Below are 57,671 nucleotides of genomic sequence, written 5' to 3'. Positions count from 1 at the left end.
GACCTGCACCGAGCGGTCGTCGACCAGGCGGCGCAGGTCCGCGTCGTCCAGCTCGACCGCGAGCACGAGCGCGACGCGGACGTCCACCACAGGGTCCTGGGCGAGTGCGCTGCGCTGGGCGGCGGTGGTCCGCGGGTTGCGGGCGAGCCCCTTACGTACGCGCGCGGTGCGGTCGGCCATCAGGGCGGTGATCACGTCGGGGTCGTGGGTGTGGGTGGCGAGCCGTTCCCGCACCTCGGGCGAGACGTCGTCGACCAGCCGCGCGGCCAGCTCGGGCTCCAGTTCGCGCGTCTCCGCCAGGAGGCCGCGAAGCTCCTTGTCGGGAGCCTCCGCCATCACCCGGCGGACCGACTCGTTGCAGGCCGGGTTACCGGCGACCGCCCAGCGGACCCACCGGTCGGCGTCCTTGACGAGTACGAGGAGGTTGCCGATCGAGGTCGAGGGGTTTCTCGCCACGGCCTCCCGGACGTCGCGATCACGGTCCCGGGTCAGCGGGCGCAGTGCCTGCGCGGGCGCGTCGGTACGGGTCGCGACGGCCTTACGGACCACGGCCGACGGGTCGGACGCCAGGTCGATGAGGGTCATCTGTGGCGTGGTGGGGTCCTGCGCGACGGCGAGCCGCGCGTCGACGCCGCCACCCGTCGCGTCGTCCGCAGCACCTGACCCACTGTGACGGTCGGGTCCGCCGACGTCCTGCTGTTTCCCCATGGGCGCCATCATGTCACGGGCCGTGTCGTGGACCCGCCGGGCCGGGCCGGCGCCCGGGGTGACGGGTCGCCGCCCGCCCGACGGGTCACCGCGTCACGCGCAGGGCTTCCGCCCGCAGACGTCGATCACCTTGCCGGTGAGCAGGAACACCGCCTTCTGTCTCTGGGCCGCGGCCTGGGCGCGCGGGAACTCGTGCGAGTCCTCGCCGTACTCCGGCCCGGCCGGGGCGAGGTTCGTCGGCGGTGGCGCGTACGCCGCGCCGCTGTTCCAGACCACCATCGCCGAGCCGGTGTACGGGTACCTGCGGATCGGCGCGATGCCCCAGTACGGCCGCACGTCCGGCGACCAGCCGTCGGCCAGCGCGGGGGTGTGCAGGCGGGCGCCGATGGTGCGCGCCTGGACCTCCGCCGCGGCGGGGGAAACCTGCTGGTCGCCGAAGGCCACGTGCATCAGCACCTGGTGTGCCGGGGTGCCCGGCAGCGGGCGGTCGGTCATGTGCTGGGCGTACCCGTTGGCCTCGGAGCGGTCCCACAACATCTGCAGCAGCGCGAGGATCAGCTGCTGGTCGACCTTGTCCGGGTAGTAGCCGTCCATGATCGTCTGGAACGGGGTGAAGGCCACGCTGCGTTGCAGCAGCGTGGAGTAGTTCATCGCCGGCACGCCGAGCACCGACCGGGTCCAGTCCTGGGCGATGGCGGTGAGCGCGCCGCCGTTGATGCCGCCCTGGCTGTTGCCGTCGTAGTGCAGCCCGCCGGCCACGTCGATCAACGGCCGTGCGGTGGCGTCCCGGAACGCCGGGTGGGCGGCGAACCCGCCCGGGTGGATCATCGCCCGGCCCAGGAAGAGGAAGTTCAGGTAGCTCTGCTGCAACCGGTCGGCCACCGCGGGGAAGCCGCTGAGGTCGGTGAAGGCGCCGGCCACGTAGGGGACGTCGGCGGCGGCCATGCCGATCCAGCTGGTCGCGCAGAAGGTGAAGTCGTACGTGTGCGACATCGTCTTGACGTTGCCGGCGTTGATCTCGGTCGGCTTGCCGAGCAGGCCGTGGCCGTAGAGCGAGAGGTGTGCCGGCTTCGCGGCGGAGGCGCTGCGCGGGATGTTGCAGACGAAGTCGGCCGCCACCGTCGCGCCGGACGGTGTGGGCAGGGCGTCCGGCGTCGGTGGCGCTCCGCCGCCGCCGGCCGGCCCGTAGTGCAGCCGGGAGCCGGGCCCGCCGTCGCCGGTCAGATACGACGGTACGCCGATGGTGCCGGTCACCTGCCGGGCGATCAGCGGGTCCTGCTCCGGCGGGTAGTCGGTCACCTGGGTCACGGTGAACGACGGTGCGGCCCGGCGGAGGGAGGCGAACGCGCCGTCGCGGACCGCCAGCATCCGCCCGGTCAGACCGTGCCGGCTGGCCACGGTGAAGTCCCAGGCCAGGTGGAGGCTGTGGGCTTGACGCCGGCCCTGGTCAGGTCGGCGAGGATCCGCTTCATCTGTGGGACGCGACGGTCCCGATGGCCGAGGCCGGCGCCGGTCACGTACGCCGTGAACGCCTTCGGCGCCGGGATCAGCGCCCCGGTGCCGTCGCGCATGCCGCGCAGGCCGACGACGTAGCGGGTGCCCTCGGTCAACGCCACCGCCGGCCGGATGATCAGCACCTGCCGCTCCGGCTGGCCGGCCGCGTGCGCGTCCAGCTCGGCCCAGTACGGCGTGCGCCTACCCGTCCGGGCGTCGAGCAGCACGACCGGCGCGTCCGGCGCCAACGAGCGGCCGATGTCGGTGACCGGCGCGATCCCGGTCGCCGCCGCGTCGAGGCCGGGCACCCGCACCAGGATCGGCGAGCCGGGACTGAACCCGTCCTGCCGGTTCCATTCCGTCGGGTCGATGGGGGTGCCCTGCACGTTGGCGGGCATCGCGGAGGCCGGGAACCGCACCCGCTTGCCGGTCGGGCTGCTGCGGTCCGGCACGGTGAAGTAGTCGTTCGGGAACGGCAGCAGGCAGGCCGTCGGGTCGATCGGGTCGCAGCCCTGGTGCCCGGCCGGTGCGGGAGTCGCGGCCGGCGCCGCGGCGGCGGCCGCGCCCAGCAGAACCGCGCCTGCGGTCACCAGCACGGACACGGCGAGACGGAGCCGTCTGGGTGTGGTCACGCGCATCTCCTTCGGCACCGGACCGTGGTCCGAGGCAGCGGCCGACGATGGTGGGTGGAGCGTCGTGTACTTCCTACGCTCGTGAATGGATCTCGGCAAGAGGGCCGCTACCCGCCGGACCTGGCGGCGAAGCCGGACAGGTGGGCGTGCACCCCGTCGACGAGGAATTGCCGGCCGTCGTCGGCACCACCGTTCACGCGGCCACCAGAACAGCCCTTGGTTACCGATGCCCTTCTCTGGAGAAGAAGACCATCGACCAAGGGCTGTTTCCGTGCCCGGTCGCGATCCCCGCGGGGCCCCGGGAGTCAGGAATCAAGTTGGTGGCTGGTGAGATGACGACTGCGCGTCGGGCATCCTCACACTCGCCGCAGATAGCCGCCAGGGAACCAGGTGAACATCAGTTCCTCCTTCGACCTGTCGACTTCGAAGCGCTGATCGGGCAGGAATTCCTCGAGCGCCTCCCAGGGGCCGTCGCCCGGTTCCCACGGCCCCGCCTGGACCGGGTGCCCGCTGAGGTTGGTGTCCTGCACGATCAGGTAGCAGCCCGGCGTCACCAGGTCGGCGTACGCCGCGAGTTCCGCGAGGACGTGCTGCTTGCTGTGGTCGCTGTCGAGGATCACCATGACCCGCTCGACGGCCTGCGCCTTTTCCCGCATCTGGGCGACGACGGCAGGGTCGACGGACGACCCGGTCATGGTGTCGACCCGGTCGAAGTACGGCGAGTCGACCGCCATTCCTTCGCCGTCGATCCAGCCGCTCGGTCCGGTGAGATGTTCGGGCTTGACGTCGACCGTGGCGACCCGGCCGTTACCGACGAGTCCGAGCATGGTCGCGTAATAGAGTGCGGACCCACCGTGTCGGGTCCCGGTCTCGATGATCAGATCAGGTCGCGTTTCGTGAATGATCTCCTGGATCATCCACATGTCCATCGGATTCTGGTGACACGCCACGCCGAGCCATGTCCGGCGACGCCACACCTTGCTCTTGTAAAAGGCCCGCTGGAACGTGTCCACAGCCCCAGAAACATCAGCATCCATGGGGGGAAACTATCACGACAAATGCTGGCCGGTGATCATGCCTCTGACCCAAAAAAACGCCGGTACGGGGTGACCCCTTTTCTCGAACAAAACGCCCAGGAGGCACGCCTGGGAAAGGGACGGGCACTGCGGCTCGTTCCATAACCGTAACCATCGGTCACGGCCGGTTCCGGACCGTGACCGTCTGATCCCCGCCAATGCCGGCAGGTGCGACACGGGACCCGCCGCCCACGTCACCGACAAGGCGGACGGAGGCGCTTGAGCGAGGTGCCCAAGCGCCTCCTGCCGCCTTACTGGCAGGCCATCGGGCCGCCAACGACATCGTTCAGCTCGTCGTCGGCCATCTCACGGATGTCGACAGCCTCGAAAGTCACCTCGGTCATGTTGGTTCACCCCCTCCCCGCATCATCGGTCACACTCCACCCGACCAGATGGTCGGACGAATCACATGCAACGGGCGGCGCCCACGACGTCGTCCAGCTCCTCGTCGGCCATCTCGCGGATGTCGACAGCCTCGAACTCAACCTCCATCATTGTATTCACCCCCTTTCCGCATCATCGGTCCTTCTCCACCCGACGGGTTCGATCCGCAAGCCGTGGCGGCGGACTCAAGTCCACAGGTTCCACACGGATCGACAGCCCTTCCATAGCGGGCTGGGGGCCATAGGATACCTCCGTCATGTCCACGGGTGATGTCGCGTTGGTCGCGTTCAACTGACAACTGCCGGAGGGCTATCAACCCGCCTCCAGATCCGCCTTGACCGCGCGCAGGAACGCCACCGCGGACCGACCGTTGACAAAACGATGGTCGTATGCCAAACCCAGATGGAAATAGTCACTGGTGGTGACCGAACCATCATTGTGGAGCACCAACTCGCGCTGCATCGAGGCGAGAGAGACCGCGCATGTGTGTTCCGGGAAGATGAGCGGCTGCGCATGCACGACGTCCGCGTCCGTATGTATCGTGAGCGCGATGTTCGACCCGGCCAGATCCGCCTCGGCGAATTCCCCGCGCACGGCCGCGCGACGGAACCGCAACAGGTCGGCGGCGACGTCCCGCAGCGGCCGGGTGTCGGCGTCGGCGACGACCGGCAGGTAGAGGCCCCTCCCGACGTCGATGGTGACACCGACGTGCGCTCCCGGCCGAACCGTCGCCGCCTGATCGCCCTCCGCTCGCGCGAAGCACAGCGGGAACTCCGCCCGCCGCGCCGCGATCGCCTCGACCACCAGCTCCGGGATGCCGACGAATCCGATGGTCGCCGCCTCGGCACGCAGGCGTTGTTTCAGTCGATCGGCGACCACCTTGACGACGGCGTACGCGGCGGGGATCTCGCGGTGTGAGGTGGACACCGTACGGGCGACCCGTCGCTGGGCCGCGGACACGGTCACCCGCTCGGCCGTGGCCGGCGGCGCCTGCCCAGCAACCAGCTGTTCGATGTCCGACCGCGCGATGACCGGCTTGCCGATCGACCGTACGGCCGCCTCCGCCACACCGTGTTCGGCCATCAGCCGCCGGGCCGGCTCGGTGATGGTGATCGAATCCGGATCGGCGGTCCGCTGTGCCGGCGGCGGGCGGTCGTCCCCGCCGACGGTCGCCACCACCTCCCCCGGGCGGCAGGTCGACGGTGCGGACGTCCGCTGCCACAGGATGCCGGCGTCGTCCGCGACCAGTTCGTGCGCCGCCTTGGAGGTCTCCACGAGAGCTACCGCGGTGCCCGCCTCGACCGGCGCCCCGTCGCCGACCAGCCACTCGATCAGCGTGTACTCCTCGTCGGTCGCGTTGAGCCGCGGCAGCCGGATGTCACCCACCGGCGACCGCCGTCACCACGGCGCGGATGTCGTCCGCCTGGACCAGTACCGCACGCTCGAGGTGGGGTGCGGCGGGGATGGTGCTCGACGGCGCGTGGAGCAGCCGGACGGGCTGGGACAGCAGGTCCCACATCTGCTGGTGGATGGTGTGAGCCACCTCGGCCCCCCACGTGCCGCCGGCCGTCGCGTCCTCGACGACCACCACCCGTCCGGCCCCGGCGACCAGAGCAGCCAGCGGCGCGGGGTCGAACGGGTAGAGCCGCGACGGCACCACCGCACGCACCGCGATCTCGTCACTCAGATAGGCACCCCGCATTCCGCCGAGCACCCGGTCGGTGAGGCCGCCCGGTGCGATGACCACGACGTCGGCCCGGTCGACCCCGCGTACGCCCAGCACGGCGAAGTCGCAGGCGCCACCGATCCGCTCGCAGTGGAACAGCTCGTCTCCGGCCGCCGCGCCGAACCGCCGACGGCCGTAGAGCACCTTGTCCTCGAAGTACATCGCGGGGGCCCCCGAGTCGAGGATCCGGGCCAGTGTGGCGTGCGCGTCGTGCACCGGGCTCAGCTCGTGCACGGCGAGGTTGGGGACGCCCACGAAGTGCTTCTGCAGGCTCTGGCTGTGGGTGGGCCCGTATCCGCGGTTGCCCCCCGTCGGGCACCGGATCACCAGCGGCATCCGCACCGGTTCGCCGTACATCGTGACGGCCTTGCTGGCCAGGTTGACGATCTGGTCGAAGCACAGGGTGGCGAAGTCGGAGAACATCACCTCGACCACCGCCTCCCGGCCCCGCAGGGCCAGGCCGACCGCGAAGCCCACGATCGCCTGCTCGCTGATCGGAGTGCTGAGCACCCGTTCGGGATACCCGGTGGACAGCCCGCGGGTGACGCCGAAGGCGCCGCCGTACGGGTCGGCCATGTCCTCGCCGATCAGATGGAGATCCGGCCTCTCCGCGAGCAGGGTCGCCAGGGCACGGTTGAGGCCCTCCCCGACCCGCTCGGCCCCCGGCTCAGCCATGACCGGCACCGATCAGCGGTCGGGCGAGTACCGACTCGACCACGTCGCGGATCTTCCCGGTCGCCGCCGCGTCCAGGCGGTCGACCTGCTCCGGGAACGCCGCACGGTAGTGCGGGTACCAGTCACGCCCGGCGACGGCCTCGAGCTCCGCCGACGTGCGGGTGTCGTCGCCCTTGCTGTGCGGGCCGAGCCGCACCGTGTCGAACTCGACCACCAACGGAGACCCGTCGTCACGTACGGCGGCGACGAGCGGCGCCAGACTGGCCCGGATGGCGTCGACGTCGATGCCGGTCACCCTGACGTGACGGATGCCGAAGGCGGCACAGCGGTCGGCGACGCTACCGGCCATCTGCGCCGAGGTCGGGGTGGACTGGGCGATCCCGTTGTGTTCGACGACGACGACCATCGGCACCCGCCAGAGCGCGGCGAGGTTGAGCGCCTCGTACACCACCCCCTCGCCCCAGGTGCCGTCCCCGACGTACGCCACGGAGATCGAGTTCGCTCCGGTGCGCCGCATGTCGAAGGCGGTGCCCACCGCGACCGGGACCAGTTGCCCCTGGATGCCGGTGGACATGAAGCCCGGGCGGCGGATGTGCTGCGAACCGCCCATTCCGCCGCACACCGCGCCCTCACGGCCGGCGAGCTCGGCGAGCAGGCCCGCCGGATCGTCGTAGCGCGCCAGGTAGTGGCCGTGTCCCCGGTGGTTGCTGAACACCTCGTCGTCGTGGCGCAGCAGGGACTCGACCACGACCGGGACGTGCTCCTGGCCGAGGCAGGTGTGGCTGGTGCCCGGGATCAGTCCCCGGCCGAGCAGGTCGAGGACCGCGTACTCGAAGCGTCGGATGGACAGCATCGCCCCGAGGGTGGAGTCGGCCAGCGGGCGCAGCCGGCTCTCACGCATGGGTGACCTGTCCGCCGGCCACCAGGTCCCGGGCCCGCGCGGCGAGCACCCCACGGTCGATCTTGCCGTTCGCCGTGTGCGGGAACGCGTCGATGTCGCGGCACAGCAGCGGCACCATGTATCCCGGCAGGATCGAGGACATCGGGCGACGGATGTCCACGCCCGGGGTGCCGACGTAGAACACCGCCAGCTCCGTCCGCCCGGCCGCCTCGAACGCCACCGCCACGGCCCGTTCCACCCCCGGCAACTGCCCGACGTGCCACTCCAGCTCGTCCAGCTCGACCCGGTAGCCGCGGACCTTCACCTGCCGGTCGACCCGACCGAGATAGACGAGTTCACCGCCGGCGCACTCCCGGACCCGGTCGCCGGTGCGGTACCAGCGCACCGAGTCGCCGTCGTGGAAGCGACCCTCGTCGTCGGCCGGATCGAGATACCCGGGGAACATCTGCTCCCCGGTCACGCACAGCTCACCCTCGGTGCCGTCCACGCCGTCCTCGACGATGCGGTACCTGAGATGCGGGTACGGCGCGCCGATGGGGACGACGCCGTGCACGGCGAGGTCGGCGGAGTCCCCGGACAGCCGGTGCGCGGAGCAGGCGATTGTCAGCTCGGTCGGGCCGTACAGGTTCTCCACCACCGATCCGGCCGCCGCCCGCTGCCAGTCCTCGGCATCCGTCATGCGCAGCGCCTCGCCGCAGAAGAGGCTCCACCGCAGCGTCGGCATCGAGCCGGGGGTCAGCCCGCCCCGGCGCCGCACCAGAGCGATGGCGCTGGGCACGGAGAACCAGAACGTCACCCGCTCGGCGGCCAGGAACTCCGGCAGCGCGGTGAACACCTGCGGCGGTGTGGACACCACGGTGGCACCCGCGCCCCAGGCCACGAAGAGGTCGAACATCGCCAGGTCGAAGGTCTGGTCGAAGGTCTGCGAGCACACGTCGCCGGGGCCGAGGTCGTAGCGGTCGAGGTTGTACCGCAGGAAACTGTCCATGTTGGCGTGCGTGATCGCCGCGCCCTTGGGCCGGCCGGTGGAGCCCGAGGTGAACAGCACGTACGCCACGTCGTCGTAGCCGGCCCGGGGCAGGGCGGCCAGCGGCGTCGCGGCCTGCGCCGCCACGGTGAGGCCGGGCAGGGCCGCCGTGAGGTGCGCAAGCGCCGCCGCCCCCGACCGGTCGACGATCACCGTGTCGACGCCGGCCTGCGCCGCCATCCGGCAGGTACGCGCGGCGGGGAAGCCCGGGCTGAGCGGCACCGCCGTCGCGCCGGCGTAGAGCGTGGCGAGGAGCCCGGCGTACGACTCGATGCTGCGCACCGCGAGGATGCCGACGCTCCGCGCCCCGCACGCGACCAGCCCGCCAGCCCAGCGCCGGGCCACCTGGTCCAGCTCCGTGTACGTCCACTCCTGGCGACCGATCCGCAGCGCGACCCGGTCCGGCGCCATCGCCAGGCCGGCGATGAACCACTCGTGCAGCAGACGTCGTGGCAGCTGACCGGTCACCAGGCCACCGTGTCTTCCGTGAAGAGCCCCAACCGGTCGAAGAAGCGGGTGGTCTTGTGCATCACGGTCCGGTGGAACTCCTGACGGTACTGGTCGCCGAGCACCTCGGCGCGGATCCGCCGGGCCTCGGGAAGGGCGGCGTCCGCGTACACCTCGGGGTGGTAGAACGCCCGCAGGCACGAGCTGACGTAGCGGGCCAGGTACGTCCCGGCTCCCGCCAACTCCTCCGGCGTCGCGCTCTGCTTCGCCTCCTCGTACAGCGCCCGCATCATCTGCCGGCCGAACGCGATGTGTCGCGACTCGTCCTGGTGGTGGACGGCGTTGATCTGCTGCGCGATCTGCGGCAGCCGGCCGTCGGTCGCCATCTTCGCGTTGTAGTAGTCGCACAGCTCCTCCGCGATGAGGATGCGACCGAAGATGACGAGGTCACGGATGGCGGGGCCACCGTCGATCGCGCTGCCGGCGACGCGCTTGGTCTTGTAGACCTTCCCCCCGTACCGCTGGCAGAACTGGGCGAAGAACCACATGTGTTCGTTCTCTTCGTGGATGAAGTCGTGGAAGAACTCCGACAGGCCCGGGTACCGCGTGTCGTAGATCCGCCCGGCCACCTCGCCGATCAGCTCACGGATGAGGTGGACGTTGAGACTGAAGAAGTTCACCGCCTCGGCCTGGGTCAGGCGCACCCGTTCGGCATCCGACAGGCGGTCCCACACCGCGGTGCCGTGGCACGTCGTCAGCTCCGGGCTCATCCAGAACTGGTCCGTCGGCAGTTCCGCCGGCCAGTCGAAGATGTCGAAGACGTGGTAGCGCTGGTCCCGCGCCTGGTCGCTCAACCTGGCGGCGACCGTGGTGAGCCGCTCCCACGACTGGTGCATGTCCGCGTGTCTCTCCTCGACGGGGCCGGTCACATCAGGCTCCTGACCGCGTTCCAGATGGTGCCCGGAGTCGCGAAGACCTCCGGCTGCAACAGCTCGGGTGGGATCTCGATGTCGAACTCGGTCTCCAGGTTGACGATCAACTCGACCACTTCCAGCGAGTCGACACCGAGCTCGGTCAGGCTCTGGTCAGGCTCCAGGGGCGAGTCGGCACTGAGCAGCCGGCTGCGCTCCCGAATGAGCGGTTCAAAGGCGGGTGGCCAATCCACCATGTCACCCTCCCGTGTCGCGGTAGGTTGGGAATCTCGCGAAAACCGGCTGACCGGCATGCGTCACCAGGTCGCGCCAGCTGGGTCCGACGCGGCCGAGAATGGCACCGAGCGAGCGGTCGCGCTGCCACTCCGGCCCGGCCATGCCCCACTGCCCCAGGGCGTCCAGGAGCACCGGGTCGACCGGGACCCAGACCCCGTCGACCTGGAACTCCGCCCACGAGTGCGATGCGGAGATCGGTGGGGTCAGCGACCTGCCGAAGGAGAACCGGGCGGTCAGTCCCCGCCTGCGGGCCTCCTCGACCAGCAGGTGGGCCACGCCGACGCAGTCGCCGATCCCGGTGTCACGGACGAAGGCGCTGTCGGCGCGCAACGTCTCCGGCAGCCAGAGGAACCGGATGTGCCGGGTCTCCGCCAGCAGGTCGAGCACCGCGGTCGGCAGTTCCGGCCAGGTCCGCGGCCGGTCGAACGTCACCGAGTGCAGCACGCCGCCCCGGTCCTGTGCCGACGTCGTCTCGTGCCAGGCGTCGTCCGGCACCGCGAGGCGCCACCGGCACGGCTCGTCGTGCCCCGGCTCCGGGCACTGCGCCACGTAGTCCATCCGGTAGCGGGCGTGGGCGGTGGGGCGCCCCAGCTCGCGGATCCACCAGGAGAGGACCTTGCGCCCGCGCGAGCGCGGGTCCAGGTGCACCGAGACGTTGCGCAGGTCGGTGGCGTCGAACAGGAGGCCGTCCGCGCCGGCCGCCGAGGGCAGACCGGCGGCGACGAGGACGTCGAGGCCCGGCCCGTCGATCTGGTACTCGGCGGCGGCCGTGGCGGCGTCCATCTCGAAGCGCCGGTGCGAGTGCGGCACCTGCAGGATCAGCGGCAGCAGGGCGTCGAGCGCCTGCCGGTCGAGCCAGCGCTCGGCTGTCACGAGGCACCTCCCACGAGGCGCCGGTACAGACCGTCCTCGGCCATCAGGTCCTCGTGACGGCCACGCTGGACGAGCCTGCCATCGCTCATGACGAGGATCTGGTCGGCGGCCTCGGGATGGGAGAGCCGGTGGGCGACGACCACCAGCGAGCGCCCGGTCCGGCGCAGGTTGGCCATGATGCGGTCCTCCGTGAGCCGGTCGAGGGCGCTGGTCGCCTCGTCGAGGATCAGCAGCTCGGAGTTCCGCAGCAGGGCCCGCGCCAGGGAGATGCGTTGGATCTGCCCACCGGACAGGCCCGCCCCGGAGCTGCCGAGCAGCGTCTCGTACCGCATCGGCATCGCGTCGATGTCGTCGTGGACCTCGGCCAGCCGGGCGGCGGCGATGACGTCCTCCAGGGAGCACTCCGGCCGGCCGAGCGCGATGTTCTCCCGGATGGTCCCGCCGAACAGCCGGGCGTCCTGCCGGACGTACGCCATCGACCGCCGCGCGGCCGGCCGGTCCAGCTGATCGGTCGGCGTGCCGTCGAGGGACACCGTGCCGGCGCTGGGCAGGTAGAGCCCCGCCAGCAGCATGGCGAGCGTCGACTTGCCGGAGCCGGACTCACCGAGGATGAGAGTGAACTGCCCGGGCTCGATCTGTGCGTTGACGTCCACGAGCGCCGGCGTCCGCGCGCCCGGATAGGCGAACCGCACGTCGTCGAGCGTGATGGCGCCGGTGACGCGGGACGGCGCCACCGCGTCCGGGCCGGCTTCCGGGCGCGCGTCCAGGATGTCGGCGAGCCGGGTCAACGTGGCCCTCAGACCGGCGACCTCCAGCCCGGTCTGCACCAGACTCGCCAGCGGTACGAACATTCCCATGGCCAGAGCGGAGAAGCCCACCACCCGGGACAGGGAGATCTCGCCGCGACCGAGCAGGACCAGACCGGCGGCGAGCACGGCGAGCGGAGCGAGGAACTGGATCGCGGTGCTGGCGGCCTCGCACACGCCGAGGAACCGCCGGCTGCGGGTCCTGGCGTTCACCTCGGCGACGAACGTGTGGCTCCAGGTCTCCGCCGCGGCGCCCTCCAGCCCGGAGGCCTTGAGCGTCGGCACGCTGTCCAGCAGCTGGAACAGCTCGGTGTGGCTCTTCGCCTGCGCCTCCAACAACGCCGCGGTCAGGTATTCCTGCTTGCGCCAGCTGAACGCGAGCAGGGCGAGCTGGGCGACGGCGAGGGTGAGCACCAGGGCACCGAGGCGCCGGTCCGCGACGACGATGAGCCCGCCGTACACGAGCACCAGCACCCCGTCGAGCACGGCCGACAGCGCGGATCCCGTCAGGATCTGACGGACCGCGTTGCTGGTGCGGACCCGCATGGAGAGGTCGCCGGTGTGGCGCTGGGCGAAGTAGTCGAACGGCAGGGCGACGAGGTGGTGGACCGCTCCGAGGGTCACCGACTTGTCGGCGAGGGTCTGCACGGACAGCAGGGCCAGCCGACGGACGGTCTGCATCCAGAAGTACATCCCGAACAGCACGACCGCCGCCCCGAACAGCAGCCAGGCGCTGACCGGTTCGCCGGGCTGGCTCGCCCGGTGCACGACGTAGGTGGAGGCGGCCGGCACCGCCAGGCCGCACAGGGTCAGCGCGACCGAGGTCAGCGCGAGCGGAACCCAGGCGGCCGTACGCGGGAAGAACTTCGACAGGTACGGCAGGCGGCTCGCGCCGAGGTTCCGGGCGTTGGCCCCTCGCCGCGACGTCGTGGCGCCGACCGGTGGATGGAACTCCAGCGCCACACCGGTGAACGCCTTGCCGGCCTCGGCCAGGCTGACCTTACGGCGACCGAAGGCCGGATCGACGATGTACAGGTGGGTGTCGGTCACCCGCTCCAACACGACGAAGTGGATGAAGTTCCAGAAGAGGATGGTCGCCGGGGGGAGGTTGCGCAGCCCTTCGATGGAGACCCGGACCCCGCGCGCGACCAGGCCGCGCCGCCGCGCGGCAGCGAGCATCGCGCGGGCCGCGACTCCGTCCCGGCCCGTGTTGGTCTCGGTGCGCAGCTCGTCGAGGGGGACCGGTTGACCGAAGTAGGCGAGGACCATCGCCAGCGCGGCGGCCCCACACTCGCTCATCTGCGACTGGAGCACGACCGGAACCCGGGTGCGCGAGACCCGCAGCGCGGCCCGCACGTTGCGCCACCGCAGGCCACGCAACGCGGCCAGGCCGGGTAGCGCCCGCCAGCCGAGCTCCACCGCGTCGCCGGCGTCCCGGTTGACGCCGTGGTGACGCAACGCCTCGCGCCGGAAGCGCTGCCGTCGGTCGGTGAACTCCGTCGGTAGGCTCGTCGCCTCCGGCGGCCGGGGGGCCTGTTCCGCCTGCCCGGTCTTGTCCAGCGTGCTCATCCGCCGCTGCCCGAGTCGACCCGGAGCACCTGCGCGGTGATGGCCTCCGCGGCGGGCGAGAGCAGGAACTCCACCGACCGCGCCACGTCGGCGACGGTGGCGGCCCGGTTGAGCATGTTCCGTCGGTTGATCGCGGCACGGAGGCCGTCCTCGATCGATGCGGTCATGGCGGTGTCGATGAAGCCCGGAGCGACGCAGTTGACCGTGATGCCCCGGCTGCCGACCTCGGCGGCGAGCACCCTCGAGAACCCTTCCAGAGCGCACTTGGTCGCGGTGTACGCGCCGAGCCCGCGGAAGGTCCGATGGGCCGCGATCGAGGTGATGTTGACGATGCGCCCGCCACGGCGGTACATCGCCTTGACCGCCGCCTGGGACAGGGACATCGGGACCTCGACGTTCAGCTGCCACATCCGGGTCATGTCCGACCGTGCGGCGGCCACGTGCAGAGCCGCGCTCGCCACCCCCGCGTTGTTGACCAGACCGTGGAGATCGGCGCACTCCCGTAGCCGGTTGGCCACCGCGAGCCGATCGTCGCCGCTGGTGAGGTCGGCGGCGACGAACGTCAGCGGGTCACCGACGGACTCCCGCAGGGCCGCGAACTCGCGGGGAGCGGTCCGTGCCACGGCGACCACCCGGTAACCGACGGTCAGCAGCTGCCGGGTGACAGCCAGCCCGATGCCCCGGGTACCGCCGGTGACGAAGACCGTCCCGAGCGCCTCACTCACCGCGGGCCGCCTTTCCGGACGGTGCCATCGGAAGCTGGTCGACGACGGTGACGCGACGCGGTTGTTCCGCCGGGGCCAGTACGCGGCGGGCATGGGCCTTGACCCGCTGCACGACCAGGTCACGGTCGGAGCCCGGCGGCGTGACGACGTCGGCGCCGACGACGGCGCCGAGCACGCTGCTGCGCACCGGGTAGACGCGGACCGCGACGACGTCCGGATGTTCCTGCAGCAGCCGGGCCACGTGGCCGGGCACGACCTTCACGCCACCCACGTTGATGACCTCGCCGCGTCGCCCGAGGATGTGCAGGCGCCCACCGTGGATCGCCGCTTCGTCCCCGGTCGGCAGGTACGGTGCGCCGGGCGCCGGGGACAGGAGCAGCTCGCCGTCACGTACCGCCAGCGCCTTCCCGGTGGGCCCGTACCCGTCGAGGACGGAGAGCGGCAGGCCCGGCAGTCCGTCGGAGACGGTGGCGATCCGGCCCAGCTCGGTGCTGGCGTAGAACTGCAGGACGCGTTGCGGCGCGAACGCCGACTCGATCAGGCGTAGCAGCTGGGCGTCCACCGGCTCGCCGCCCATCGAGACGGTGTGCACCCGCGGTCGAGCCTCGTCGGTCCCCCGGTGCAGCGCCGCCATCCGCCAGAACGACGGGGTGCCGGCGACGACGTCGTAGCGCGCGCCCGTCCCGGCGGCCAGGTCGGTCGGCGTGAGGAAGTCGATGCTGGCCGCCCTGCCCAGCGCCTGGCTCACGGCCTCCACCCCGGCGTAGGTGAAGGGTGCGTAGCCGATCCCCCACCTCTCGTCACGGTGCGCGGTCTCCCAGTCGGCGCCGCGGGTCAGCTCCGGCCAGGGCCAGTAGGTCGGGGTCGGGGTACCCGTGGTGCCCGACGAGAAGATCCACAGCCCGCCCTGCGCTGCGCCGGTGGGCCGGGCGCCTTCCCCGGTGGGCCGGATCCGCCCGCTGGCGACGTTCAGCACGGCCTGTGGGCGCAGCTCCGCCAGCGCCGACGCGGTGACGGTCGGACCCACCACGACCACTGACGCGTCGAGCGGGCGGAGCGCACGCAGTGCGGCCACGAGATCCGGCCCGGAGGCCACCTCGACCGCGAGGTGGCGCAGGCCGGTCGCCGCGACCGCCTCTCGCAGCCGGACGATCCGTTGCGCCAGCGGATCGGCATGGGTAGTCACGGGCATGGCTCAGCCTGCTGCCGGCTGCAGCGCCCGGCAGAGGTCCGCGAGCGTCTCCATCCGGTCGACGGCGACGACGTCCAGCAGTACACCCAGCTCCTGCTCGAACTCGACGATGAGTTCCGCGACGACGAGGCTGTCGATCTCCAGCTCGGCCAGCTGCATCGCGCCCGTGTAGCGCGGCGCGTCGCCGACCGGCGGCACGGTGAGCACCCGCTTCGCCACCGCGTCAAGGGTTTCCTCGTCGATCACCGTGTCGACGTGGACACTCTCCACGCTCAACCAACTCCATCCATGAATAGCTCCTCGGACCGTTCGTCGGCGGCGGTGTCGGACACCACCGCGATGCGCACCGGGACCGCCAGGAACGGCCGGCCGGCGACGTGCGAACGGACGTGGCTGGCGAGATCGTCCGCCGTGACCACGGCGTCGGCGGTCGTCACCTCGGCGGCGAGTCGCGATCCGCCGTCCTCGGCGACCTCCACCGAGACCCTGGCGGAGGCGACCGCGGGGTGCGAGTCGAGGACCGAGGTCACCTCGGCCAGGTCGACGACCAGCACGACCGCACCGTCGGGTGCGCGAAGTGGCGTGAGCCCGGGGCCGCTCTCCCTCGCCGGCGCGGCGCTGGCCGGGTCGTCTCCGGCCAGCAGTGCGCGGAAGGCGGCGACGAACCTGGTGAAGGTGGCCTGCGACATGGTCTCGCCGTCGACGGTCAGCCGGACGCCCAGCCCGTTGGGCCGCTCGTTCGCGGCGATCCGCAGGCCGTCGGCGGTCCTGGCCCACGTCGGGGTGTACGCGCCGCGCTCGATGGCGACCGCGCCGCCGTCGGCGTCGTCGCGGTCGGCGGTGTCCTCCAGGTACGTCATCGACAGGGTGTCGTGGACCGGACGACCCAGGCGTCGGACCGCTGTCGCCCACATGTCGTCCAACGCCTGCCGCGTGACGGTGCGGCGCGAGGTCGCCGACAACAGCTCCCGCCGCACCTGCACCAGCAGGTCGGCGGGCCGGTCCGGCCGGTCCAGCACGACCGGCACGACGACGTCGAACATGCCGACGACGCCCTGGTCGGCGTGACGCCGGCCGTTCAGCTTCATCGAGACGACGATGCGGTCCTGCGGCGTCAGCTGGAACACGGCGGCCGCGAACAACGTGAGGAGCCACTGGACGGTGCTGAAGCCGGCGGTTTGCCAGCGCTCGCGCACGTCCTTCCACTCGTCCTCGAGCAGGGTCAGCAGCTCGGTGTGGGCGACGGTCGCGGACGGCCCGCCGAGCCCCGGAAGGAACTGGCACCGGGGCGGCAGCCACGGGCCACGCCGCCGCCAGTACGCGGACACCGCCTGGGCGCGCGCCGAGTCGGCGGCGGCGGCCTGGCCGGTCACCGCGGCGAGGTAGTCGGCGTCCACGGGGTCGGCGTCGGTCCCGCCGCCGAAGTAGGCGCCCCACAGGTCGCGTACGACGATCATCCGGGCGGTGGCGTCGACGGCGTAGTCGGAGAACACCCCGAGCACGGCGTGCAGAGTCGGAGTGAACCGCAGCAACCGCAGCACGAACGGGTACTCGACCGCGAGGTCGAAGGGGCGCCGGAGGTCCGCCGCCAGGACGGAGCGCACGTACCGGGCGAACTGCTCGGTGTCGTTCGCCGTGACCTGGGTCATCGCCACGAGCCGGCGATCGTCGGGCATCGGCCGGACCCACTGGACAGGTTCACCGTCGAGCGTCGTGACACCGATCCGCAGCGCCGCGTGCCGGGCGACCGTCGAGCGCACCGCGCCGACGAATGCGGCGACGTCCAGCGGGCCGGTGACCTGGTAGGACATCCAGGCCGCCGCGCCCTGCTCCGCCGTCCCCGACAGGGCGCGGTGGTGCGCGAGCTGGCCCGGCAGCAGGGGATGGACAGCGGTGTCGAGATCGACCGCCTCAGGGCGGGTGGGTCGCGACGACATACGGTCCTCATCCCAGCAGCAGTGGTCACCTACCGGAGGCCAGATTCAAGATCGGCAGATTAGCAACTCCCCGGACACCGTCAAGGAATCCGCACTTGAACGGGAGTCGGCGGTGGGTGCGGACGCGCGATCGCCCGGATCTGTTGACGGTCCACCTTCCCGTGCGGGGTGAGCGGCAGCGCGTGAACCGCGACGCAACGCTCCGGCATCTTGGCCGGTTCGAGGCGGCGCGCCAGCTCCGCCAGCACGTCGTTCACCGGCAGGAGAGTGGCCACCACGACGGTGAGCGGGTTCGCCTCGTCCGGCGCGAGGGCGGCGGCCCCGTCGACGCCGTCGATGTCCATGGCCGCCGCTTCGATCTCGGCGGTGCTCGACCGTACGCCCCGGTGCTTGAAGACGTCGTCGCCGCGACCGTGCAGGTACAGGTGGCCGTCGACGTCGAGGTGGCCGCGATCGCCCGTGTGCAGCCGCCGGCCAGCCGCGGTCGCCCGGAAGGTGGCGGCGCTCAGCTGCCGGTCGCGCCAGTATCCGGCCATGACGTTCGCGCCCTCGACGACGACCTCGCCGACCTCGCCGGCGGGTAGCGGCCGGCCCTGCCGGTCGACGACGCGTACGACGGTGCCAGGGATCGCGCGCCCGACGGACCCTGGGCGTTCCAGGTCGCCGTCCGGCTCCAGGATCGTGGCCCGCTTGCATTCGGTCAGTCCGTACATCTGCACCACGGCCGCGCCCGGGAACGCGTCCCGCAGCCCGTCTGCGAGCCGTGGCGACATCCGGGCGCCGGTGTTCGTGAACATCCGGACCGACTGCGGCACCGGGAGCGCCGTCCTGGCCGCCAGCCGGAGCAGCGCGGTGGCGATCTCCGGCACGACGGGCACGACGGTGGCCCGCGCGCTGGTCATCCGTTCGAGGAGGGCGATCCCCTCGCCTGCCTCGAGCGCCTCCCACCGCGCGCCCGCAGCCGTGGCGAGCAGGAGCTGGTAGAGCCCGTAGTCGAACGAGGGCGGCACGCAGGAGAGCACGACGTCGTCCGGCCGGTAGCCGAGGACCTGTCCGATCGCCCGGGTCGCGAAGAGGACGCTGTCGTGCGGACAGACCACCCCCTTGGGCTGCGCGCTGCTGCCCGACGTGTACATCAGGAGGGCGGGCGTCTCCAGGTCACCGTCGGCGCGGCTGGCATCGGGCTGGCCCGCGTCCCCGACCGGCGCGTCGAGCGTCTCCAGGATCTCCCCGAACTGTGCCGACGACCAGGCGCGGGCGGGCGCCTCGACCACTGCGGACCCGATCCCCACCGCGAGGGCTGGTTCGATGTCGGCGAGTACCGCCCGAAGCTGGAACGGCCGCATCGTGGCCGACAGCGGCGCCAGCGTCAGGTCCGCGTACGACGCCGCGAACAGGATCGCGGCGAAGCCTGCGCCGCCGGACCGCACGGCGATCCGGTCCCCCGGCAGCAGGCCCAGTGCGCGGAACCGACCGGCCAGGTTGACGCTTCGCTGCCGGAGTTCCTGGTAGCTCCACCGGTGACTCCGGTCGACGACCGCGGTGCGCTGGGGATGCCGACGCGCGGCGGTGTCCAGCAGGGTGTGGATCCGCATGTCAGGACCGGGCTGAGCTGCCCCTGGCGGTGGGGCTCAACGCCCGACCGTCCGGTGGCGTCTGCGCTCCTCGGGCAGCATCTGGCTGAATTGGTACCAGCCCCCCGCGCAGGCCTGGGCGACAGCCCGAAGCGACTCGTGGCAGTGCGCGGGAACGTTGCCAGCGGTGTTCGACGACTGCGAGATGAAGGCGAGCGTCCCGGTGAGCAGCCGGAGCAGGGCCTTGCCGTGGTCCGTGTAGCGCAGCGCGGGATCCTGGCGGAGCCGCTCCAGCTGTAGCCGGATGCTGGCGGCGAGATCCTGATCCGTCACCGGCAGCCCGTCGGGGGACGAGACGGCTGCCAACTCGGCGAGCGGCGGCGCCGGGGCCTTCTGCCCGGCCGGGACGCAGGCGCCGCCTCCGAGCGCCTTGCGGCGGACGTCGAAAGCCGTCCCGACCGAGATGCCTGACCGGCGCGCCACCTCGCGCAGGCTGGCATCCGGCTCGCGACGCACGATCGCCTCGGCCAACCGCCGGCCCTCTTCCGTCGAGACCGGGTGCCGGCGCCCGTCCCGGCCGATCCGGACGTCCTGGTGGTGGCCCGTGTCCAGGGATCGCCGCCGCAGGCCGGCGACGGTCTTGGCGGCGACGCCACACACCGCCGCTATCCGGCGGTCGGACCACTGGGGGTGCGAGGCGAGGATCCGCTTGGCAGCGGCCAGCCGATCCCGGGCGCTCAGCGGCAGGCCGTCCTCGAGGTTCAACTGCACCGCGGCCACGAAGGCGTCCGCGTCGGAGCCGTCGAAGTACACGACCGGCACGTGGCGGTCACCCCGCACACGCGCGGCCCGCAGCCGGTGCATGCCGTCCACCACCCGCAACGAGGACCGCTGGACGACGATCGGTGGCAGCTCGACGGTCAGCTCGACGAGCGTCGTGACGTGTCTCGCGCTGATCCCGTCCAGTCTCGGCGAGAAGCCGACCCGCAACGAGCGCACGTCGGCCACGTCGACCTCCGGAGCCGCTGCCTCCCCCGCCTGAGCGGGCTGCGCGGTGGAGTCGCTATCCGGTCGTCTCTTCATTCGTCCCTCGCGCCAAGTCGCCACAGTCAGAATGGTTGCGCCGACGCTGATCGCCCGTGCGCCTGCGACAACGCACAGTCGCACTTACCCGACGATTTAGCCGCCCGCCACCATTACCCGTCCGTCACGAAATACCCGTGACCGTCATGCTACAACCGCAGGCAGGCGCCTTCCAGACACCGCCGACAGCAATTCGAACGGTAACGGCGAACGTACCGACAGTTCGACCTCAAGCAGGGCCGGGACACCTCGGCGGCATCAGCGCGTAAACGCCCCGCGGACGGTCGGTAATTGTCCGGCGCAGAAACCGCCGCAGTCCATGTCGAATTGCGACCGAGCAACACGGAGGGTGGCGACCCTCTGACGCAAATGGGATACGAGCATGCTTGTGGATCACCATCACGGTCGGTACTATGCAGGCCCCGAGACCGTTGGCCAGTGTCCGGTCGAAGGCAGGCGCGACGTTCGAGAAATGCCGTCCGTCCTTGCTCGACAAACCACTTCAGAGACACCAGCAAACCAATTAGTACGGGCGGGGCAATGCCACGGAAATTGAAGCTGCCGGCCACTGTCGCCGCGCACCGCCACCCCGCCCGGTCGACGGCAGGGTCGCCAGGATGTGGGGCACCGGCCGCCGGAGGAGGCGTCCTGCCAGGACACCGGCTCCGGGGGCGGACTCCCGCCGGCCCCGCGATACGGGCTGCGTGGTGAGCCGTACGGCGCGGGCACGGACGCGCCTGAGCCCGCCTGACAGTCGATGTGCCGACCGCGGCACGGGGACAGGCACCGGCGCCGGGTCCGCGACGACGGTACGCCCGACACCGGGCACCAGACCGGAGCGGCGGTCGTGACCGAGCGGGAGACCAACCGGGTGCTGGTGGTGCGCCCCCTCGCCGTGCTCAAGCTCTACACCGCTGCCTGGCGCCGCGACACCGAGGTGACGGCGCTCGAGTCGCTGCGCGGACGCGCGCCGGTACCCGCGGTCATCGGCAGCGCGACGTTCGGACGGCACAGCGCGGCCCTCATCCGGTACGTGCGGGGCAACGCACCGAACCCCGCCAGCGCCCTCGACGTGCGGGCATCGGTCGCCGCGTTGCGGGCCGCGCACACGATCACCGGACCCGCCTTCGGTCGGCTGCACGCGCCCGACCAACCGAGCTGGGCCGGGTTCCTGGCGGGCCGGCTCGACTCGTACGCCGAGACACTGACGACGTTGGGTCTCACCGCGCAGGCGCGGCAGTGCCGGACCCTGCACCACGCGCTCGACGTGCTCGAAGACACCCGCCCCCACCTGCTGCACAGCGACCCGAACCCCGGCAACGTCATCCTGACCGCGCACGGCCCGGTTCTGCTCGACTGGGAGCTGGCGACGTTCGGCGACCCCGAACTGGATCTGGTCAGGCTGGCCTGGGAGTGGCGCCTGCCGCCGGCGCGGTGGGCGGAGTGGGTCGGCCTCGACCCACGGTCGCCCACCGTCGACCTCTACCTGCGGCTGCACCTGTTCAGCCGCCTGATGAGCGCGAGCAGCAGGCCGGGGGCCGCCTCGGCGGCGCTGGCGCACCGCTGCCTGACCGAGCTGACCGACCTGTACGACGGCGTCCACTCCCCCGGAGGCTCCGATGCAAGCTGACGCGCCCATCGACATCCTGACCTCGGTGGTACCGCAGGCGACCCCACTGGGGGCGACACCGGTCACGAAGGGCATCTTCAGCACCGGATGGCGGGTACACACCACCGACGGCGACTACCTGGTCAAGATCAACGAAGACTCCCGGGCGGCGGACGACTTCCTGGGAGCCCGCGGGGCCACCGAGATCGCGCTGGCCCACGGCGTGCCGGTGCCGCGCCTGCTGGGTTCGGGATCGGACGGCGACGGGCACGCCTTCCTCGTCCAGGAGTGGATCGACGGCACGGACGCCGAGGACCACTTCGCCGCCCGGGACGGGCGGGAGCGGCGGCGGGTACTCGAACGGCTGGGCGCGGTGCTGGCCCGGCTGCACGACATCCCCTACACCGCGCAGGGGCCGACCAGCATCCACGACACGGTTGCGGTCAAGATCCGCCGCTACGCCGCCCGGGCAGCCAGATTGGAGATATTCACCCCCAGCGATCTTGATCGGCTCGTCGCCAAACTGCTGGAACTGGTCACCGAGGTGCTGCCGCCGATGTCTCCGCGGCTGACCCACCTCGATGTGCACCTACCCAACGTGCTTGTCGACGCGGCCGGCGACGTATGGCTGCTGGACATGGACTTCGCCCGGCCCGGTGACCCGGTGGAGGACCTCGTGAAGCTCGACTGGTGGTGCTTCGCGGACGACACCGAACGGGCGGCGTTCCACACCGCCTATGCGGCGCACCGGACCCACCCGACCCCGCCACGTGACGTCGAAGCCGGACTGCACCTGCACAAAATCATCACGGCTCTTTCCTACGTCGCCCTCTTCGCCGAGAAGGAGCCGCAGGCAGTGGCCGAATGGAAGCAGCGCCTCAGCGACGAGCGCCGGTCGGCGGCCCGGCTACTCGGAGAGGCAGTGACATGACATTCGAAGGCTACGACCTGGTGATCGTCGGATCCGGCCTGTTCGGATTGACGATCGCCGAGCGGACCGCCGCCGAGTTGGACAAGCGGGTGCTGGTCCTGGAACGGCGCGACCATCACGGTGGCAACGCCTACTCGGAGGTCGACCCGGACACCGGAATCGAGGTGCACAGATATGGCCCCCATATCTTCCACACCTCCAACGAGCGAATCTGGGCGTACGTCAACCGTTTCACCGCGTTCACCGGATACCGGCACAAGGCTTTCACCCTCTATCAGGGGCAGGTGTATCCCCTGCCGGTCAACCTCGCGACGATCTGCCAATTCTTCGGCCGCTACCTCACCCCCGACGAGGCACGGGCACTGATTGCCGAACAGGCGGCCGAGATCGGCCAACTCCCCCCTGATCCGAGCCATGAGGAAAAAGGCATCTCACTGGTCGGACGGCCCCTCTACGACGCGTTCTTCCGGGGATACACGGCCAAGCAGTGGCAGACAGACCCGAAGGAACTTCCCGGGTCGGTCATCGCCCGGCTGCCGGTCCGGTTCGACTTCAACAACCGGTACTTCAACGACACGTACGAAGGCCTCCCGGTCGACGGGTACACCGCATGGCTGTCGCGGATGGCGGCCGACCCGCGCATCGACCTGCGCCTGAACACGGACTTCTTCGAGCTGGCCGACGCCATTCCGGACGGGACGCCGGTCGTCTACACCGGGCCGCTGGACCGCTACTTCCGCTACAGCGGGGGTCGGCTCGGCTGGCGCACGCTCGACTTCGAGCGGGAGGTGGCGCCGGTCCGCGACTACCAGGGCACCACGACGATCAGCTACGCCGAGGAGTCGGTGCCGTTCACCCGCAACGTCGAGTACCGCCACATGCACCCGGAACGGTCGTACCGCAGCGACCGTACGGTGCTGGTCCGGGAGTACTCGCGCTCCGCCGGCGACCAGGACGAGCCGTACTACCCGATCAACACGGCCGGCGACCGGGACGCGCTGCGGACGTACCGGATGTTGGCCCGGCAGGAGACCGCCGAGCGCAACGTGCTCTTCGGCGGGCGGCTCGGCACCTACCAGTACCTGGACATGCACATGGCGATCGGTTCCGCGCTGGCGATGTTCGAGAACCGGATCGTGCCCTACTTCCGCGATCGGCGCCCGCTCGGGTCCACCGGTCCGACCACCGACGACAAAGAGTAGGCACCATCTTGCAGACGATCACCGTGCTGGGCCGCGTCGTGGCGATCCTGTTCGCCGCGCACGCGGTCTGGGTACTCGTTTGGATCATCGTGGCGGCACGGGCGGTCCGCGACCGCCCTGCGGCGCCGGCCAAGGCCCCCGCGGACCTTCCCGTCATCGTGGTCATGCTGCCGGCCCTGCGCGAGCAGCGACTGGTGCGCGAGACGCTGGAATCGTTCGCCACCGCGCGATATCCCGGGACGTTGATATCGGTCGCCATCACGAGCGAACGCGAGACGGCCGAACGTGCCGCCCAGGAGGCGGCCCTGCCCGCCGTGGTCACCGAACTACACGGTCTGGCCAGGCGTGGCAGCCGGGAGCGGGCGCTGGAGAAGGTGCTCGCGCCGTCGGTGATCGCCGCCACCCTCGACGAGCTGGAGCGGACGTCACCGGACGAGTGGCCCGGCGTGCTGCGCCGCGCCTTCGACGCGACGCCCACCACCGAGGAGCTGTGCCGGCAGATCACCGCCGAGTTGAACGGCAGGCCCGGTACGCACCGCTCGTGCCACGTCCACTTCCCCCACACCGACGGGCGCAAGGGTTCCCAGCTCAACTACGCGGTGGAGCTGCTACCCGAGCTGTTGCCGGGCGTCGACCCGGACAGCGTCTACCTGGCCGTCTACGACTTCGACGCGGTGGCCCACGGGGAGACGTTCGTGGCGGTGGGAGACCTGGTGCGTGCGGCGGTCGCCGCGGGCCGCCGCCCGCCGGCGCTGCTGCACCAGGTGCAGCTGCCGCTGCGGTTCCGGGCTCCCTTCGCCCCCGGTGCCGACGGCGCCCTGATGCGCGGACAGGTGCTGTACTGGCTGCGGCGTGGCCTGGGCGTCGAGGTCGGGCGGATACTCCAGAACGACCTGTTGCGCCGCAGCCCGCGCCTGGTGCGACTGCTCGCCGCGCCGTTCCGCCCGATGATCTACGCGATCGGCTCGGGGACGTTCGTCCATCTCGGCGCGTGGCGCGAGCTCGGCCCGTTCCCGGAGATGCAGGAGCCGGTCGGGCACCGTGCCTCGCTGCTCGGCGTCGAACAGGCGTTGGTGCCGAGCTTCAACCTGACCGAGCCCTACTACCAGACCAGGTCGATGATGAACGGGTGGGCCAACGTCTGCTACGGCAGCCTGGGGGTCGCCCGGGAACTGGACCACGTACGCCCCTACCCGTCACCGGTCAGCCGGCCGGGCAAGTGGCTGCTGGTGGCGAAGGAGCTGTTCGACATCGCCATCTGGTTCGCCGGAGTGCTGCTCATCCCCGCCGGGCTGGTGATCACGGCGATGGGGGGCGGCTGGTGGACCGTGCTCGCCGTCGGCGCCGGTGTGGTGGCGTATCCCGTCACCGCCGTCCTGCTGCTGGCGCTGCTGCCGCGACTGGGCGGAATCGACCGCCAGGACCGCTCCGTCAGCTGGTTGACCGGGATACGTCCGCGGCTGACGCTCGTGGCGACGTTCGTCGCCGCGCCCTTCGTCAGCGCCACCGGCCCGTGGCTGATGTTCCTGCGCATGCTCCGCTCCTGGCGGGTGGGCACGCCGGTGCTGTCCGGGAAGACCGAACGGTAGGCCGGTCCTCGCGTCGCTCGCGAGGCAGGAGGCGCCTGGGCGGCATCGCCCAAGCGCCTCCTGTCGTCACACGAGTGACTTCGAGGCCGGCAGGTCGCGGTCGGCGTCCGGGTCGAAGAACCGGGTGAGGAAGTCCTGCTGCCAGGCGCGCGGCTCCGGCAGGTCCCACTGGCCGTACTCGTTGAGCAGGCGCTCCGGCTCCGGGCACCGTTGCCGCAGGGCGGCCAGGGCGTCCGCGGGGACGACGTCCGGGTAGAGCATCCGCAGGTGCGCGAGCCCGTAGAAGACGGGTCCGGCCACCGCGTACTCGTCCACCCGCTCGAGCAACAGGTCCCACGAGAGGTCTCCGCCGGCACGGCGCACGACCTCGGCGATGTCGACGTACTTGAGCAACTGCCGGTGCTTGCCGCGGTTCATGAACCGCAGGGTCGTCGACGTCTTGTAGATGTGGGCGGCGAGGTCGATGACCGCGTCCTCCGGGGACGGCACGAGGAACGAGGCGTCCCCGTACCGGTGCCGGCCGGCGTGCGCCAGGACGGCACCTACCGGAACGTCGTAGCCCTTGCCGGGCAGCGCCAACGAGACGTTGATGTCGATGCTGACGATCGGCCGGTGGAACTCGCCGAACTTGTTCATCTTGGGCAGGTCACTGCCGTACAGCCGCCAGAAGGCCCGCTCCCGCTTGCTCAGCGGGACGATGTCGACCCGCGTCGGGTTGCCTTCCACATAACCGAGTCCCTCGAGCACCTTGACCAGGGTCGTCGCCTCCTCCCTGGTGACGAGGACGTCCAGGTCACCCATCGGCCGCGTCCCCGGCTCCTGGTAGACCGCGAAGGCCAGATGGCCGCCCTTGCGCATGAGCACCGTGATGCCCTGGTCCGCCGCGGCGTCGCTGATCGCCCGGACCTCAGCCAGCATGAGCTCGTTGGCACGGTGCGTGTCCCGGTAGGCGGAGTACAGGAGCAGCACGACGGGAGAATCGATGCCCGCGACCCTCTCGGTGGTCAACAGGCGCCAGAGATGCCAGCCCACGAGGGGGGCGACGCGGTGCCTGGCGGCCTGGACGGCGAAGTGCCCCCAGTCCAGGCGCGGCGCGTCCTGACCGATGATCGTGCGCACACGAGCCATCTGCGTATCCGTCACATGCTGCCTGCTGAGCAGGAGCAACAACTCCGATTCGGCTGACAACCCGGCCATTCGGCCTCCTTCTCGACGGTGCCCCGGCATGGCACGGCGCTTGACTCGACATCCGTCCGCAGTGGCCACGAGATAACTCTGCGTGAAGCTCACCCTGGGCGGGCGGCAAAGCTTAACGGTCCCCGGGAAGCGTTTCACCTGCCTGTCGGCCGGCCGCGTGCAAGGGCGTCGCCGCCGACGGGACGCGTTCCGCCGCTGGGTGGGGCGCTGGCGTGGGGCCCGGGCCGGCAGGAGGGTTGACCAGCGCTCAACTGCTGCCCGGCGATCGTTCAGCTGATTAGTGGACTCTCGCTCCGATCTTGATCACTATAACCGTCAGCGGCACAAGGGCCGCTGGGTTCGGTGGAGACAGCAGGGGGCGTGGATGGAGTTCCATCAACTGGGCCGCAGCGGCTTGCGTGTGTCCACGGTTACTCTGGGTACCTTCAACTTCGGCGGTCCGACCGACGAGGCCGCGGCAGAGGAGATCATCCACACGGCTCTCGACGCCGGCGTCAACCTCGTCGACACCGCCAACGCCTACCAGGACGGCCGCAGCGAGCAGATCCTCGGCAAGGCGATCCGTCACCGCCGCGACGACGTCCTGATCGCCACCAAGTGCTACAACGAGGTCGGCCCGGGCCCCAACGACTGGGGCAACTCCGCGTACGCCGTCAAGCGCGAGTGTGAGCGGTCCCTGCGCCGCCTGGGCGTCAACCACATCGACATCTTCCACCTGCACCGGCACGACCTACGGACGCCCGTCGAGGAGACCCTCGGCGCCCTGGCGGACCTCGTGCGGGAGGGGAAGGTCCGCTACATCGGCACGTCCACGATGCCGAGCCCGGAGGAGATGGCCGAGCAGCCCGGCCTCGGCGTGGTGCCGACCTGGCGTCTGGTCGAGATGGCCGTGCTGGCACGCGGCTCGCTCGGCACGCCCGGCCCGATCGCCGAGCAGTCGCCCTACAACCTGCTCGAACGCGAGGTGGAGCGGGACATCCTCCCCATCTGCCGCGAGTACGGCGTCGGCTTCGTCGCCTACAGCCCGCTGGCGATGGGTTACCTCAGCGAACGGTTCCTCGGGGAGCCGCCCGCCGACGCCCGCTTCACCGAATGGTGGTCACCGCGCGGCACGGTCTGGGAGCCGGTGCAGCGTGCCCTGGCCGCGCTGCTGGACCTCGCCGCCGAGCACGGGCAGTCGCTGCCCGAGTTCGCCCACTCGTGGCTGTCCGGCAGCAGCGACGTGACCAGCACCATCATCGGTCCCCGGACCCTCGACCAACTCACGCTCGCGCTCAAGGCGACAGCGACCACCGTCGACGCACAGGCCCGTCAGGCGGTCGACGCGATCGTCGCCCCCGGCAGCAGCCTGTGGTTCCGGACCATCGAGCAGGGCCATCGCGGCACACGTGACAGCGAGGAATCTTGAGCCAGGGCATGAACGACCTCACCTCCCGCCGACCCGTCGTGCTGCTGACCGACGACGGTCTGCTCTCGGAATTCTGGGCGTTCCTGCGCGAGCGGCTGGAAGAACGCCTGTCCCCGACCTGCGACATCCGCTACGTCGACGTACGCGAAAGCGACCTCGCCGCCGTCGACTGGGCCGACGTCGACGCGGTCGCCCTGTTCGGGGGCGAGCTCACCCATGACATGATCGCCGCCGCGACCCGGCTGAAGGTGGTGGCCAGCGAAACCGACACCTGCGGGATCGAGGCCATGGACGCGTTGTGGGACGCGGGCATCCCGTTCGTCGAGGGAACTCCCGGCTGGGGTCAGTCGGTCGCCGAGTGCGGGCTGAGCCTGATCCTGTGCGGGTTGCGTCGCATCCCGCAGTGGCACCACGAGGTCATCACCGGCTTCCGGCCCTGGGACTACCCGTACGTGCAGTTCTGCGACGACCCGCGCTTCGCCAACGGCACCGTGGCGGGCAAGACCGTCGGCATCATCGGGGTCGGCGAGATCGGCGGTCGCATCGCCAGCTGGTGCGCCATGCTCGGCGCGACCGTGCTGGCGTACGACCCGTACCGCTCCCCGCAGCGCTTCGCCGAGGTCTCGGCGGAGTCGGTGGACCTCGACCGGCTGGTGCGGGACTCCGAGATCCTCGTCGTCGCGGCACCGGACACCCCCAGCGTCACCGGCGTGGTCGACCGCGACCACGTCTTCGCCCTGCGGCAGGGCGCGCTCGTCGTGACCATCACCCGAGCCGCCGCGATCGATGCCGCGGCACTGCGGGAGCGGGTACTCGCCGACGAACTGGCCTGGGCCGCGGACGTGTACGACGTCGAACCGCTGCCGGAGGGCGATCCCCTGATCGGCAGGCACAACGTGGTCCACCTGCCGCACATCGCGGGGCGAACCAGGGACGCCAACATCGCGGTCGCCGACATCGTCGCCGACGACATCCTGCGCGTGCTGGCGGGCGAACAGCCGCGGCACCCGCTGACACCCCAGCGACTGCAGGTCCGGCTCGGCCGAACGCCGGCCGCCCGGCACGGCAAGGACGGTACCGGTGGGTGACCTGGAGAACGGCTGGACGATCAGCGACACGTTCCCGGCCGCCGGGCTGAGCCCGGGCGAGCTGACCGCCGGCCTCGACCGCGCGTACGCGGAGACGACCGGTTGGGACGATCCCACGGTGACCCGGCTCGGCTTCGCCATGTCGGCTCCGCACGAGGTGGCCCTCTCCGCCTGGACCCGGTTCCTGGCCCTCAACAGCAACAACGTCGGAGTGCACACCCCCTTCGGCGCCGGGCGCGCCGGCACCCGGCGGCTCGAACGCGAAGCTCTGCTGGGCCTCGCCGGCCTGCTGCACGCCGACTCGGCCGACGGCTACATCACCTCGGGCGCGACCGAGGCGGTGCTCCAGGGACTGCGGATCGGACGCAACGCCGTCCGGGCCGACGCGTCGTCGCGGGTCACCCTCATCACCAGCGAGTACGCCCACCACTCCGTCACCAAGGCCGCCGAGGTCCTCGGCCTCGACCTGCGCACGATCGCACCCGGCCCGAGCTGGGTCATCGAGCCGGAACAGCTGGCGCAGGCCGTCGAGGCGGCGATCGCCGCCGGCGCGACCGGCATCATCGTGGCGCTGACGGCCGGCTACTACAACAGCGGCCTGTGCGACCCGGTCGACCAGCTGGCCGCGCTGCTGCGGCGCCGCGCGGTGCAGCTCGCCGATCAGGTGCGGTTCTTCTGCTACGTCGACGCGGCCCACGGCGGCTTCATCTTCCCGTTCAGCGATCCCGCGCTGGCCTTCGACTTCCGCAACGTCGGCGTGCACGCGATGGCCCTGGACCCGCACAAGTCGGGGCTGCTGCCGTACTCGTGCGGGGTGCTGCTCGTACGCAAGGGCCTGCTGGGACACGTCACCGAGGCGAGCCCGGTCACCGGAATCGTCGACTCGACCCTGACCGGGTCCCGCCCCGGCGCCGCGGCCGCCGCCCTGTGGGCCACCATCTTCGGCCTCGGCCACTCCGGTTTCACCGCGGCGATCCAGGAGTGCCTGCGTCGCCGGGACCTGATCGCCGACGCGATCCGGGCCGCCGACCCGGAGGCGGAGATCCGGCCGGCACCCGCCTCACCTGTCGTCGTGGCCGGCTTCTCCACACCGGACGGGCTGCTGCCGAAGGAATTCACCGAGCGCTACCGGCTCCTCGCGGTAAGCGCGCCCGCGCCGCAGGGCGGACGCCGCAGCTACCACCACTTCTACGCCGGACACAGTCTCACCGACGAGCAGATCGCCCGATTCGCCACCGGCTTGTCCGAGGCGGTCGCGCAGGCCAGGGCCGCGCGTGCCAGGCCCGGGCGCGGGAAGGCCGACGCCGGTGTGCCGGAGCAGTTGCGTGACATCGCCGCCGACACCGACTGCTTCCGGCACTACATCGTGCACCCGCCGGGCCGCCGCGATCCGGACGAGCCCGGGTACTCGTTCCACACCTTCCTGCACCGCTCCGCCACCGGCGAACCCCTCCAGGTGCGTGACTGGGGCGAGACCGCGACGGGTCGCCAGGCGCACGTCTACGCCCCGGATCTCGCCGACCCGTTCGGCAACGAGCTGTTCGGCGTACGGACCGCCGACTACTACGTCGAAGTGCTCGACCGGTCGCAGCAGAAGCTGTCCCTGGTCGGGGGCGTGCACTTCTGCGTCGGCACCGGTGAACCCGGCGAGCGGGTGCTGATGAACCTGGAGAGCACGGGCGAGTTCCGGTCGCTGGAGTACAAGTTCGGCGAGGGCGAGTTCACCGACGAGATCCAGTGTTTCCGGGACCGCGTCGTGGTGAAGCTCGGTAAGAGCGCGCGTGGCTTCCGGCGGCGCGCCCACAGCGACGAGTACTCCTTCTCCATCGACACGTCGTTCGAGTGCACCGTCGAACTCGCCGACGACGACCGCCCGGCCCGGTTGGACATGCTCCGGGTCAGCGGCGATCCGCTGCTGCCCCGGCGGACACACCTGCTACGGCAGGAGTACCAGCGGTTCCCGAACCGCTTCTTCGACATCGAGTGCACGGTCGTGGTGGGCGCCCGGTCGCAGGACGCCTGGCGGTTGTCCGACCTGGTCGCCGCGTCGACGGCGGACGCGCTGGTCGCCCGGTCGGGCCTGGTCGGCCGCTGCGTACCCGACGTGTCCGGGAGCGCCGGCGAGCTTGTCGTGACCACCGCGTCGCTGCCTGCCGGACGGCGTACCCGGATGGCGGTCGACACCGGCGTGGGCCAGCGCATGGCCCGCCTCCTGCCCGTCTTCGACGTCTCCGAACCGGAACGGCTACGGGTCGACGACGTCGTCGCCGTCGCCGATCACGGCGCCGACCTGATCCGGGCGCACGCGGCGGTACGGAGCACGGACGGCGGAACCGGCACGGTCCTGGCCACCGCGGTCGGGGTCGCGGCATGACCACTTCCTTCATCGGCGCCGACCAGAACGCCGACGACCTCGCCGTGGCCGCGATGGACCCGCTGCGCGCCGACGACGTCCTCGCCGAACTGCCCGCCGCCAACGAGCGCGCCGACACGGCGTGGATGGTCGACGCGCTGGCCGACCTCAGCGCCGACTTCGATACGACTGACGTCCACACGGCCCGAGCCGCCCTGCGCGACCTGGGCTTCCTCGCCGCCTCACTCGTCCGGCACGATCCGGACGCCGACCTGCACGGCATCGAGCCGACACTCCTACGCCTGGCCGCCGTCGCCGACGAGGTCCCCCGCGACACCGTGTACAGCTACACCACGCGCAACCCGGTCGGCCCCCGCCGCCGCGGCTTCCTGCTCAGCGACGAAGAGCACGTGTTCATCGACTCGGTCGTCGCCGCGACCCAGGCACTGAACCTGGCCGTCGACGACCTGGCCGCCTGCCGCGACCGCGCCGACCTCGACGACGACGTGCTCCTCGCCGCACTCGGCCAGGTGCACGACGGGGTCGAGGTCCTGCGCAAGAACCTGCGTACGGTCCAGCGGACGATCACCCCCGACTACTTCTCGAACCGGCTCCGGCCCTACTTCCCGACGATGGACATCGGCGGGAAGGCCTACATGGGTCCCGGCGGCGCCCAGATGCCACTGCTCGTCCTCGACGTGCTCCTGCTCGCGCCGAGCGAACCGGGGCAGCTCGGCGCGTGGCACGACGACTACCTCGTGGAGAACGTGCTCTACCTGCCGCCCACCCACCGGGCGGTGTGCGACGACACGCTCCTGGCGTACCGCAGCGGCAACTCGCCGCTGCTGCGCTGCCTGCTCGAGTCGCCCCGGGTGCGCGCGGAGTACGCCGCGCTGCTCAAGCGCATCCTGCGCTTCCGCTACCCCCACCGCCAGGTGGCCCGGGCCAACATGGCGATCCGGGCCGAAGGCTCGCTGGGCAGCGGCGGCTACACCGTCGAGGCTCTCGACCACCTCATCGAGATCACCACGTCCAAGGCCGCGGTGACGCTGCCGTTGCCCCGACAGCGGAGAGGAAGCGCCGATGACCGCGACCGGTAGTGTGGCGGGCTTCGCCCCCGTACGGGTGGGTTCGGTGCGCGGCGCAGTCCCGCCCGTGCCACCCGTCGCCGGAATCGAGGGCCGGGTGCGCCTGCGCTACCCGAACCGGCTCAACGCGATGGCACTGGACCCGAGCAAGGTGCTGCCCGGCGCCGGCTCCTACCCCGCCGGTGAACTGGTCTTCGTCACCGACCTCTTCACGAGCGTCGAGGTCCAGGGCACGGCGTCCGGCGACGGCGTCGAGATCACCGCCGACAGTGCCCGGCCGGTCCTGGGGCGCCACGCCGCGCTGCTGATGCGCCAGGTCCTGGGCCTCACCGGCGGAATGCGGATCACGATCCGCTCGCACCCGCTGCCTCCACACGTCGGTCTCGGCAGCAGCAGCGCCGTCCTCTCGGCCGTGGCGGCGGCGATCAACGAACTGTGCGGTCGGCCGCTGGACCACCGGACGCTGATGCGGCTGCTGGTCGACAACCACGGCGAGGAGATCGACGGCAACGACGACGAGATCATGCCGGTCCAGTGCATCGGCGGCTCGGCCGCCGCCGGTCTGGTACCCGGCGCGATCCAGGTGGTCTCCGGAAACGCCGTCGCGCTGCTGGCCGCCCCCGCGCCGGCCGGGCACACGATCGTGCTCGCCGTACCGCCGGACCTGCGCAGCTGGGACGCCTCGGAGAGTCTTCGCGCCGAGGCGGAGAACTTCGACGGGTTCCTGGAGACCGGCCGTCGGTACGCGCCGCAGATCGCCTACCGGTTGCTGCACGAGTGCTGGCCCGACCTGGTCACCGGCACTCCGCGCACCCTCGGGCAGCTCGTCTTCGACTACCGGTTCGAGATGGGCAGCATCCGCAACTGCGCCTTCTCGCACCCCCGGCTGCTGGAGTACGCGGCGCAGGTGCGGCAACTGTTCGAGTCGGGACAGGCCGCCGTGCTCAGCCTGTCCTCGGTCGGGCCGCTCTTCTTCGCTCTCACCGAGCAGCCCGACGCCGTCGCGGCCGGCTTCGAAGCCGCGGGCCTCACCACGTTCCGCGCGATGCCGTGGGACCAGGGCTACCTGATCGACGAGTGCACGGTGAAGCGCCATGCGCGCGACGGGTGACTACTGGAACCGGCCGGACGTGGTGACGGCGTTCGCCACGGCGTCGCCGCCGGGATACCTGGCCGACATCGTGCCGCAGGGCGACCCCGGCGCGGTGGCGCTCGACGTCGGCTGCGGTGGTGGGCGGAACCTGCCGCTGCTGGCCGAACGGGGCTACCGGGTCGTCGGACTCGACCTGCACGCCGAGATGGTGCTGCGCGCACAGGGCGTCGCCCCCGGTGCCGCCTTCTGCCAGGCGGACGTCGCTGCGCTGCCGGTGGCCACCGCGCAGGCCGCGGTCGTGGTGTGTCACGGGGTCCTGCACAACCTGCCCCGGCCGGAACAGGTCTCCGCGGCCATCGGCGAGCTGGGCCGGGTCGTCGCCACCGCCGGCGTGGTGTCGCTGAACCTGTTCAGCGCGGCGCATCTGGACCACCGGCTCACCCCGCTCGCCGACGACCGGCACCGGCTCCCCAACGGACAGGTGATGACGCTGCTGCCGCCGGAGCGGATCGCCGCGCTCTGCCGTACCGCCGGATTCGAGTTCGTCGACGGCCCGTTCGAATACCTCCACGATGCCGACCCCGGCCAGCGCTCAGTCTGGCGGGCCGTCCTGCGACCGACGGGGACCCGATGATCCAGAGCGAAGCGACCCTCCTCGACACCGATCCGGCCGAGCTGGCCAATCCGCACGCGCTGGCCGCACGGCTCGGCGTACGCGCCGGGACCGTCCGGCTGGGCCAGACACGGATCGCGGTGAGCAGCGCCGACCCGCGAGCCATCACCTACCTGCACGACCTGTTCACCCCGGCGAACGACATCTGGGAGCACCTACCCGACGACTTCTCGCCCTGTTCGCTGGCCGCCGTGAACCTCGCCGTCTCCGACGCGTGCTTCGCACGGCTGGTCGAGCACTACGCGGCGCAGGCGGTCCGGCGACGAGCCGTACATCTGCACGTGGCCGCGCCCGGGACCCGCTATGAGCTGGCCGACGGGACCTGCGCCGTGGTCTCGGAGCCCGACGAGATCGACGGCACCAACCTCGTCGTGCAGTCCCCGCGCGGCCTGGTGTTCGTCACGACGGCGCGCCCCTACGCCCACCTGGCGATGGCCCGGCACCTGCGCGAGTTCGGCTACCGGCGCGGCGAGAGCGACGGTTGGGCCGGGCTGCACGCGTCCTGCGCGGCCACCCCGGAGGGCAACGTGGTGGTGGTCGGCCGCTCCGGTGCCGGCAAGTCCACCACCGCCCTGGCGCTGGCCGCTGTCTCCGGCTGCGCCTTCGTCGCCAACGACCGGGTCATGGTCCGCGCGGACGGAGAGCAGGTGACGGCCTGCGGCATGCCGGTGCCGATCCGCATCAACGGCGGCACCATGCACGCGCTGGGCCTGAAGGACGCGACCAGCTGGCAGCTGGCCCGCCGGCAGCCGGACTTCGTCACCAGCGACTGGCAGAGCTTCTGCGGAGACTCCAAGCTGAACCTGCTGCCCGTCGAGTGGCGTGCGCGCACCGGCACCCCCCTGGTCCCCTCGGTGCGGCTGGCCGCCATCGTGCTGCCCCGCGTGACGAAGGACTCCGCAGTGCTCAGCGTGCGTCGGGTCGATCCGGACCAGGCGCGCGAGGTGCTCACCGAGCAGCTGATGACTCCGGACGACGACGTGTTCGTCGAGGACTGGCTACATGCCCGCACCCGCGACCGCGACGAGATCGGCACCATGGCGGGGCGGACGTTCGAGGCACTCATGCGGTTGCCGATCCTGGTCGCCGAGCTCGGCACCCGCAACACGCTGGTGAACCTGTCCAGCGCCATCCGCGAGGCGCTCGGAACGCTGCGTGCCTGACCTCGCCTTCGCCGCGTTCGACCTGGACGGCACGCTGGTCGACGAGCGCGGTGTGCCGATGCCCGGCACGATCGAGGGGCTCGCCCGGCTGCGTGAACGCGGTCTGACGCTCCTGCTGGTGACGGGACGATCGACGGTGCTGTTCGAGGCGCTCGGTCTACCCGAGCACCTCCTCGAACTGTTCGGGCCGCGCCTGCTGCTCGACAACGGCAACGTCGAGTACGACCGCGCCGCCGCCCGGGCGACGTACCGCCGCGCGCTGCCCCGCGAGGTGCTGCCGACGCTTCTCGCCGCGGGTTTCACCGAGCTGGTCGCGGAGCTGGATCACCGCTATGTCGCGACGTCCCGGCGGGCGTCCACGTGGTTCGCGATGGCCCACCGGCTGCCCCGATCGTCCATCGAGGTCGACCCGCAGCTCGGCGGGAGGGCGCAGGTCGGCTCGGTGCTGGTGCTGGACCGTGTGCCGCTGCCCGAGGGGCTGTTGGGCGGTGCGGTCGAGGCGATCCCGTTCGCCGGCACCGCGGCGAAGCTGCTGCGGCCTGCGGGGACCTGCAAGACTGCCGCTGTGACGGCGTTGCTGGCCGAGCAGGCCGGTGAGGCCGACCTGAAGCGGGTCATCGCGTTCGGCGACGGGCGCAACGACCGGTGCCTGCTGGCCAGTGCGGCGGTCGGGGTCGCGGTGGCCGACAGCCACGCCGACGCCGCTGCACGCGCGACGATGCGGCTGTCGGGCCCGATCGGAGACTTCCTGGCCGCCTTCCACCCGGACACGCTCGTCCGGCGTGACCGGCCCGACGTCGTGGAGGATTGCGCGCACTGACGGTCACCAGCGCCCGAGCAGGACCTCCTGGTCGTCCCGGTTGCGCCAGATCCAGGTGGTGCCGGCCGGCACCTCACCGGTCAGGTAGCCGAGGATCGGCTCCCGCTGGTTGTCGCTTTCGAGCTGCCCGATCAGCTTGAGGGCCTCCGGCAGCGGGAAGAACGCCGCCTCGGCGATCTCGTCGTCCTCCGGCAGGGTCTCGCCCTCCCAGTCGTTGATCTCGAACGCGATCGCCAGTGCCGACGGGTACCGCTCGGAGTCGATGTGCATCACGAACGCGGTGGCGACCGGGTCGCCGACCACCAGGCCGGTCTCCTCCTGCATCTCCCGCCGCAGCGCCTCGTGGAAGACCTCGCCGTCCTGGACGCCGCCGCCGGGGAGCGACCAGAGCATCTCGCCGTTCGCGCCGAGGCTCTCCCGCACCAGCAGGATCTCGTCGCCTCGCCGGACGATGCCGATGACAAGCTGCACGCGAGAAACAGGCGCCCGCGTCGGCGCTTCAGATTCAACAGAGGTCATAAGCAGAGAATCCTACTGGTCCGCCCGGCGGTGACACTCCCCGGGCGTGCACGTCGCCGGCGCCGCCTCGGGCGATGACCGGGGGTGATGCCGCTTCGGGGAAGCACTCCATCGCGGCCCGGCGACAGCTCGTGTACGGTCGACCCTGCCGTGCATGGTTGCCGACCGAGGAGGTGAGTCCGATCAACGCTGTGACAGGTCGGGACTCCCTGCCCCGCATGGTCTAGGGAGCGCCCGCAAAGGCATCCTCGAAAGGCCCGCGTTCCCGATGCACATCCACGAAGAGTTCTTCACCGTCGGTGGCGTTCCCGCTGTCAGGTGGACCCCTGACGACGACACCACCGCCCCTCGGCCGCTGATCCTCCTCGGCCACGGCGGCGGCCAGCACAAGACCGCCCCCGCCATCCTGCACCGCGCCCACCGCTTCGTGACCAGCGGATTCACTGCCGTCTGCGTGGACGTTCCGAACCACGGCGACCGGCCGACCGACGACCGTTACCAGGACATCGCCACCGAGATCCAGGCCCGCGTCGACTCCGGCGACGAGCTGGCCCCGCTGCTCGCCGAATTCCAGGCCCTCGTCGCCGAGCAGACCGTACCGGAGTGGCAGGCCGTCCTGGACCACCTCGGGTCGGAACCCGTCGGCTACTGGGGAGTGTCGCTGGGATGCGGGCTCGGCGTGCCGTTCGTGGCCGCTGAGCCCCGGGTCCGCGCGGCGGTGCTGGGCCTGGGCGGTGCCGCGGCCCCGGCTTCCGCCGCAGCCGCCGCACAGATCACCGTGCCTATCGAGTTCCTGGTCCAGTGGGACGACGAGCGGGTGCCCCGCGAGCAGAGCCTGGCCCTGTTCGACGCGTTCGGCTCGGCCGAGAAGACGTTGCACGCCAACCCGGGCCGCCACGGCGACCGGCTCCCGGAACATGAACTGGACAGCGCGGTCCGGTTCTTCACCCGCCACCTCATGCCGCGCTGACCGGCATCGCATCCGCCGAGCCCCGCTCGATCGACACCAGGGCAGCGTCGGTCGAGCGGGGCTTGGTGGACGACGTCGACGCTGCACCGACCGGCCGACGACGACCTGAGCGGGCACATCGACGGGTCCGGCCGGTCAGAACGGGGCGTCCACCGGGAGTCGACGCACCTGCGTCAGGTAGGGGTCCAGCTCGCCCACCTCGAACCGGCAGGTGCCGATGACGTGCCAGAACTGACCGCCCGGATCACCGTCCAGCTTGTAGCGCCCGTCCGGGCTGACCGCAGCCCAGCCGTCCGGCAGACCGATCAGGGTACTGCGCAGCTGAGGGTGCTCCGGGTCCACGACGTCCCAGAGCCGGACGGTGCCGTCGTCACCGGCGCTGGCGAGCATGCTGCTGTCCGGGCTGAACGCCACCGACCAGACCCGCCGGGTGTGCGCGGCCAGGGTGCCGTGCAGCCGACCGGTGCCCGGATCCCACAGCCGGATGATCAGGTCGTCCCCGGCGGTGGCGAGCAGCGCGCCGTTCGGGCTGAACGCGCAGGACCAGAGCCGGCCGGTGTGCTCGGTGAGCACCGCGCGCCGTTCGCCGGTGAGCGCGTCCCACACCACGGCGGTGCCGTCGTTGCTGGCGCTGGCGAGCAGCGTCCCCTCGGTGTTGAAGCACACCGCGTACACGCGGTCGGTGTGCAGCTCCAACGTGTGTCGACAGGTCGCGGTGGCCGCGTCCCAGAGTCGGACGAGGTGGTCGTCGCAGCCGGTGGCGATGGCCTCGCCGTCCGGGCTGAACGCCACCGCCCGGACCCGGCCCCGGTGCGGGGCGAGGGTGGCGAAGTGCCGGCCGGTACGCCGGTACCACAGACGGACCGTGTCATCGTCGTTGGCGGTGGCCAGCGCGTCGCCGTCCGGGCTGAACGCAGCCGCCCAGACATGGTCGGTCTCCACGTTCAGCTCGCGTTCGTCGACCCCGGTGTCGGCGTTCCACAGGTGCACGCCACCGTCCCCGCTCGGTGCGGCGACCAGCGGCTCACCCGGACAGAACACGGCGGAGAGCAGCCGGTCGGCCGGGCTGGCGAACTGCCGGACCAGCCGCCCGGTGCGTGGCTCCCACAGCCGCACCACACCGTCGTTGCCGCAGGCGGCCAGCACCTCGCCGTCGTCGCGGAAGGACAGCGAGGTGACCCGCCGCCCGTGCCCACGCAGGGTGTGCTGAAGCTGCCCGGTCCGCGTGTCCCAGAGGCGGGTGGTGCCGTCGTTGCTGCTGGTCGCCACCTGGGCCTGGTCCGGCCGCCACACCACGGGCCAGACCGAGCCACGGTGCCGGCTCAGCTCGTGCCGGAGCTGGCCGTCGGCGGTGCTCCAGAGCTGGATCGCGCCGTCGCTGGCGGCCGTGGCGAGCATGGTGCCGTCGGCGTTGAACCGGACGCTGTAGATCGCGCCACGCTGCCGGTCCAGGACCCGGACCGAGCGGCCGGTCTCCACCTCCCACAGCCGCAGCGCGCCATGCGTGTCGCCGGTTGCCATCAGCCCGCCGTCGGGGTGCACGTCGAGGGCGTAGACGTCGGCCTCGTGGCCGCGCGGCTGGCGCAGCAGCTCCCCGTCGGCGGCCCGGCGGATCCACACCCGGCCGTGCTGTCCGACGGCGACAAGCGACCGACCGTCCGGGCTGTGCACCACCCGGTAGACCACCTCCGGCTCCCGCACCTCGAAGGCGAGTTCGCCCGAGGCGATGTCCCAGCCACGGACCGCGCCGGAACTGTCCACGACCACGACCCGCCGCCCGTCGGGGCTGAACGAGGTGCCCCAGATGGGCGCGGCGTGCCCGGGCCATTCCTGGAGCAGCCGGGCGGTCCGGGTGTCGTAGAGCCGGACCACACCGGCCGCGTCGCCCACCACCAGTCGGCCCCGTGCTCCGTCGGTGAGCAGCGGCCACACCCAGCCGGCGAAGACGTCCTCGATCACGTGCCGCACGTCGCCGTGGTCCGCGTCCCACAGTCGTACGCTGAGGTCGGCCGAGCCGGTGACCAGGTGGTGCGAGGCGGCGTCGAATCGGACCGCGTACACCCGGCCCCGGTGGCCCTGCAGGGTCCGCACCGGAAGGCCGGTGGTGGTGTCGCAGATCAGCACCCCGCCGTCGTCGCTGCCCACGGCGAGCACCGTGCCGTCCGGGCTGTACGCCGCCGGTAACGGCAGCCGGCCCACCTCGAAGCCGTACGAGACGCCCACGGCGGACGGGGCCAGGCCCGGTGTCACCGGACGGCCCGGGGCGACCACGGCGCCGCGCAGCTCCGGCGCGCGCAGCAGCGCCGGGTGGGCACTCACGTCGATCAGCGCGGCCCGGTGCCAACTGCTGCCGGCCACCCGCACGTCGCGCAGGTCGGCCCGGAACAGTCGGGCTCCGGCCAGATCGGCCCCGCTCAGGTCGGCCCCGGTGAGGCGAGCCTGGTCCAGGCGGGCGCCGCGCAGCCGGGCGTGGGTCAGCCGGGCCCCGGTCAGGTTGGTGGCGACCAGGCGGGTGTCGGTCAGGTCCGCGCCGGCCAGGTCCGCCTCGGCCAACTCCCGGTGGGACAGGTCCTCACCGCGCAGCACCGCGCCACGTAGGTCGGCCCGGTCCGGCAGCCGCAGCCGGGCGCTGAGCCGCAACGCGTTGGCCCGAACCGTCTCGCCGGCTGCCTCGTCGCCGAGCACCCGCGACGTCCAGGCGGTGCAGCGGGCCGGGTCGGCGAGGTCGCCGAGGAACTCCACGGCCAGCGTCGACAGCGGGCGCGCCGCCAGGGCCGACGGTTCCTCGCCCTCATTGAGCTGGGCGGCGGTCCCGGCGGCGACCAGCCACTCCATCACGGAGGTGTGGATGAAGCCGAACAGGCCGTCGTCGGTGCGGACCAGCAGACTGCCCGCGCCCACCGCGTGCGTCGCCTGCGATCCGGAGAGCTGGGACTCTGCCAGCCCGGCCAACTGCCCGGCGGCCTCGGCCAGCTCGGCCAGGCGCAGGTACGACTCCCCGCTCTCCCAGAGCTGGAAGGCCAACCGGCTCACCGCGCGCCACAGCTCGGGACGGCGCAGGCTGACCGGCGCACCCGGCACGCCCTGGGTACGCCGCTCCTCGAAGTCCAGCCAGGCTTCCAGGATCTCCCGGTAGAGCGCGGCCGCGCTGAACGTGCCGCCCGCACCGGCCACGGCGCTCAGCCGTCCCTCGTCGAGATTGGCGATGAAGCCGAGCATGCGCGGGTTACGAGAGAGCCCGAGCAGGTCCCGCACCCCGCCGAGCAGGTTCATCCGCTCCCGGGCCGCCTGCTCGTCCCCACCGTAGCGGTGCCGCAGGAAGGTCTCGATCTGCGCGGGGGTGAAGTCCTCGACGGCCAGTACCCGCCGGTGCGGCAGCATGCCCACCCGCTCACCGAGGGCGGTGAGCACCTGCGAGTTGGTCTTGAAGTGCTGGGTGCGACTGCTAACGATGATCTTGGCGTTCCTCTCGGCCGCCTGGAGCAGCGTCTCCAGGTGGTCCGCCGCCCGGTCGTAGGTGACCCGGGCGACCAACTCGTCGAAGCCGTCGAAGAGCAGGACGATCCGCCCCTGCCGGAGCATGTAGCGGAACGCCTTCAGGTCGATCACCTGCTCGCCGTGGTTGGCCAGGTGCGCGGCGACCAGCCCGTCGACCGAGTGCGCCTTGTCCAGCGCACGCAGCTCCACCAGGATCGGGATCAGGTCGGGGGCGGCCGTCGGCAGCCGGCGGGCCACCTCGCGCAACGCGAACGTCTTGCCCCGGCCGAAGTCGCCGAGCACCAGCACGAACCGGCCGTCCGGCGCGGCGGCGAACTCGAGCAGCTGGTCCACCACGTCCTCGCGGACCTGCTGGTCGGCGCCGACCAGGTGGCGGTAGCGCTGCGGCACGTACTGGCCGGGCGGGTAGAGCCGGTCGGCCTGCAACCGGGCGGTCTGCGCGGCAACGTACTCACGCAGATCGAGCAGGCCCTGGAACTCGGTCAGGTGCAGCACCCGTACGCCGCGCCGCTGTGCCTCCTCGGCCAGTCCGCGCGGGACCCGGTCGCCGTCGTAGACCAACTCGGACGCGATGTCCGGGTCGGTGGCGTGCACCCGCCGGGCGAAGTGGTCGAGGTCCGTGGCGGTCGGGGTGCCGACGTACGCCCCGACGCGCTGCTGCCGCACCACCCCGTCGGCGCGGTAGGTGACGAACAGGTGCCGCGGCTCGACCGTCACCCGACGCACCAGCACCCGGTCGTGGCGCGCCTCGCAGACCTCGGCCAGCCGGTCGAGCAGTCGGTCCAGCGGCGCCATCGGGAGCGCGGCCGGCGCGTCCCCGACGGCTCTCTCGACGGAGGTGGGCTGCCGCGGGTCGGGAATCTGGGCCGGCCCGACAGCACCGAACGTCGCCTCCGCGCGCGGCCAGCGCACGGCCGTCGACTCGCCCACCTCGCGCCGGTCGTCGCGGCCGAGCACCCAGCGGGTCATCCCGTCGGCGGCGAGCCGGAGCACCTGCGCCCGGCCGTCGCGCGACGCGGTGGCCAGCGGCACCACCGGATCGACCTGGGCACCGGTCGGCACGGCGTCGGAGAGCAGGAGGTTGAGCATCGGCCCGAGCAGGCGGTTGAACGATCCCCGGTCGCGCAGCGTCACCCCGTCCGGGACCGCGACCTCGTCGGCGTACGGGGTGCGCGGGCCGGGAGCGTGCGCCATCGCGCCCAGCCGCAGCCAGCCGGACTGCTGGTAGTGACGCAGCCGCTGGGCGAACCAGGTGGACTGGGCCTCGCCGAGGAAGCCGTAGCGGTCCTCCTCGCGGTGGGTGACGGCGACGGTGGAGTTCAACCCGGCCACCACCACCCGCAGGTCCGGCACCGGGAACAGCGTCCACGGTTGCTCGCTGTCGAAGAGCCGGTCCTCGAGACCCTGGTAGAGGTCGTCGAAGAGCCGCGCGTAGTGCCGCCACTTCGGCCAGTACGGCGGCTGCGGGTCGACGTCGTCCGCCTCGCAGGTGGCGAAGTACGCGCGGCTCGCGGCCATGGTCACGTCGCGCGGGCCGGGCACCACGACCAGGCGGTGCGGCTCCAACCCGAGCAGCACGCGCAGCCCGGTGAGGAAGCTCAGCGCGTCGGAGAACTCCCGGGGGCTGCCGGACTCGGTCAGGTTGCCCGCCACCACCAACAGGTCGGGTCGGGGGACCTCGTCGTTCATCAGCAGGGTCAGATCACCCATCAGGTGTTCCTGGAGCTCTCCGGGGGTGACCGGGGCACCCGGCTCGATCATGCCCCGACCGAACCGCGGGCCGGTCACCTGGAGCACGGTCAGCGCCGTCCGCGCGGTCGGCACCGTCGCCGGGGCGGTGGGGAACGGTGGCGGGTTGATCGGCGTACGGCGGGCCCGGCGCGGCGCGGGCGGGCCGGCGACGGGCGCGGAGAGCACCCCGGCCGGGTCGGCCGGATGGTGCGGGAAGGCGGGTTGCCGGACGGGCTTCGCGCGGCCGTCGAGCGCCTCCCGGATCCGGTCCAGCACCCGGGAACGCGCCTGCACCGGGTCGGTGACCCCGACCAGGTCGACGTACGTGATGGTGGCGAGCAGGCCGTCGATCGGGCAGTCCTCCACCCGGACGGTCACCAGCTTGTTGCCGGTGCCGTCCGGATCGGCGCGCAGCGCCGCCTGCCACTCGAGCTTGCCGTAGGTGGAGTGCAGGTAGCGTTCGGACAGGACAGCCACCACGACCGCGGCCTCCCGGACCCCCCGGTCCATGAAGTCGATGAAGTTGGTGCCGGCCACGAAGTCCCAAGCCTGGAGCATCGTGCGGTAGCCGGCGGCCTCGAACTCCCACGCCAGCCACGTCGCCCAGCGCTCGTCGGCGGGCGAGTAGCTGACGAAGAAGTCGATGGGGCGGTCGGACCGGGTCGGTTGCGCGCCTACAGCCACCCCGCCATTATGACCACTCAGGGTCAACCCGTCGCCACCATGCGCGGTCGGGTCGGTCGCGTCCCGGCGGGCGTCGGTGTGCGAGGATCGTGCCTTGTGGACACCACCGGCCAGCCGCCGTCGGCCGCCCCGGACCGATCCTCCTGGGGTCGGCTGCACGTACTGGACTGGATCGCGATCGGCCTGTTCGCAGGCGGCGTCCTCTGCGTCCTGACCGGCCTCCTCCCCCGCGCGGACGCCGAGGCCACCGTACGCCGGATCCTGCCGATCCTGATCTTCCTCGGCGCCGTGGTGGTGCTGGCCGAGCTGACCGCGGTGGCCGGGGTCTTCGACGCGCTCGCCGCCCGGATGGCGATCACCGCGCGAGGCGACTTCCGCGCGCTGTTCTGGCTCTGCGTCGGGTTCGCCTCGGTGACCACGATCGCGCTGAACCTGGACACCACCGCTGTCCTGCTCACCCCGGTGATGATCGCCCTGGCCCGCAAGCTCGGTGTGCCGCCGGTCCCGCTGGCGATGACCACGGTCTGGCTGGCCAACACGGCGAGCCTGCTGCTGCCCGTGTCCAACCTGACCAACATCCTGGCCAGCGACCGGATCGGGCTGGCCCCGCTGCCGTGGGCGGCCCGGATGTGGTGGCCGCAACTGGTCGCCATCGCGATCACCATGCTGCTGCTCTGGTGGTGGTACTGGCGGCCGGCGCGGGCCGGCGCCGACCCGTTCGTGCCACCGCCGCCACACGTGCCGTCCGACCCCGTGCTCTACCGCACCGCGCTCGTGGCCTGCCTGCTGTTCGTCGCCGGGGTCCTCGCCGAGGTCGAGATCGGAATCGCCGCCGGGGTCGCCGCCGCGATCCTGGTCGCCGGATTCGCGGTCCGCGCCCGGGGCAGCCTGAGACTCCACCTGGTCCCCTGGCGGCTGCTGGTCTTCGTCACCGGGCTGTTCCTGGTGGTGCAGACCATCGGTCGGCACGGGCTGGACACCGTGATGGGTGCGCTGATCGGCGACGACCCCGGGGCCGAGGGCGCGCTGCGGGCCGGCGCCGTCGGCGCCCTCTTCGCCAACGTGGTCAACAACCTGCCCGCGTACGTGGCCGGGGAGGCGGTCATCGCCGTGCACCACCACACCCAACTGTTGGCCCTGCTGGTGGGCACCAACGTCGGCCCGCTCGCCACCCCGTGGGCGTCGCTGGCCACGCTGATCTGGTATGAGCGTTGCCGGGCCGCCGGGGTCGCGGTCCCGCTGGGGCGGTTCGTGGCCACCAGCGCCGTCCTCGCCGCGCTGGCCACCACCGCCAGCGTCGCCGCCCTGCTGGTCACCCCGCCGGGCTGACCGGCCTCACCAACCGACGGTGGTCAAACTGATCGGCGTGAGGTGGCGGACCTTCGGCTCGATCCACTGTGCCGCGGTCACCAGCTTGACCAGCCGGTCGATCGTCTCCGGTGGGCCGGCGACGAAGCTGCGCCGCTCGGCGGGGCCCCCGTACCGGTCGTCGAAGCAGCCACCGTCGAGGGCCCGGACCACCATGCCGGCCTCGGCGGCCAGCAGCATCCCGGCCGGCAGGTCGACCGCCTCCGGACGGTAGCCGACGATGCCGTCGATGTCGCCCCGGGCCAGCATCACCCAGGACAGCAGCGGCGCCCACAGTTGCAGCACCCGCCGCGCGGTGGAGTCGAGCACCACCTTGAGGGCCCGGGCGGTGCTGTCGTCGCGGCGTACCTCGTATCCCTGGGTCCAGGCCAGCACCGGCGCCGGCGGCACCGGCCGGTGCCGCGCGCGCAGCGGCTGCCCGGCGGGGCCGTCGACGTGCACGAAGGCACCCTGACCACGAACGGCCGACCAGGTGCGGCCGGCGACCGGGTCGTGCACCACCCCGAGCACCGGCGAGCCCCGGTCGCAGAGTGCGATCCCGACCACGTACGTGGGTAGCCCGATCGCCACGTTGTTGGTGCCGTCGAGCGGGTCCACCAGCCACGCCCAGGAGTCGTTGGTGGCGTACTCCCCGCCCTCCTCGGCGATCACGCCGTGCTCCGGCCAGCGGGCCCGGATCCGGCCGACGATCAGCCGTTCGGCGGCCAGGTCCAGGTCGGTGACCAGGTCACCGGACGCGTCCTTGGCCCGAGCGCGCAACTCGCCCCGGGTGCCCCGGCGCACCAGCCGCCCGGCGGCCTGCGCGGCCTCCACCGCGAACCGGTGTGCCTCACGCAGGTCCGGCCCGGGTCTGCCCGGCTCCACGTCCATGGTTCCTCCACCCCTCAGCCCCGTGCCACCAGTCGAGCGATCTGCCGCGCCATCCGAGCGGTCTCCGCCGCGTCGCAGCGGTCCCGGCGTATCCGGTGGCGGTGTCCGCCCACGGCGCCGAGGCTCAGGTCGCAGAAGCCGGGCGCGGCCCGGCCGAGCACCACGGTCACCGCCGGCTGCCCCGGGTCCACCTCCGAGGTGTGGAAGCCACCGGCGCGCAGCGCGTACGAGCTGCCCGCGCCGTAGTTCTCCACGGTGACGGTCGCCGCCGTCACCAGCCGGTCGGTGGCCGCCAACTCGTCGACGTCGCCCCGGCTGTGCACCTCGTACACCCGCCAGGCGGGGTCGGTGGGCGCCTCGGTCACCTCGATGAGCTCGTTGCGGACCCGGCCGTGCAGCACGTGGCTGAGCAGGTCCCAGCTGTGCGAGTGCACGGTGGACGTGGTCGGTCGGACGGCCGGCGGCTCGGCCGGCCAGGCGTGCACGCAGATCCCGTCGGCGCCGGTACGGCTCACCGGCAGGCAGGTGAAGCCGAGCGGGTGCCGTACGGCCAGCAACGGCCGCTGCCCCTCGGCGACGTCGTCGAGGACGCCCGACACCCAGTCGCGGAGCAGCTCCGGCCGGGTGCCCCGGTCGATCTCACGTTCGAGGTCGGCGTAGCTCATCATGCGTACGGGTTCCTCGCCTGGATGGCCCGGCTCACGATGTCGGCGACCTCGCGGTCGCCGAAGGACCGGGGCAGTGGCAGCCCGAGCGCGGTGAACAGGCGGCGAACCTGCTCCACGGAGGGCTCGTCGTCGAGCCTGACCTGCCCGGCAGCCTCGATCGGCACCCGCCGGCTCTGTTCACGGCTGTACTGCAACTCGATGTTGTAGCGGTTGTAGTAGAGCTCCCCACGGTCGATCCTCAGTGCCGGGGTCTGCGGATTCTCCTGGGTCACGATGACGCAGCTCGAGGAGAGGTCGTAGCGGAAGGTGGTCATCTGCGCGGAGACCCGGACGTCGATGGTGAGCAGCCCGGAGCGCTGCCGGTGCCAACAGGCGGCCAGCACGGTCGCGTAGGACTCCTTGCGGGTGCGGTCGACGGTCCACCGCTCGCCTGGCTCGTCGGGGGCGAGGCTGCGCCGGAACCGTGCGTACCGCTCGCAGACCTCCTCGTCGGTCGGGTCGATGATCTCGATGGCGAAGTGCAGGGTGGCGTTACGCCGACGAGCGTGCTCCAGGCAGTCGGGCAGGGTGACCGCCCGGGTGTAGGTGCCGGTGCCGCCCTTGAAGTTCCACCGGTCGGTGTGCCGACGGGCCTCGGCCAGGGCTTGCCCGACCTCGCTGCCGTGCAGGACGCGGACCATGGAGATGCTGTCGATCGCCTCCCGGGCCCGGTTCAGCGCCCCCTCCGGACCGGTGATCTCGCCCATCTGCGGCACCAGCTCCGCGAGCCGGTCCCGGGTGTCCCGGATGACCTGCCGCACCTCGCGCTCGGCGGTCTCCCGGCGCAGCCGGTCGCGCAGCAGCGCCTGGGCGAGCAGGCCGAGCACGAGCAGGATGGCGCTGTTCACCACGTCCTGGCTGACGCCGTTGTTGAGCCCGAGGGTCGCGACGGTCAGTGCCAGGAGCAGCCCGATGAACGCGTCGAGATTCCTGACGACCCAGGTGAGGAGGCCGGCCATGACATCTCCCGGTCGACGACGGAGCCCTCATGATAGCCCTATGTCAATGCCTGATCACGCACTGCTCCCGAGTCCCGCGTCCTGCGGTGAAGGTGGTCCGTCCAGCCGCCGGGCGGCGCAGATCAGCGAGCCACCGAGCCCCGGCGCGAGCCGGGCGAGCAGCCGGGAGGTGACCCAGCGTCCGCCGGGCAGCCGCCACCCGACGTGGTTGGACCGCAGCGCCAGCGGCGCGAATCCGGCCCGCCGCAGCACCCGCCGCAGCAGCGACGCGGTGAACGGACGAATGTGCAACCAGAGGTAGGGGTGCAGCGGATCCACCTGGCGGGGTGCGCGGCCGGCGAGGAACGCCAGCCGGTCCTGGACGGTCGCCAGGTTCGGCGTGGTGAGTACCAGCAGCCCACCCGGGGCGAGGACCCGGTGACACTCCCGCAGCAACGCCACCGGGTCGTAGACGTGCTCGATCAACTCACCGGTCAGCAGCCCGGAGAAGCTGCCGGTGCGGAACGGCAGAGCGCAGGTGGCGTCCAGGCAGACCGGCAGCGCCCGACCGGCGGCGGCCCGGCGGGCCGCGCCCAGCGCGGCCTCGGCCATGTCCGCCACCACGAGCGGCACGGGCAGCTCCGCCGGGTCGACCGTGCTGCACGGGCCACAGCCCAACTCGAGTACCGGCTCTCCGCCAGGGATGCCGTCGACCATCAACCGGGCCGCGACCGCCCGGCGGACCCGGTGGTACGGGTCGTCGACGTACCCGTTGACCTGCACACCGTCGTGGTAGCTTCGCCGGTTGGCGCGCCGCCCGTGCGCCTGCGCGCTGCCCGACGGGGCCCCGGTCGGTGGCTCGGCCATCGCACCCTCCGCTGCGGCGCCACCTCCGGCGACGGCGACCACCCCAAGCCTCGCACCACCCGGCGTCGCGTGGCGTGACCGCCGCGACGGTGCCCGCGCCCCCGCCGGCGCGGCAGCGGGGAGCGCAGGGCGGCCGAGGGCGCCGGCAGCGGCACGCCGTTCAGCCGCCACCGCTACCGCAGCGTGGCGGCGAACTCCTCGAACCGGGTCGGAGTCGTGTTGCCCTCGTTGCGGCCTTCGATCGGGCGCAGTCGACCGGCGCTGAGCGCCTGGTTGAACTCGACGAGCAGGGCGGCGAAGTCGGGCGAGAACCCGGCGGTCCCGGTGAGGATCGCCGCCATCTCCTCGTCGGGCAGCTGGACGTACCGGAGGTCCGGGCGGCCGGTCGCCGCACCGATCGCGGTCGCCACCTCTGCGTACGTCAGGTCGCGGGGGCCGATCAGCTCGCGGACCACCACGCCGCTCCAGTTCCGTTCGCGCAGCGCCCCGGCGGCGGCCACCGCGACGTCGGCCGTGGCGATCATCGGCACCTTCGCGTCGGGCGCGACGGAGTCGGCGACGACTCCCTCATGGCGGATCGTCTCCACCGCCGAGTGGAAGCCCTCGAAGAAGGCACCGGGACGCAGGAGCAGCACGTTGACACCGGCCAGCGTCCGCAGTCGCTGCTCCTGCCGGTGCAGACTGGCGATGAATCCGTTACCGCCCGCCAGCTCCGCGCCGATCGAGCTGAGCGCGACCACGTGGCGTACCCCGCTCTTCCGGACCGCCGAGACGATGGCCTCCCCGCGTCGGTCCTGGTCGGCGTGGTAGTCGGGCAGGGTCGGGTCGAACGCGGTGAGCGTGTAGACCGCCTCGGCGCCGGCGAAGGCGCTCGCCAGGTGGTCGGCGTCGCGGGCGTCGCCGACGGCCGTCGCGGCCCCCAGCGCGGCCAACTCGGCGAGCTTCTCCGGCGAGCGGCCGAGCGCCCGGACCTCCTCGCCGGCTTCGAGCAGCAGTTCGGTGACCTTACGACCGGTGTTCCCGGTCGCCCCCATCACGGCGATCATGTCAGTCCCTCTCTCGTCGGCGTGTTGCTGTGCGTCCAGCCTCCACGGGACTTCAGGGACTGGCTATGACTCCCTGTCCGCATTACATGCTCCTTCGTCCAGCCGACCTGGATCGTCAGTGCGTTGCTCCTGGCACACTTGCGGCATGCCCGACGAACGTGCCCCCTGGCCCTCGGCCGCCGACCCGCTCGGCGAGGCGCTGCACTTCCTCGAGCTGCGGGGTGCGTTCTACTGCCGTTCGGAGTTCACCGCCCCGTTCGGGCTCGAGCTTCCGCCGCTCAAGGACCACCTCTGGTTCCACGTCATCACGCGTGGGAGCTGCTGGCTCGACGCGCCAGGGGCGCAGCCGCGACGCCTCACCGGGAGCGAGCTGGCCCTCGTCCCGCACGGCCAGGGCCACCGGCTGCGCAGCGAACCCGACGCGCCGACACCGAGCATCTTCGAGCTGGAGCGCGAACAGCTCGGCGAGCGCTACGAGATCCTCCGCCACGGCGGCGGCGGCGAGCGGATCGACATGGTCTGCGGAGCCGTACGCTCCGACCACCCGGCGGCAGGAAGACTGCTGGCCCTGCTGCCACAGATCCTCGTCCTCGACCCGGCGACGGACCCTGCCCGACTCGACTGGCTCCAGTCCACCCTGCGACTGATGGCGGTCGAGGCCGACGGCCTGCGCCCCGGCGGCGAGACGGTGATCACCCGCCTCTCCGACGTGCTCGTCGTGCAGGCGCTACGCGCGTGGCTGGAGAACGACCCAGCCGCCCGGTCCGGCTGGCTCGGGGCCCTGCGAGACCCACTGATCGGCCGCGCGATCTCCCTCATCCACCGCGAACCCGGCCGGACCTGGACCGTCGCCTCGCTCGCCGAGAAGATCCCGATGTCGCGCTCAGCCTTCGCCGCACGCTTCACCGAACTGGTCGGCGAACCCGCGATGAGCTACGTGACCCGCTGGCGGATGCACCTGGCCGCGACGGCGCTACGCGACGAGGGTGCCACCGTGGCCGAACTCGCCAGCCGCTTCGGCTACCGCTCGGAGGCCGCGTTCGCCCGGGCGTTCAAGCGCGTGGTGGGCTCTCCACCCGGAGCCGCCCGACGGACACTCCCCGCCCCCGGCCAGCAGACGGGAAGTATCTCGACCGCCTACTCGTCGACGAGTGCGGCGACTGGTTGACGTCAGCAGTCGAACCGACGCCCCCTTGACCCCAGCAACCGATGCCGCCGGTTCTGCTCCGAACGGTGCGCCGCCCGCTCCCATGTACGCGCCCACCGCGCCCGGCAGCACGCGCCCTGGCCCTGATCACCGCCCTGACTGCGCCGGCCCGGCTCTGACACTTGGCCAGGCACCACCGACGCCGCACTCCGCCCAGGCCTACTGCGCTTCATATGCAACTGCATAGGATAGGCAACTATGGAGAGGCATGCCGGCACGCCGAGGCCGATCACCCGTTACGGCAACCCGGTGCTGCACCGCCGGGCCGCCCCGGTGACCGTGTTCGACGACGCGCTCGCCACGCTCGTCGACGACATGTTCGCCAGCATGTATGCCGCCCACGGCGTCGGACTGGCCGCCAACCAGATCGGCGTCGACGCCCGGATCTTCGTCGTCGACTGCCCCGACGCCACCGGCGCCCACACCGTCGCCCACGTGATCAACCCGGTACTGCACCTGCCCGAACACCGGGAACTCGTGACCGACGTCGAGGGATGCCTGTCCGTCCCGGGACAACAGGCCGACCTGGCCCGCTCCGCCACCGCCGCCGTCACCGGAGTCGACCTGCACGGCGAGCCGATCCGCCTCGAGGGCACCGGTACCCTCGCCCGCTGCTTCCAGCACGAGGTCGACCACCTCGACGGCCTCGCCTACGTCGACCGGCTCCCCGTCAAGCAACGCAAGCAGATCCTGGCCGCCAGCGCCGAACACCCCGGCGTCGGTGTCGGCGTCCCCGACGGCAACTGAGGATGCCGATCGTCCTCGGCATCGAGACGTCCTGCGACGAGACCGGCGTCGACATCACCGTCGCACCGCCGGCCGGGCCTCGTCATCGCCGTGCCGGTCGGCCTCGCCGCCGCAGGTTTCCTGGACCTTGCCGTGGTCGCGGTTCCGGAATGGCTGACGGCTGCACCGAACCAGAGACCCGCAAGGCGCGAGGGAGACGAGGAGACCTGCGTCTCCCTCGATTCAGATCTGGCCGACCACAGGCAGTTTGGCTCAGGCTGCGGCGCGATCGGTGAGGGGGCGGCGACGCAGTGCGGTGTCGGTCAGTGAACGCGGGGGCAGGGGAGCATTGGGGTTGTACAGGTTGGTTCCGGGCGGCACGATTCCGTCGATCCGGTCGAGGGTCGCATCGTCCAGGGTGAGCGCGGCGCCCTTGAGGAGATCCTCCAGCTGCGGCATGGTCCGCGGTCCGATGATCGCCGAGGTGACGGCCGGGTGGGCCACGGTGAAGGCAATGGCGAGCTGCGGAAGGGTCCAGCCGATGTCTTCCGCGAGTTCGACTAGTTGCTCGACGACGTCGAGCTTGGCGGCGTTCTCCGCGATCGTGGGATCGAACCGTTCCGGCCGGATCGTGGGACGGCCGGTTGACAGGTCGATGGGCTGGTCCTTGCGATACTTGCCGGTGAGGAACCCGAAAGCCAGTGGGCTCCAGACCAGCACACCCATCCCGTAGCGCCGGCAGACGGGCAGGACCGAGGCCTCGATCCCGCGGGCCAGGATCGAATACGGCGGCTGCTCGGTGTGGAAGCGTCCGAGGCCACGACGCTCGGAGGCGTGATGCGCCTCGACGATCTTCTCAGCGGGGAACGTCGAGCAGCCGAAAGCGCGAATCTTCCCCTGCTGCACGAGGTCGCTGAGCACCGAAAGCGTCTCCTCGATGTCGGTCGAGTCGTCGGGCCGGTGGATCTGGTACAGGTCGATCCAGTCGGTGTTCAGGCGCCTGAGGCTGTCCTCGACCGCCCTGAGGATCCAACGCCGCGAGTTGCCGCTGCGATTGCGGCCCTCGCCCATCTGAAAGTGCACCTTGGTGGCCAATACGACGTCATCCCGGCGCCCCTGGAGTGCCTTACCCACAATCTCCTCGGACTCCCCCTGTCCGTACATGTCGGCGGTGTCGACGAAGTTGATCCCCTGGCCGAGGGCGGCGTGGATGATGCGGACGCAATCGTCGTGGTCGGAGTTGCCGCCGCTCTGGAACATCATGGTCCCGAGGCAGTAAGCGCTGACTTCGATACCGGTTCCACCGAGGGTGCGATAGCGCATGGTGACACTTCCCCTGCTATTCAGCCGTGATTGCGGAACGACGGACGCGTCGATCGCACGGGGAACCCTAGGAGCTAGAGTCGGCTCTAGGTCAAGCCACTACCCTGAACGGCATGGCTGAGGTCACCACGCGTCTGAGCATCGGGCAGGTCGCCGAACGCACCGGCTTGAGCGTGCACGCGCTGCGCTTCTACGAGCACGAGGGCCTCTTCGTCAACCCTGTACGACGCGGACCTGGGGGGCGTCGTGTCTACAGTCAGGATGATGTGGACTGGCTCACCGTCTGCATCATCCTGCGCGCCTCCGGCATGCCCCTGCCCGCGCTACGCCGATACGCCGACCTCGTCAGGCGGGGAGCCGGCAATGAGGAAGAACGACTCACGCTCATGCGCGAGCACCAGGCCCACGTCACCGCCCAGATCGGCAGACTCGCCGAGTGCCTGGACCTGATCAGGTTCAAGGTCGGGGTGTATGAGGACCTCCTCGGCCCGGACAGCGCCGGCGACCACGAGTGTCACGCTCCGGTCCCTTCGGCACCAGAAGGCCATCGATCTTGACGGTTCTCGCGTCGCGATCACCGGCGCGGCCCGGGGCACGCCACGGCATCCCGCCCGGTCCACGCCGCCACGTTCCGCCCTGGTCCGCCCTGGTCCGCCCTGGTCCGCCCTGGTCCGCCCTGGTCCGCCCTGGTCCGCCCTGGTCCGCCGAGCCTGACGGGCCGAACACCGCCTATGACAAGGTGTGCCGACAAGCGGACGGAGCATCACGGGCGAGGAGCCGTTCATGCTCGTCTTCGACCTCCTCGACCTCACCCCCTACGGGCGACAGGAGTCCTGGGAGGATTCCCCCGAAGGGTGGCCGCAGGAGCCGACCTACTCCTGGATGCGGCTGCACGACCGTTACGGCGCCGAGGCTGACCCGTGTGCACACCACGCAGCGCCCCCGCACCCCACGGAAGGCGCCCTGCACCCCTGACGCGTCAGGTCTCCGGCCTCGACATCGGCCAGTGGTCCCAGCGCCCGACACAGGATGTCCAGCCGCGCGCCGAGATGGTCAGTTGCGGAGTGCTCGTTGCAGGACGGCGCGAAGGTGCTCCGGGTCGGCGGGCCCGTTGTCGAGGAGGATCGCGGTGCAGAGCCCGTCGGAGGCAGCCACCACTTCCGCGATGGCGACGGGATCGTCGGTGAGGGCGGCGCAGAGTTCGGCGACGTTCTCCCGCCACCGCCGCGCCACGGGCCGCAGGACGGGCCTGCGGGCTGCGAGGGTGGCGAGTTCCCGTTCGGCAAGCGCACGCTCGCGGCCCGCACCGGCGGTCTCGGCGATGAGTTCGGCCAGGCCGGCGAGCTTGTCGCCGGGGCTGTCGATGATCTGGCGGATGCGGGCGGTGTAGGCGTCGGCGACGCTGGTCAGGGCGGCGACGAGCAGGTCGTCGAGGGTGGTGAAGTAGTAGGTGCTCAAGGACGTCGTGATGCCGGCCTGCTTGGCGACGGTGCGGTGGTGGTCACCGTGGGGGTGCCGACGGAGATGTCGTTCCAGTCGACGTTCACGGTCGCCGCCACGGCGGGCAGCGCGAATGGCGCGCCGGAGACGGCCGCACCGAGCTTGACCACGCCGTGCACCGAGCCGGGGCCGGGCTCGGTCTCGGTGTCGGAGATCTTCCCCCCGCCGGAGTTGTCGAGGGCCACCTGCACCAGGCCGGCGAGGGAGCCCGCCGCGCCGAGTTCGCCGGTGTTCGCGCCGGCGGCCGAGTCGAAGGCGAGCTGGCCGTCGCCGTTCGGGTCGGTCATGGTGACCTTGAGGTGGGTACGCGCGGTGAGGGTGCTGCCGGCCGTCAGCGTGACCCCGAGGATGCCGACCGAGGCGGTGGCCTGGTCGAGGTCGGCACGCAGCCGCGCCGCCGCGTCGATGTCGATGCGCGGGGTGTCCCCGTCGCGCACCAGGTAGGTCTCCCCCGCAGCGGTGTGCCGGGCCCGCAGGTGCAGAGTGGCCCAGCCGGTGACGCCGACCGCCTTGTCCAGCGTCACACCGGCCAGGGTGAGGTCCTTGTCGGCCACCTCGCGCTTCGTGGTCAGCAGCACGTCCAGCAGGTGGTCGCCGCCGCTGGCGCTCACCGAGCTGGTCAGCCGGGTGCCGCCGCCGAGGTCGACGTCCCCCTTGGTCAGGCCGCTGGCCAGCGCGTCGGACGCCTTGTCCACGAGCGTGTCGGCGTCGACGAGCGCGCCGGGGCTGACGCCGAGCAGAGGCAGCGGCTGACCGAGCAGCCCCAGCTGGGACAGTCCGCCGTCGGCCCAGGTGGCCGTGCGCGACATCAGGTTCTTGAACGCGCTCTCCCACGCCTCGTCGGCCTGCGCGGGGGCCGCCGTCCACACCAGCCCCAGCGCGGCGGTCACCGCCGTCGCGACCATCATGGCGAGCAGCCGTCGTAGAGCCACCATGAGACACCTCGTTCGTCCGATGGCCGTCACCGACGGCGCTGGTCCGCGCCAGCACATCGATCGCGGAGATTACTCACAACGCCTGTGTCGGCATGGTGACTCTGCGTCAGACCGAACGGTCGACACGATCGGACCGGGTGGGCCGGGGGAACTGTGCAGTGGGCCGTACCGCGCCGGCCGTACCGTGCCCTCCCCGCCGTCCCGGGCGGACCGCCGGACCGACCGGGTGAGCCCGGACTGTGGCGGCTGTCGGCGGCGCTGGCCGCCACGTTTCCGGGCGGGCCCCCCGACTGCCGCGTGGCGCCCGTGGGGGCGTGACGGCGGACGGCAACGCCGCTAGCCTCGGCCTGTGGACCGGTGCGACGAGTGCGGCTTCGACTACGCCGGCGTCTCCGCCGACGAACTGCCGCCGTTCCTGCGCACGCTCGGCGGGCGATACTCAGCCGCCCTCGCCGAGGTGCGGCAGGTGCGCCGGCGACCGGCCGAGGGGGTGTGGTCGCCGCTGGAGTACGCCTGCCACGTCCGCGACGTGCTCGGCGTGCAGGCCGAGCGCCACGCGCTGGCGCTACGCGTCGAGGAGCCGGAGTTCGCCCCGATGGGACGCGACGAGCGCGCCGTGGCGGAGGCGTACAACGAGCAGGATCCCGCGACCGTGCTGGCGGCGCTGGGCGCGGCCGCCGACGACCTGGCCGCCCGGTTCGGCGTGCTCGGTCCTGCGGAACTCGCCCGCACCGGGGTCTACCCGTGGCCGCGACCGCAGGCCCGCACGCTGTTGTGGCTCGGCCGACACACCATCCATGAGGGCGAACACCACCTGCTCGACATCCGCCGCGCCGCGCGGTCGGAGGCATCCCGCTAGGTCACCGGGACTGCGTCGTCGACGCAGTGGTCCGGAGGTCGGCCTGGCGGGCGCCGTCGAACACCGAGCAGATGGTGGGACGACCTGCTCCCGCCAGCCTGGCCAGCTCGCGGTTGCCGACCCGACGTCAGGCGGCCAGGGGGACCGATGATCCGCTCGCCCGACTCCGGCACCACGCGACGTCCTCGGCCGCCACCCCAACAGGACGCCGTGCCTACAGGAAGCGGCCGGTCGGCAGAGGCCCGAGCACGCAGGACTGACGTTTATCAATGTAGGGTTTCATCGATATGACGGGTTGTTGGCGACCCGTCGGGGCAACGCCGCCTCCACCGTACGAAACCGACGATCTCCAGGGAGAGCAGATCATGAACGAGAATCGGGTGGGGCGGCTACGAACGCGATGGCGGCGGGCAGCCCGAGCCGCGGTCGCGGCAGCGGCCGCTGTCGGGATCACCGTGCTGGCCATCGGAGTCACGGCGGGGGCGGCCACGGCGGGCGCCAGTTCTGCCGACCGGGGCACGCCGAACGCCTCGGTCGCCGCCGGGCCGGTGTCCCGGGTCGCCGCGGGCAACCTGCACACCTGCGTGATCCGCACCGATGGCGCACTCTGGTGCTGGGGCAACAACTTCTACGGCCAGCTCGGCGACGGGACCTCCACGGACCGGACCGCTCCGGTCCGGATCGGCGACGCCACCACCTGGGCGCGTATCGACGCCAGCATCAGCACCACCTGTGCGGTACGCACGGAGGGAACGCTGTGGTGCTGGGGCAGCAACAACAACGGGCAGCTCGGCGACGGGACGACCACGAAACGGAGCAGCCCCGTACGGATCGGCGACGGCACCACCTGGGCCAGCGTCAGCACCGCCACCAACCACACCTGCGCCGTCCAGACCACCGGCACCCTGTGGTGCTGGGGCCAGAACCGCCACGGGCAGCTCGGCACCGGCGCGACCCCCTATCAGGCGACCGCCCCGGTGCAGGTCGGCACGGCGACCACCTGGGCGAGCGTCACGACGGGGTACGCGCACACCTGCGCCACCCGCACCGACGGGACCCTGTGGTGCTGGGGCAGCAGTTCGGACGGGCAGCTCGGTCTCGGCATCCGGGACTACCGGGCGACGCCGACGCAGGTGGGCACCGCGACCACGTGGACCGGCGTGACGGCCGGGTACGTGCACACCTGCGCGGTCCGCGCCGACGGGACGCTGTGGTGCTGGGGCGAGAACGGCTACGGCCAGGTGGGCGGCGGCGTCGGCTTCCAGACCACCCCACTCCAGGTCGGCACCGGCACCAGCTGGGCGAGGGTCGAGACGAGCATCGACTCGTCGTGCGCGACGCGCACCGACGGCAGCCTGTGGTGCTGGGGCAACAACGCCTCCGGGCAGCTCGGCGACGGCACCACCACCCACCGGTCGACCCCGACCCGGGTCGGTAGCGCCACCACCTGGACGGACAGCCTCGCCACGTCCTACCACGCCTGCACGATGCGCGCCGACGGCAGCCTGTGGTGCTGGGGCGACAACTCGTTCGGGCAGCTCGGCGACGGCACCACCACCCACCGGTCAACTCCGGCACAGGTGGCCCTGCCGGGCTGACCGCCGCTGGGGGACGAGCGGTGGGGGGGGGGGGCCCGCCCCCCCCCCGCCGCCGCCCCCCCCCCCCCGCGCGC

Annotated in this window: 49 protein-coding genes and 1 pseudogene (1 of these 50 running past the window's edge); 21 read left to right on the top strand and 29 right to left on the bottom strand. The window is 71.7% G+C overall.

Annotated elements, in window-relative coordinates:
• From ACGFNF_RS24840 to ACGFNF_RS24755, 18 genes are all read right to left on the bottom strand, one after another.
• Nucleotides 1-708 carry the 5' portion of a hypothetical protein gene (locus ACGFNF_RS24840; protein ID WP_393171036.1) on the bottom strand. Its footprint begins 198 nt before the window's first position, so the window shows 708 of its 906 coding nt (coding positions 1-708); it begins with the start codon at nt 706-708; its stop codon lies off the left edge, out of view.
• Between the two features lie 93 nt (nt 709-801).
• A complete protein-coding gene (locus tag ACGFNF_RS24835) occupies nt 802-2,106 on the bottom strand; it encodes a hypothetical protein (RefSeq protein WP_393171034.1) in 1,305 nt (434 codons plus the stop codon).
• Complete coding sequence (locus ACGFNF_RS24830; RefSeq protein WP_393171032.1) at nt 2,085-2,834, bottom strand: hypothetical protein; 750 nt, start codon at nt 2,832-2,834, stop codon at nt 2,085-2,087. The genes ACGFNF_RS24835 and ACGFNF_RS24830 overlap by 22 nt, the downstream gene beginning before the upstream one ends.
• A 356-nt stretch (nt 2,835-3,190) precedes the next feature.
• The gene (locus ACGFNF_RS24825; protein ID WP_393171030.1) at nt 3,191-3,871 is read right to left on the bottom strand and encodes a CmcI family methyltransferase; all 681 of its coding nucleotides are present in this window, start codon (nt 3,869-3,871) and stop codon (nt 3,191-3,193) included.
• Nucleotides 3,872-4,606: 735 nt separating this feature from the next.
• Nucleotides 4,607-5,680 carry a 2-oxo acid dehydrogenase subunit E2 gene (locus ACGFNF_RS24820; RefSeq protein ID WP_393171028.1) on the bottom strand — a complete coding sequence of 358 codons (1,074 nt, stop codon included), beginning with the start codon at nt 5,678-5,680 and terminating at the stop codon, nt 4,607-4,609.
• Entirely contained in the window at nt 5,673-6,695 is a 1,023-nt protein-coding gene (locus ACGFNF_RS24815) for an alpha-ketoacid dehydrogenase subunit beta (protein WP_393171026.1), read from the bottom strand. Before ACGFNF_RS24815 ends, ACGFNF_RS24820 begins: the two co-directional genes overlap by 8 nt.
• Nucleotides 6,688-7,596: a thiamine pyrophosphate-dependent dehydrogenase E1 component subunit alpha gene (locus tag ACGFNF_RS24810; RefSeq protein ID WP_357578376.1), complete on the bottom strand. Its 909-nt coding sequence runs from the start codon at nt 7,594-7,596 to the stop codon at nt 6,688-6,690. Before ACGFNF_RS24810 ends, ACGFNF_RS24815 begins: the two co-directional genes overlap by 8 nt.
• Nucleotides 7,589-9,091 carry an AMP-binding protein gene (locus tag ACGFNF_RS24805; RefSeq protein WP_357578377.1) on the bottom strand — a complete coding sequence of 501 codons (1,503 nt, stop codon included), beginning with the start codon at nt 9,089-9,091 and terminating at the stop codon, nt 7,589-7,591. The genes ACGFNF_RS24810 and ACGFNF_RS24805 overlap by 8 nt, the downstream gene beginning before the upstream one ends.
• Complete coding sequence (locus ACGFNF_RS24800; RefSeq protein WP_357578378.1) at nt 9,088-9,999, bottom strand: diiron oxygenase; 912 nt, start codon at nt 9,997-9,999, stop codon at nt 9,088-9,090. Before ACGFNF_RS24800 ends, ACGFNF_RS24805 begins: the two co-directional genes overlap by 4 nt.
• The gene (locus tag ACGFNF_RS24795; protein ID WP_101409372.1) at nt 9,996-10,238 is read right to left on the bottom strand and encodes a phosphopantetheine-binding protein; all 243 of its coding nucleotides are present in this window, start codon (nt 10,236-10,238) and stop codon (nt 9,996-9,998) included. The genes ACGFNF_RS24800 and ACGFNF_RS24795 overlap by 4 nt, the downstream gene beginning before the upstream one ends.
• A gap of 1 nt (nt 10,239) precedes the next feature.
• Nucleotides 10,240-11,151, bottom strand: coding sequence for a transglutaminase domain-containing protein (locus tag ACGFNF_RS24790; protein WP_327027953.1), 912 nt, complete (start codon nt 11,149-11,151; stop codon nt 10,240-10,242).
• Nucleotides 11,148-13,526 carry a peptidase domain-containing ABC transporter gene (locus tag ACGFNF_RS24785; protein WP_357578379.1) on the bottom strand — a complete coding sequence of 793 codons (2,379 nt, stop codon included), beginning with the start codon at nt 13,524-13,526 and terminating at the stop codon, nt 11,148-11,150. Before ACGFNF_RS24785 ends, ACGFNF_RS24790 begins: the two co-directional genes overlap by 4 nt.
• A complete protein-coding gene (locus tag ACGFNF_RS24780) occupies nt 13,523-14,251 on the bottom strand; it encodes an SDR family NAD(P)-dependent oxidoreductase (RefSeq protein ID WP_393171021.1) in 729 nt (242 codons plus the stop codon). The genes ACGFNF_RS24785 and ACGFNF_RS24780 overlap by 4 nt, the downstream gene beginning before the upstream one ends.
• A complete protein-coding gene (locus tag ACGFNF_RS24775) occupies nt 14,244-15,443 on the bottom strand; it encodes an AMP-binding protein (protein WP_393171019.1) in 1,200 nt (399 codons plus the stop codon). The genes ACGFNF_RS24780 and ACGFNF_RS24775 overlap by 8 nt, the downstream gene beginning before the upstream one ends.
• 3 nt (nt 15,444-15,446) lie before the next feature.
• A complete protein-coding gene (locus tag ACGFNF_RS24770) occupies nt 15,447-15,713 on the bottom strand; it encodes an acyl carrier protein (RefSeq protein WP_089000851.1) in 267 nt (88 codons plus the stop codon).
• Nucleotides 15,714-15,715: 2 nt separating this feature from the next.
• Entirely contained in the window at nt 15,716-17,380 is a 1,665-nt protein-coding gene (locus tag ACGFNF_RS24765) for a condensation domain-containing protein (protein WP_357578382.1), read from the bottom strand.
• A gap of 80 nt (nt 17,381-17,460) precedes the next feature.
• A complete protein-coding gene (locus ACGFNF_RS24760; protein ID WP_357578383.1) occupies nt 17,461-18,975 on the bottom strand; it encodes a class I adenylate-forming enzyme family protein in 1,515 nt (504 codons plus the stop codon).
• Nucleotides 18,976-19,011: 36 nt separating this feature from the next.
• Nucleotides 19,012-20,121: a transcriptional regulator gene (locus ACGFNF_RS24755; protein ID WP_393171016.1), complete on the bottom strand. Its 1,110-nt coding sequence runs from the start codon at nt 20,119-20,121 to the stop codon at nt 19,012-19,014.
• A gap of 763 nt (nt 20,122-20,884) precedes the next feature.
• Here ACGFNF_RS24755 and ACGFNF_RS24750 point away from each other — a divergent pair.
• From ACGFNF_RS24750 to ACGFNF_RS24735, 4 genes are read left to right on the top strand one after another with little or no spacing between them, the layout of a single operon-like run.
• Nucleotides 20,885-21,667 (top strand): phosphotransferase, encoded by a 783-nt coding sequence (locus ACGFNF_RS24750; RefSeq protein ID WP_393171014.1) that lies wholly within the window; start codon nt 20,885-20,887, stop codon nt 21,665-21,667.
• On the top strand, nt 21,657-22,577 hold the full coding sequence (locus ACGFNF_RS24745; RefSeq protein ID WP_393171012.1) for a phosphotransferase family protein: 921 nt from the start codon (nt 21,657-21,659) through the stop codon (nt 22,575-22,577). The genes ACGFNF_RS24750 and ACGFNF_RS24745 overlap by 11 nt, the downstream gene beginning before the upstream one ends.
• Nucleotides 22,574-23,779 carry a UDP-galactopyranose mutase gene (gene glf / locus ACGFNF_RS24740; protein ID WP_357578387.1) on the top strand — a complete coding sequence of 402 codons (1,206 nt, stop codon included), beginning with the start codon at nt 22,574-22,576 and terminating at the stop codon, nt 23,777-23,779. Before ACGFNF_RS24745 ends, glf begins: the two co-directional genes overlap by 4 nt.
• Before the next feature lie 8 nt (nt 23,780-23,787).
• Nucleotides 23,788-25,368, top strand: a complete 1,581-nt coding sequence (locus ACGFNF_RS24735; protein ID WP_393171009.1) for a hypothetical protein — start codon at nt 23,788-23,790, stop codon at nt 25,366-25,368.
• 66 nt (nt 25,369-25,434) lie between these two features.
• Here the strand turns inward: ACGFNF_RS24735 and ACGFNF_RS24730 are convergent, their stop codons facing one another.
• Complete coding sequence (locus tag ACGFNF_RS24730; RefSeq protein WP_357578389.1) at nt 25,435-26,496, bottom strand: nucleotidyltransferase family protein; 1,062 nt, start codon at nt 26,494-26,496, stop codon at nt 25,435-25,437.
• Nucleotides 26,497-26,965: 469 nt separating this feature from the next.
• Here ACGFNF_RS24730 and ACGFNF_RS24725 point away from each other — a divergent pair, with 469 nt between their 5' ends.
• The 8 genes from ACGFNF_RS24725 to ACGFNF_RS24690 are packed head-to-tail and all read left to right on the top strand — an operon-like array spanning nt 26,966 to nt 36,251.
• Nucleotides 26,966-27,973 (top strand): aldo/keto reductase, encoded by a 1,008-nt coding sequence (locus ACGFNF_RS24725; RefSeq protein WP_393171007.1) that lies wholly within the window; start codon nt 26,966-26,968, stop codon nt 27,971-27,973.
• Nucleotides 27,970-29,061: an NAD(P)-dependent oxidoreductase gene (locus ACGFNF_RS24720; RefSeq protein WP_357578391.1), complete on the top strand. Its 1,092-nt coding sequence runs from the start codon at nt 27,970-27,972 to the stop codon at nt 29,059-29,061. The genes ACGFNF_RS24725 and ACGFNF_RS24720 overlap by 4 nt, the downstream gene beginning before the upstream one ends.
• Nucleotides 29,054-31,435, top strand: a complete 2,382-nt coding sequence (locus tag ACGFNF_RS24715) for a pyridoxal phosphate-dependent decarboxylase family protein (RefSeq protein WP_393171004.1) — start codon at nt 29,054-29,056, stop codon at nt 31,433-31,435. The genes ACGFNF_RS24720 and ACGFNF_RS24715 overlap by 8 nt, the downstream gene beginning before the upstream one ends.
• Nucleotides 31,432-32,514 (top strand): monodechloroaminopyrrolnitrin synthase PrnB family protein, encoded by a 1,083-nt coding sequence (locus tag ACGFNF_RS24710; protein ID WP_357578393.1) that lies wholly within the window; start codon nt 31,432-31,434, stop codon nt 32,512-32,514. Before ACGFNF_RS24715 ends, ACGFNF_RS24710 begins: the two co-directional genes overlap by 4 nt.
• Nucleotides 32,498-33,613, top strand: coding sequence for a hypothetical protein (locus ACGFNF_RS24705; RefSeq protein WP_357578394.1), 1,116 nt, complete (start codon nt 32,498-32,500; stop codon nt 33,611-33,613). The genes ACGFNF_RS24710 and ACGFNF_RS24705 overlap by 17 nt, the downstream gene beginning before the upstream one ends.
• Nucleotides 33,597-34,229: a class I SAM-dependent methyltransferase gene (locus ACGFNF_RS24700; RefSeq protein WP_357578395.1), complete on the top strand. Its 633-nt coding sequence runs from the start codon at nt 33,597-33,599 to the stop codon at nt 34,227-34,229. Before ACGFNF_RS24705 ends, ACGFNF_RS24700 begins: the two co-directional genes overlap by 17 nt.
• Nucleotides 34,226-35,431 carry a hypothetical protein gene (locus ACGFNF_RS24695; protein ID WP_393171001.1) on the top strand — a complete coding sequence of 402 codons (1,206 nt, stop codon included), beginning with the start codon at nt 34,226-34,228 and terminating at the stop codon, nt 35,429-35,431. The genes ACGFNF_RS24700 and ACGFNF_RS24695 overlap by 4 nt, the downstream gene beginning before the upstream one ends.
• Entirely contained in the window at nt 35,424-36,251 is an 828-nt protein-coding gene (locus ACGFNF_RS24690) for an HAD hydrolase family protein (protein ID WP_357578397.1), read from the top strand. Before ACGFNF_RS24695 ends, ACGFNF_RS24690 begins: the two co-directional genes overlap by 8 nt.
• Nucleotides 36,252-36,254: 3 nt before the next feature.
• Here the strand turns inward: ACGFNF_RS24690 and ACGFNF_RS24685 are convergent, their stop codons facing one another.
• Nucleotides 36,255-36,722, bottom strand: a complete 468-nt coding sequence (locus ACGFNF_RS24685) for an NUDIX hydrolase (protein ID WP_311411259.1) — start codon at nt 36,720-36,722, stop codon at nt 36,255-36,257.
• 316 nt (nt 36,723-37,038) lie between these two features.
• Between ACGFNF_RS24685 and ACGFNF_RS24680 the strand changes: the two genes are divergently transcribed.
• A complete protein-coding gene (locus tag ACGFNF_RS24680; RefSeq protein ID WP_357578398.1) occupies nt 37,039-37,740 on the top strand; it encodes an alpha/beta hydrolase in 702 nt (233 codons plus the stop codon).
• A 135-nt stretch (nt 37,741-37,875) separates the two neighbouring features.
• On the opposite strand, the gene ACGFNF_RS24675 is transcribed toward ACGFNF_RS24680, so the two are convergent.
• Entirely contained in the window at nt 37,876-43,653 is a 5,778-nt protein-coding gene (locus ACGFNF_RS24675) for a TIR domain-containing protein (protein ID WP_393170998.1), read from the bottom strand.
• Between the two features lie 96 nt (nt 43,654-43,749).
• Here ACGFNF_RS24675 and ACGFNF_RS24670 point away from each other — a divergent pair, with 96 nt between their 5' ends.
• Complete coding sequence (locus ACGFNF_RS24670) at nt 43,750-44,982, top strand: SLC13 family permease (protein WP_393170996.1); 1,233 nt, start codon at nt 43,750-43,752, stop codon at nt 44,980-44,982.
• A gap of 6 nt (nt 44,983-44,988) precedes the next feature.
• Here the strand turns inward: ACGFNF_RS24670 and ACGFNF_RS24665 are convergent, their stop codons facing one another.
• The 5 genes from ACGFNF_RS24665 to ACGFNF_RS24645 form a co-directional block, all read right to left on the bottom strand.
• Nucleotides 44,989-45,891: an inositol monophosphatase family protein gene (locus ACGFNF_RS24665; protein WP_393170994.1), complete on the bottom strand. Its 903-nt coding sequence runs from the start codon at nt 45,889-45,891 to the stop codon at nt 44,989-44,991.
• Between the two features lie 14 nt (nt 45,892-45,905).
• Nucleotides 45,906-46,556 carry a hypothetical protein gene (locus ACGFNF_RS24660; RefSeq protein ID WP_393170992.1) on the bottom strand — a complete coding sequence of 217 codons (651 nt, stop codon included), beginning with the start codon at nt 46,554-46,556 and terminating at the stop codon, nt 45,906-45,908.
• Nucleotides 46,556-47,557 carry a hypothetical protein gene (locus ACGFNF_RS24655; RefSeq protein ID WP_311411265.1) on the bottom strand — a complete coding sequence of 334 codons (1,002 nt, stop codon included), beginning with the start codon at nt 47,555-47,557 and terminating at the stop codon, nt 46,556-46,558. Before ACGFNF_RS24655 ends, ACGFNF_RS24660 begins: the two co-directional genes overlap by 1 nt.
• Nucleotides 47,558-47,611: 54 nt before the next feature.
• Nucleotides 47,612-48,403 (bottom strand): methyltransferase domain-containing protein, encoded by a 792-nt coding sequence (locus ACGFNF_RS24650; RefSeq protein WP_393170989.1) that lies wholly within the window; start codon nt 48,401-48,403, stop codon nt 47,612-47,614.
• 173 nt (nt 48,404-48,576) lie between these two features.
• Nucleotides 48,577-49,449 (bottom strand): NAD(P)H-binding protein, encoded by an 873-nt coding sequence (locus tag ACGFNF_RS24645; protein ID WP_393170987.1) that lies wholly within the window; start codon nt 49,447-49,449, stop codon nt 48,577-48,579.
• A 145-nt stretch (nt 49,450-49,594) separates the two neighbouring features.
• On the opposite strand from ACGFNF_RS24645, the gene ACGFNF_RS24640 reads away from it, so the two are divergent.
• From ACGFNF_RS24640 to def, 3 genes and pseudogenes are all read left to right on the top strand, one after another.
• Complete coding sequence (locus ACGFNF_RS24640) at nt 49,595-50,617, top strand: AraC family transcriptional regulator (RefSeq protein WP_393170984.1); 1,023 nt, start codon at nt 49,595-49,597, stop codon at nt 50,615-50,617.
• A gap of 33 nt (nt 50,618-50,650) precedes the next feature.
• A pseudogene (locus ACGFNF_RS24635) lies at nt 50,651-50,743 on the top strand (CGNR zinc finger domain-containing protein); the annotation flags it as partial.
• Between the two features lie 111 nt (nt 50,744-50,854).
• Nucleotides 50,855-51,403: a peptide deformylase gene (gene def / locus ACGFNF_RS24630; protein ID WP_357578402.1), complete on the top strand. Its 549-nt coding sequence runs from the start codon at nt 50,855-50,857 to the stop codon at nt 51,401-51,403.
• Nucleotides 51,404-51,655: 252 nt separating this feature from the next.
• Here the strand turns inward: def and ACGFNF_RS24625 are convergent, their stop codons facing one another.
• Nucleotides 51,656-52,705, bottom strand: coding sequence for an aldo/keto reductase (locus ACGFNF_RS24625; protein ID WP_393170981.1), 1,050 nt, complete (start codon nt 52,703-52,705; stop codon nt 51,656-51,658).
• A gap of 113 nt (nt 52,706-52,818) precedes the next feature.
• On the opposite strand from ACGFNF_RS24625, the gene ACGFNF_RS24620 reads away from it, so the two are divergent.
• Both ACGFNF_RS24620 and ACGFNF_RS24615 read left to right on the top strand, forming a co-directional pair.
• The gene (locus ACGFNF_RS24620) at nt 52,819-53,262 is read left to right on the top strand and encodes a MerR family transcriptional regulator (RefSeq protein WP_357578404.1); all 444 of its coding nucleotides are present in this window, start codon (nt 52,819-52,821) and stop codon (nt 53,260-53,262) included.
• A 184-nt stretch (nt 53,263-53,446) separates the two neighbouring features.
• Complete coding sequence (locus tag ACGFNF_RS24615) at nt 53,447-53,680, top strand: DUF899 family protein (RefSeq protein WP_393170978.1); 234 nt, start codon at nt 53,447-53,449, stop codon at nt 53,678-53,680.
• 78 nt (nt 53,681-53,758) lie between these two features.
• Here the strand turns inward: ACGFNF_RS24615 and ACGFNF_RS24610 are convergent, their stop codons facing one another.
• Together ACGFNF_RS24610 and ACGFNF_RS24605 are read right to left on the bottom strand one after the other, a co-directional pair.
• Complete coding sequence (locus tag ACGFNF_RS24610) at nt 53,759-54,163, bottom strand: TetR/AcrR family transcriptional regulator (protein ID WP_393170976.1); 405 nt, start codon at nt 54,161-54,163, stop codon at nt 53,759-53,761.
• Nucleotides 54,160-55,140: a hypothetical protein gene (locus ACGFNF_RS24605; RefSeq protein WP_393170974.1), complete on the bottom strand. Its 981-nt coding sequence runs from the start codon at nt 55,138-55,140 to the stop codon at nt 54,160-54,162. Before ACGFNF_RS24605 ends, ACGFNF_RS24610 begins: the two co-directional genes overlap by 4 nt.
• 349 nt (nt 55,141-55,489) lie before the next feature.
• On the opposite strand from ACGFNF_RS24605, the gene ACGFNF_RS24600 reads away from it, so the two are divergent.
• Both ACGFNF_RS24600 and ACGFNF_RS24595 read left to right on the top strand, forming a co-directional pair.
• On the top strand, nt 55,490-55,999 hold the full coding sequence (locus ACGFNF_RS24600; RefSeq protein ID WP_393170972.1) for a DinB family protein: 510 nt from the start codon (nt 55,490-55,492) through the stop codon (nt 55,997-55,999).
• Nucleotides 56,000-56,364: 365 nt separating this feature from the next.
• The gene (locus tag ACGFNF_RS24595) at nt 56,365-57,597 is read left to right on the top strand and encodes an RCC1 domain-containing protein (RefSeq protein ID WP_393170970.1); all 1,233 of its coding nucleotides are present in this window, start codon (nt 56,365-56,367) and stop codon (nt 57,595-57,597) included.
• Nucleotides 57,598-57,671: the final 74 nt, after the last annotated feature.

This window comes from Micromonospora sp. NPDC048868 (assembly GCF_043198195.1).
GTDB lineage: Bacteria > Actinomycetota > Actinomycetes > Mycobacteriales > Micromonosporaceae > Micromonospora > Micromonospora reichwaldensis.
Note: the sequence above shows the minus strand (reverse complement) of the source record. Positions and strands in the feature narration are given on the sequence as shown.

Excerpts from the sequence above, each read along its gene's own strand:
- ACGFNF_RS24825 (WP_393171030.1), bottom strand. The coding sequence starts at position 3,871 with ATGGATGCTGATGTTTCTGGGGCTGTGGACACGTTCCAGCGGGCCTTT.
- ACGFNF_RS24815 (WP_393171026.1), bottom strand. The coding sequence starts at position 6,695 with ATGGCTGAGCCGGGGGCCGAGCGGGTCGGGGAGGGCCTCAACCGTGCC.
- ACGFNF_RS24810 (WP_357578376.1), bottom strand. The coding sequence starts at position 7,596 with ATGCGTGAGAGCCGGCTGCGCCCGCTGGCCGACTCCACCCTCGGGGCG.
- ACGFNF_RS24795 (WP_101409372.1), bottom strand. The coding sequence starts at position 10,238 with ATGGTGGATTGGCCACCCGCCTTTGAACCGCTCATTCGGGAGCGCAGC.
- ACGFNF_RS24785 (WP_357578379.1), bottom strand. The coding sequence starts at position 13,526 with ATGAGCACGCTGGACAAGACCGGGCAGGCGGAACAGGCCCCCCGGCCG.
- ACGFNF_RS24775 (WP_393171019.1), bottom strand. The coding sequence starts at position 15,443 with ATGCCCGTGACTACCCATGCCGATCCGCTGGCGCAACGGATCGTCCGG.
- ACGFNF_RS24765 (WP_357578382.1), bottom strand. The coding sequence starts at position 17,380 with ATGTCGTCGCGACCCACCCGCCCTGAGGCGGTCGATCTCGACACCGCT.
- ACGFNF_RS24760 (WP_357578383.1), bottom strand. The coding sequence starts at position 18,975 with ATGCGGATCCACACCCTGCTGGACACCGCCGCGCGTCGGCATCCCCAG.
- ACGFNF_RS24745 (WP_393171012.1), top strand. The coding sequence starts at position 21,657 with ATGCAAGCTGACGCGCCCATCGACATCCTGACCTCGGTGGTACCGCAG.
- glf (WP_357578387.1), top strand. The coding sequence starts at position 22,574 with ATGACATTCGAAGGCTACGACCTGGTGATCGTCGGATCCGGCCTGTTC.
- ACGFNF_RS24730 (WP_357578389.1), bottom strand. The coding sequence starts at position 26,496 with ATGGCTCGTGTGCGCACGATCATCGGTCAGGACGCGCCGCGCCTGGAC.
- ACGFNF_RS24710 (WP_357578393.1), top strand. The coding sequence starts at position 31,432 with ATGACCACTTCCTTCATCGGCGCCGACCAGAACGCCGACGACCTCGCC.
- ACGFNF_RS24705 (WP_357578394.1), top strand. The coding sequence starts at position 32,498 with ATGACCGCGACCGGTAGTGTGGCGGGCTTCGCCCCCGTACGGGTGGGT.
- ACGFNF_RS24700 (WP_357578395.1), top strand. The coding sequence starts at position 33,597 with ATGCGCGCGACGGGTGACTACTGGAACCGGCCGGACGTGGTGACGGCG.
- ACGFNF_RS24695 (WP_393171001.1), top strand. The coding sequence starts at position 34,226 with ATGATCCAGAGCGAAGCGACCCTCCTCGACACCGATCCGGCCGAGCTG.
- ACGFNF_RS24680 (WP_357578398.1), top strand. The coding sequence starts at position 37,039 with ATGCACATCCACGAAGAGTTCTTCACCGTCGGTGGCGTTCCCGCTGTC.
- ACGFNF_RS24665 (WP_393170994.1), bottom strand. The coding sequence starts at position 45,891 with ATGGACGTGGAGCCGGGCAGACCCGGGCCGGACCTGCGTGAGGCACAC.
- ACGFNF_RS24660 (WP_393170992.1), bottom strand. The coding sequence starts at position 46,556 with ATGAGCTACGCCGACCTCGAACGTGAGATCGACCGGGGCACCCGGCCG.
- ACGFNF_RS24655 (WP_311411265.1), bottom strand. The coding sequence starts at position 47,557 with ATGGCCGGCCTCCTCACCTGGGTCGTCAGGAATCTCGACGCGTTCATC.
- ACGFNF_RS24650 (WP_393170989.1), bottom strand. The coding sequence starts at position 48,403 with ATGGCCGAGCCACCGACCGGGGCCCCGTCGGGCAGCGCGCAGGCGCAC.
- ACGFNF_RS24645 (WP_393170987.1), bottom strand. The coding sequence starts at position 49,449 with ATGATCGCCGTGATGGGGGCGACCGGGAACACCGGTCGTAAGGTCACC.
- ACGFNF_RS24640 (WP_393170984.1), top strand. The coding sequence starts at position 49,595 with ATGCCCGACGAACGTGCCCCCTGGCCCTCGGCCGCCGACCCGCTCGGC.
- def (WP_357578402.1), top strand. The coding sequence starts at position 50,855 with ATGGAGAGGCATGCCGGCACGCCGAGGCCGATCACCCGTTACGGCAAC.
- ACGFNF_RS24625 (WP_393170981.1), bottom strand. The coding sequence starts at position 52,705 with ATGCGCTATCGCACCCTCGGTGGAACCGGTATCGAAGTCAGCGCTTAC.
- ACGFNF_RS24620 (WP_357578404.1), top strand. The coding sequence starts at position 52,819 with ATGGCTGAGGTCACCACGCGTCTGAGCATCGGGCAGGTCGCCGAACGC.
- ACGFNF_RS24605 (WP_393170974.1), bottom strand. The coding sequence starts at position 55,140 with ATGGTGGCTCTACGACGGCTGCTCGCCATGATGGTCGCGACGGCGGTG.
- ACGFNF_RS24595 (WP_393170970.1), top strand. The coding sequence starts at position 56,365 with ATGAACGAGAATCGGGTGGGGCGGCTACGAACGCGATGGCGGCGGGCA.